The following is a 55736-nucleotide window of genomic DNA, read 5'->3' as shown; positions in this document are numbered from 1 at the left end:
CCCGTTTCATTTTATATGCTCGTGCAGATTATATTCTCTAATGCGGGAATGGATTTTAACAATCTAAGCTACTGTCTGGGAATAGCGATAATAGTTTTGATTCCATTACTTGTATATGGTGTGAAATACTTACTTCCTGAAAACTCCGAACGGCTCGAACTGATTTTCTACATTAATTGTATCATTGGGCTTCTTGGAATTATAGCTACCGTAAATGGTCGGACAGCAACAACTGGTGTCAACGAAGTCAATGTTAACTCCTTACTGGCAATTATTGGAATCGCTGTAATCGGCAGTATTCTTGGGTATCTTCTTTTTCGCAAAAATCAAAATAAACACAATAATCAATCATGAATGTAATTTCAAATATCCTTTACTGGATTTCGACAGGACTGCTTGTACCTGTCATCGTATTGCTGATCTATTTCTTTATACGGTCAATAATCCTCATCGGCGGATTCTTCGGACAGTATATGACGGAAAAGAAGACCGCAACAATATTGGACAAAAAGGTTAAGGATCTCAATCCTTCAAACATCAATGACTTTCTTGCGTCTTTTTCAGACAGGAAAGGGATCTTGGTCATCGACTATCTGAATGAAATCTATAAATCAGCTGATAGCCCTGCGAGATTGGATATGCTCGTATCAGAATACGAGCTTGCCGCAGAGAAAAACATCGCGACATCTAAGATTCTTACTAAAATGGGCCCGATACTTGGTCTTATGGGGACACTGATTCCGATGGGACCGGCTCTCGTAGGTCTCGCTACAGGAGATATAGCTTCTATGGCATACAATATGCAAGTAGCTTTTGCTACAACTGTGGTGGGGCTTGTGGTAAGTGCTATAGGATTTGTAACACAGCAGGCTAAGGAACGCTGGGCGTTGCATAATCTCATGATTCTTGACTTCATTGTTCAAACACTCAAAGAGAAAAAATAATGGCACGAAGACGTTCTATACTCCGGCGCGGAGAGGATTCTGATCCTATGAGCGTCGTGAGCAATCTTTTTGATGTGGCAATGGTGTTTGCCGTAGCTCTGATGGTTGCTCTTGTAAGTCGCTACAATATGACGGAGATGTTTTCACAAGAGGACTTCACAATGGTCAAGAATCCCGGCAAAGAAAATATGGAAATCATAACAAAAGAGGGCGAAAAAATCAATCGCTACACTCCATCGGAAGAGCAGAACTCTTCCGGCAACAAAGGTAAAAGAGTAGGAACCGCCTACGAACTTGAAAACGGAGACATCATTTATGTACCCGAATAAATAGTTATAGCTGAGCGTTCGTATTACGAAGACACTTCACAGCGATGTAAGGTATTTCGTCGTAGCACCGGAATGTCTCCTATGGAATATCGTTTGAAAAACCGATAAATATTGCTTTAAAACGAAAGACAGCCGACAGCATAACATAAATTATGACTGCCGGCTGATCTTTTAGAGTTTGGGCCCGGCTGCACGGTTATCGGCTTGCCGCTTTGTCCCGACAAAGAATCCTCCGGGTGGAGTGGCTCCGCACCCTCCGATTACTATGCGGGAACTTAACGGCTCACGCTGGTACGGATTGGTAGGCTCCGCCACCATTGACTTTTTGGAATCGGTGGACTGGGCCGGTGGCTCGACGGTGTTGACCTGCTTGTTAACCTCGCCGTCCTGTTCCTCTTTCTTGGGAGCGAGGGTGGCGGTGATTTTGCGGTCGAGGGCGGCGAGGTCGGATTTGAGTTGCTTCAACTCGTCCTCCTTACCCCACGGTTTGGAGACGATGGCTTCGAGCTGGGGAACGTCGGCTTTGAGTCTGGCGGTTCGTTCCTCAAACTGGGCGATGATGCCGGGTATCTTTTCCAGTGCGTTGACGAAGTTCATGCAGGCGGCATGGGTGTCGCTCATGGCGATGAAGCCGTTGTTGTACTTGTATTTCAAGTTGCCTTCAACTACAAAACGGTTCTGCACACTCTCGTGACCGTCAACCACCGTCGGCTCGGATATGATGGAAATCGGGAATCCGTAAATCTCACCGATACGCTGGTAACGACGGTTGGTGTTGGTGTTAATCGCCAGACCTTGCAGGTGGATACCCATATTCTTTTCATCGGTAAGCCGGCAGGAGTCGATGGTGAGGTTGTTTATCGGGTTGCCGTCCTTGTCACGCTGTACCACAGCCTCGTAACGGGCATAATCGGCTTTCATCTGCGCAACCGTCGCCTCGTTGTTGGCTATGTCGTGGGTAATCATCTGCAACTTTGACCCGGAATCAGCGCGTCCCTTGCCGAATGATTTGCGCTCACTCTCCAGCGAGGCTATCTGCAAGTGGTATTTTGCAGAGTATGTCGCGAAAGGGAAATTGCCTTGACAACGCAGTTATGGAGAATTTCTTCGGGCATCTATAATCGCCAAAACGAAACGTGCAACTTTCTAAAACGAAACGAGCAAAACTTCTCTTTTTTCGCTTCCTTTTTTCTCTGACTCATTCGACCGCTTAAACACCAATTAAACGCTGATTAAAAGCCTTTGAAATTGGCTTAAAATCAGCGTTATTTTCATGCCTTTTATTTGGTCAAGTCAGCAGATTTTTGTAACTTTGAAGTAGTTAAATTGATCTCGTTTGCACTTGCTTTCACACGTTCAGATCAAACCTTGCAGTTTCATTTCCGGCCAAGAGTTCGCGCGTTCTTTCTATGTTGTTGGCATAAATGTGAACATTTCCCAGATTCAGCGTTATAGACTTTAACGGCGCTTCGATTTGTCGCGCTATCAAATATAAATGGTAAATGTCAGCTGGCAAACCTAAGTTTGCGTCACTGCTTCTCTGATAGGCTGACAAAACGAGTTCTCCATCATCGAGCTGGAATTGAATGAGGCTTAAGCAAGGAGCTTGGTTGGTTTCCGCTCCTGTTGCTCCTAGGAACAGCACATAGTTTTTGCTGCTCCGTTTTTCCCGGTTGATTTGCTCAATCAAAGCCGGCAGTTTCTCAAAATAGGTCGGATAACTGTTAATGAGGATTTGCCCGCAATAATCCCACCAGTTTATCCCGGCTTCTCTGTACTTGGTCAGGTCTCTTTATCCAGCCATAAACAGGGTTAATTCATTGCGCAGCTTCTTGCGCGCGATGTTGTGTCCCTCGAAAATCTCCAGCAGGTCACAAGGCGTTAAATGCAGCTGCTCATTGAGCAAATACATTATGTCACCTTTTTTATTGCTCTGTCGTTTGCCGTGCTGCAATATCTTGCCGAGCATGGCGTAATACTTGTTTGGTGTCATTCAATGCGAATATAGTCCATTTCTGTGAGTTCTGTGGCATATCTTCGGCCGTTCGTAGTGAAACGCTTTTGCAGTCGCCCCCAGACGCTTCACTATGTCATAAATATTGCGCTCGCTGACGTTGTAACGCTCGGCCAAGATTGCGACAATATAACTGACCTTTTCGCCTCGTTTCCGCGCATTCTGGTAGTCCTCAAACAGTCTTACATATTTGTGATCGCTCGGCTTTGCTCCGGCGTCCTCCAGCTTTTCAATTACTCCACCGCATAATTTTAATGCTTCGTACACTGTCATTCAGCATTTTTTTCGTAATTTTGCAACTCCTACCACATATCAGCAGAAGCACCGAAGCACGAGTCAAAGGCTTTTAGCCCCCGGCTTATGTGCTTCGGTGCATTGTGTTTGTATGTGGTAGGATACTGCAAACTAAGCCGGGGGCTTTTTCTATGCCTCCGCTTTGTAGGCGAGTCAGAGTCGCGTTATCATCATATCGTTAAATTTAGCTTGATAGTTCAGCGTGTTTGTGCGCTGGCGTATTTCCGCGCCCCACATTGGTGCCGCTTCCCGGTACTCATCAGCGAGCCACTGGCAGAGCTCGACAATCTGCGACTTGTCGCTTGTGAAATAAACGTATTTCGTACCTTTAAGCAGCCGCAACACGTTCAGATAGTCGGTCAGCTTCCAATAATTCTCATACATTCCGCACTCTGTCGTAAGATACGGCGGGTCCATGAGGAACAACACACGTGGATTGTCACGGTGCAGGTCAAACAGATCCTGGTAATCAAGATGCACGACTTCCAGTCCGTCCAGATAGCCGTCGGTGCGGTAGTCACCGCTGTGGACGCGGTTATACATCGTGTGTCTGCGCAGTTCGTCCAGGCTCTTGGCCCACTTGCCGGAGAAAAGCACGGAGCGACCTATTGTAAGAATATCGGCATAGCCATTTTGTTTCTCATAGTCGTGCACTATATCCAGGACGTCGGCGCACTGCCGGTCTGAGAGGCGCTTGTTGGGTTCAACACCAGTTAAACACTCTTTAATTGCCCTTAAAATTCCATTGGTCTGCTCCACGGCCGCCAGTCTGTCGACATAGCGGTCGAAGTCGTTGTACACCACCCGGCACCCCGGGAGCACCCTTTTTGCCGTGTGCGACAGCAGCCCGGAACCGCCGAAAAGGTCCACCACCGTATCAATCTCACCTACTGCCTGCTCCAGCACCTCGATAAAGGTCCGGAGGAAATAGCGCTTCTGCCCCATGAAGGGAAGCGGCGCGCATTTGTAGATCCTATCCATTTACAAAATCTGTTTGACCATATTAAGTTTTCATACAGTGAAACATGGCCTATCAGGATAGCCGGTCTTGAAATCGTACGCCTCTATATCCTCCTTGGACCGGAGCCCCCTTATCGCTGCTGCATGCTCACGTGTGGCATTGTTGCAGTCTACAGTATAGATCTCAATCTGTCTCAGGATTCCTACAGCCTCTGTAATCGGCATGATAAAACGATGATCGCCGAGCCATATGCTCGTCTCTGTCCTGCCGCTTGCCTGCTCCACCGATATGGAGTTCATCAGCCCCACACGCGTAGCCTTGTCAAGCCATCCGGAGACACCTCCGATGCTGATCGTGTTTACAGCCGAAGAGCGGTCGTACTCCTCCAGCTCTTGGAGTTTGATAATCCTGAGTTCTTCGATAGACGGCTCATACATCCTGAGGACAGGGATCCCTGTCTCATCCTCCAAAATTAACAGCCCTCCATCCTGCCCTTCCAACAATTCTTTGTAATACTCCATGGAGATCTCTACACCTCCATCAACCGGTTTGCTATAGAAGCCATCCCTCCAATACATATTGTCGCCTTCCATTTTTTGTAATATGTCTGTTATTAACCTTTGCCGACAGCTATCCAAAAGAACCTTTCCTTGTTTTTTTGGTTGGCTGACACTTTAAAACTGCCTGCTGATTTGTTGCATATGGTTCTGCCGACATAATATGTCTGATATGAACTGTCAGCAGTGGTCAGTATTGAATAAGAGGTGTCGACAAATGAGTGTGGGAAATATATGGTCTGTACACCATAGGTATCCTGATTATCAGACGGGTGCCCCCACTGTATTAAAAATCCGTCATGAAATCTGTAATAGCCGTTTTCAACAAGCCGTTTTGATAGAGCCTCGTGTTTATGGCTGTTTATCACTCCCGTCAGGACCGCCTCAATTGCCGCCTTTGTCACTGTGGCGTCACTACCTTTGGGCGCCCTTATATTAACAGCCGCGGGGTTTGTGAGCCCGCCGTTGTTGCTCCATGTCAGATTGCCGGACGAGTCCACCACAGGTGTGAACACAGCCCCCTTGTCTCCTTTATCCCCCTTGTCTCCTTTGAGGTCCTGGAGCTGGGATGAGAGCAGATAGTCCCCCTTAGGCTGATAGACAGAATCATGGTTGTGGCTGCCTCCTGCCTTGCTGTTCCATGCAGACTTCTCGGCATCCGTCACAAACCTGTGTGACGCGTCCCCGGTCACCTGTGCCGCCGTATGCGTGTGCGTTGCCGGCGCGTAATTACCTTTAGGCTGATAGGTGGAGTCATGGTTGTGGCTGCCACCTGCCTTGCTGTTCCATGCAGACTTCTCGGCATCCGTCACAAACCTGTGTGACGCGTCCTCATTCACCTGTGCCGCCGTATGCGTGTGCGTTGCCGGCGCGTAATTACCTTTAGGCTGGTAGGTGGAGTCATGGTTATGTCCAGATGGCGATGCTCCTACCTGTGTGGCAGTCACCTGATGCGGATTGTCCCTGCTGCTGATATGTGAGATTAGCGATGACACCGCCTTCATGAGTTTACCGAAAGCAGATGACAGCTTCTCTCCGCTTGACAGGTCTGTCAGAGACGGTGCCATCGTGTAGGTGGGGGTCTGGTCATTTGTCGCAACATTCGGGACATTGCCGAGCCCGACTTGCGATTTGTTGACACGGTGTGGATTATCGGTGTCCGAGACATGCATACGTATACCCAGCTCCAAAGTGTCTGCCCTTCCATCGAGCGAGTCAATGCTCATCTGCTGGTCCCTGTCCGTATCATGCAGTGCTGAGATCTCTTTGTCCTGTGACGAGTCCTTCGTATGGATGACCTCAACTTCGGCATTCAGTGAATCAATCTCCGTTTGTTGCCTCTCATTCTCGGTCTCCAGATCCTCGATACACCCGGATATATTGTCAAAACGCTCATCCGATGTCTTCTTGTGCGTCTCATAATCTCCCTTTAGTTCAATGTGTTGCCGTTCCAGCTCATGCCCTTCCGAAGCGACATACTTGCTGTTGAGCTGCTCCGCTAGCCCCTCCACCTGTATTACGGGGATAATGCTTTCCTCCTTGTGCACGTAGCTATCGAGCCAGTCGGCGAACTGCTCCTCCGTCGGGTACTTCCCACGACGGAACCACGCTTTTAGCTGTGCTATTGTCCTTATTGCCATAATCTCGGGTATTTATTTATGTCTACTTAACGCGCATTATGTATGCCAGCACATAATATGGGGGGCGGTTCTCGTGAGCTTCACCCTTGCCATAGTCCAGTGTGTTTATCCCATGAGGTGAACACTCGAATATTGTTGTGGCATTAGGCCAGGAATTGCTGCCGTGCCCTTTCCAGTCTCCGCTTCCCCCTTTCCACAGCATCTCCTCATGGCTGTGACGGGGTATTGTCTCCTCCGTGAGCGTCACTTTCTTCAGTCCGCCGCCGGTCCCGGGGCTCTCATAGTCCCGGTCACTGTCATGGAGACCGACAACGAAACGTCCCCTCAGGTCAGGTACCCTGAAATAACCATCCTGGGTCGTGTACCTTACGCCGTTCGCGTTTACCGCAGTGTTGAATGTCGAGCCAATGGCATTGAACAGCTCCGGATGATCGGACTTCCTTAATGGCTGTCCGTCACATAGCACATAGCCTTGTGGCACCCGGGAACCGGCCCACATCTGGACTATCCCCAACGGTGCCGGCTGAACGGTCGCCAGCTCATTGCGGAGCGACCGGTTCTCGTCCATCAGTCCCTTTATGCTCTTAATGTCTGTGAAGCTCTCCCAGGTGTAGTTTTCCTCTCCTATGCCGGGCGCAAGACTCCGGCGCGTGTAGGCTTTCGGGTAGTCCGTATTATTGGCACTTACCGGGATTGCTTCTTGTTTCACATACATGCCGCTTGTGGTCGGTCCGCCATCCCAGGGCAGAACCTCACCCTCCGGCGCGTTCTTGGTCCTTACGAATACATAGCCAGCCCCCCTGCGGGTCCCCTCGCTGTTGGGCTCGCAACCCCAGAGAACCACACGGTCGCCTCCTATGTTGCCGGCAATGGCTGCAAGTGCCACCAGTTTTTGCAGATAGTCCAGCGTCTCGCAGTCCAGAGGAAAATCTTTGTTTGCCTGTGTCAGAAAATTACCTAATATTTTGTCCATTGTCATTTATGGTTTATAGCGTAGCGTTTGCCCGCCAGTTTATACATGTTCAATATTGCCCGTAGTCTCGTTTCCGTCTCGGCCGTCCACAGTTCCTCCGGCACCGTCACCCAGAAGTCATAACCGCTCGTGCCGTTGAATCCCTCCCGGTGTATGCTCACCGCGCCCGCGCCTCGCCGCGGCACCATCACCCACCGGTCCATATCGCGAAGCCATACCGCCGCAGCTTCCCGGTTTCCGACACTGTCGCTGTCCTCTATCTCTATGCGGCGCAGTCCCGGGTCAAACTCATCATTAAGTGCCCCGCACAGCTTGCACACCTGCCCGTTATGTCTCAGCCGGTAACTTGTTGCGCTCCTGTATGCGCGCAGCTCCTGGAGCAAACGCCCCAGCGGGCTGACCCCGGCATATATCAGAGCCCCGGAAAGCGGGCGCCGTAGCCACGTCGGCAATGTCAGCAGCGCCAGCCGCTTGATATTTACATTATAGGTTCTGTCAGCCTTGTTCGTCATACGCTTTCATGTTTACAGTTATCGCCCCTGGTCTGAAATAGCCCGCTGCGGGGGTCAGACGCGCGTTAATCTGTGTCGTTGTACTCTCGTTTACGGCCTGCGCGGTGCTACCCCGCAACTCCACTATTTTCACCCCCTCTACCTCTTGCAGGCGGTCAACGAGGGCCATATTCGTATATTCGCCGTTAAAAGGCAAATTCTCAATATAATCGCAGATCACATCACGGCATGCGGTTTGAACAACGGCAGGATCCAGCATAGCATTGTAGTAGATATCCACAGTACAGTCGAATGTGTCCGCCTCCATATTCACAAGTGCGGTGCGCACGCCGGCATCCTTAATCTCGTTTATATAGGCTTTCAGCTGCTTTTCCTGTTCCGCTGTTATCGGTTTGCGCACTCCGCCACTCTCTCCGGCTACTTTTATTGTCAGCAGACTGGCATCCTTGCTCTCCATAGCGACCGCATGTTTTACGACACACGCCGCCGCTATATCCCCCTCAGTCATTCCGGTAGTGTCGTATGTGTCGCTGTCCTGTTCAAGCTCGTGGCCTGCCATGAAGCGGAGCACCTTATCGCGGTACCATTTCGGGCGGTGGGCTATAAGTTCCTCCAGTTCCGCCGTTACCTCCGCTTTGTGCCTGCTTACAAGCCGCTCGACGCTCCAGGCACAGACCGCCCAGACATAAAGCAAAATATTTTCAACACTTGCCGCACCGAATATGTCGCCGAACTCTGAGCCCGGGGTAAACCCGTACAGTTCCGCCGCAGACTCATTGCGCATAAACTCGCGTGCGATCTCTGTTTTAATTTCGTTAATATTGCGTGCCATTTTACTACTCATTTAATAGCTGTTTAATCGATTTTTAATCGCTCTGCCTAAGCAGAGAAATGCTGTTTAACTCACGATAAAATCTATTTCAATGCCCATAAAGCCAATACCGCCGTAAGGGCAAGCCGCCATATCTTCCGGGCTTATTTCGGTTGCCGGCTCCACCTTGTGCGCCTTGTAAAGTTCAACGGTTCGGGTGTCTCCACCCTCCACCGGTACCGGAACTATCAGCACACTCCCATCCTCCAGCCGGTCGGTTATGCTCATACCGTTAGCCTCTGCCAGTGCGAGCACCGTTTCAATGTGTCCGCCCGTTTGCAGGGCAATATCAAGCAGTGTTTGCCTCTCTTTCGCTGTCGTTCTCATCGTTCTATGCTGATAGTTCCGTCAGTCTCCATTACTACACGCTCACAATCGACCCCGCAACCGCGTAACATCTGGCGAACCTCACCGGGCCACATTACATCGGGCTGACCGGCGCGAAGTCTGCCGGCTTCACCGCCTAAAAGGGGGTGCTCCTTAATGTCTCCGCGCATGGTGGTGACAACCGCCTCGGCGGTTTGCCCCTCGGTGTCTCCAATCGCTATGCGGCCGTGTTCGGTCAGCAGGTCGCCGGTGATACTGTCAATTAACATGCCTTTCATCGCTGTTGTTATTTTTTCGGTTGCTCATAATCGGTGCTGAATATCTCGTAATCTTCATCGCTGACCGCGCTGATTTCAACTACCTGATAATTGGCTTCTGTCATTTGGCTGAGGGAATAACTTCTAATCACAAGCCGCCCGATATTCAAAGCGTCTAAAAATTCGCTGTGAACTCTCAGAGCCTCATTTGCTTCCAACAGCTTGCGAACTTCCCGCACCTCATTGGTCGGCCATTTATCGGCTATCTCTCCACCCTCGACACATTGCAAGCCCAGCACGATATTAACCGCCCAATCGCCGGCGTTTATATACTCTTTCACCGTGCCGTCTCTACCGGTCAGAGCCGTGCTTATAATCCTATGTTCTCGGCTGGCTGCTGCCACTGCATCGGCAAATGTCAGCCCCACGCCGTTTTCTCGCTCCAGTCTGAGGGGGCAGAGTACCCAGCGCCCCTCCCAATATTCCGGGTCGGTGATAGGCTGCCCAATCTCGTGCACGGTTATGCCGTCACGCTCAGGACTTCCGCCCAGTTCCTTGAAGCGTATAAGTTTTTTAGCCATGTGCTGCCCCCAGCTCATAGCTGCAAGATCTATGCTGACAGGTAATTTTTTACCTCCTAAGCTCGGTTGTGGAATTAGGCTCATGACATTGCTAATTGTGTGTCGTTTAGCGCCCCCATAAGGGTCTCCAAAATAACAGCCTTGACCTTTTCGGTACTTTCGCCGACAGTCGCGGTGTGTATCTCGAAGCGCTCGACAAGTTTGTCAATATTTACAGTTATGTTTCTTATTTTTCCGCCTCCGTCACTGCCGGATCCTTTGCCGCCTGTTCCACTCGCACCGCTCAGAGTGTTGCCGGTGGGGTTGACTTCCGGAACAGTCACCCCCGGAACCGTCGCACCGCTTCCGTTGGTTGTTGGCTTGTTTCCTTTGGGACTCTTTTTGCCCTCTTTTTGGGCGGACTCTGCCATTTCGGCATTGTAAGCCTCATTAAACGCCTGACCCACCTGTTTGCCGTAGTCACTGAAACCGGCTTTTAACTTTTTCAGGGCTGCATCTATTCCGGAGGGGGATAAATTGAACGCTGCTTTTATCAGGTCGCCGATTGCTCCAAAAGTGTTTTTAGCAAGTTCGCCGATACCGGTAAAACAAGCCTTGAACGCCGCCCATGTGCCTTTGAGAACCGCGCGGAACTTTGCCGACGTGTTCCAGAAGTAAACGCCTATTGCGATGAGGGCGGCAATGGCTGCCGCTATCCAACCAACTATCGGAATACTGCTAATTGCGACCGAAACGGCGCGACAAGCTGCCGAGGCAGTAGTGGCAAAAGTTCCGAAAGCTGTTGAAGCAATGCCGGAGAATGTGGCGGACGCTGTGCCACTCGTCACAAGTGACAATATGAGTGCGCCCAGACCTTTCAGAGCGTTAAAAACTCCTACGGTGGCAAATCGAATTAACCCTATTGTTGCGCGTCCCATATTACCGATAAAGCCCAGTGATACCATGTTGGTAGTTGAGAGTGTGCCGTTCATCAGCGCGAAGTTAACGCCGGCTGCACGAACCCAACCCACAACACTGCTCCACATACTTGCCCATTTGAGATTTTTAATTAACAGCATTAGTCTCCAGCCTGCTGTAAGTAATGGGGCAAGTTGAGCAATCGGCACAAGTGCAGAAGTCAGGACACCGCACCATAACGAAAAATCGCCGGTGGCTTGGAATATGGTAATTTTGAAGTCCTCAAATTGTTGGTTTACTCGTGCCTGACGCTCGGCGTAACTATCCATAACAATAGCCGCCTGCTCTGTGGCGCTATTAGTCCCGGTCACTGCTTCCGTAAAACCTCGCAGGGCATCCGTGCCTTGAATAAGAGCTCGCGCGGCGTTGGCGTTCTCAACCCCGAAGAATTTAGATAACAAAGCGGAGTCGTTGAGCATTGGTTTAAGCATTTCCAAACGCTCTTTTAGGCTCTTGGAGTTGTCGCCTAATGCCACAACGTCAATACCTGCCTTTTCCAGTTCCTCGCGTGCCTGCTTTTCAACAAATCGCCCTTTGCTGAGCTGACCCAACACGTTACGGAGTGCAACACCACCTTCACTCGCTTTTTTACCGGCTTTGTCAAGCACCTGTATTGCGGCGTTTGTTTCCTCAAAGCTGACGTTAGCCGCTTTTGCTGCCATACCGCACTGCTGGAGGGCCGCACTTATTGCCGGAAGCTCTGCGGATCCTGCCTGACCTGCTGCCGCCATTACGTTCATCATACGCGCCATTTCCTCGCTGGCGGCCATTGGGTCCTCCATACTTACGCCGTACTGGTTCATCGCCGTAGTCAGTACCTGTGCAGCCGCCACACCGTCACCACTCATCAGCTTGCTGGTCGTCTGTATGCAGCCGCCCATTGCGCTGAGTGCTTCGGGATATTTACCCAGTTCCGGGCTAAGCTGTGAGAGCAGTAGTTTATAACCCTCGACGGCTACGCTGGCATCAGTACCGAAAGCCTTTGCACTCTGTCGTGCAAAGTTCTCAATCTGTTTCAGTCCGTCACCTGTAACACCTGCAACCGCGCTGAGGTCGTGCATTTGGCTGTCCAGTGTTACACCTGCACTACTGAGCTGATTAAATCCGTCTGCAATGCTCTGGGCTATATTTTTGGCATAATCAAAACTACCCAATACGGAAGCAAGCCCGGTCATTCTGTCCCGTGCTCCTTCAACTTGACCCGTAAAACGGCCGGTCGCATCCGTCATGCCGTTTATATTGTTGGTAAAGTTGCCGCCTATATTAAAAATATAGTCAAAAACGCTTGCCATATCGGTGATTTTTATTATATTTGTGGTGTATTACAATTAACACGGTTTATTATGTTCGACTTAATTTTTTCACTTATTGCAAAGTTGGGCGCATTGTTTGTTATGATTACCCTGATTTTTATGGTAGTCGGCTTTTTCCGTGTTATGTTTAAGGGGCGTGGTAATGGTTCGTCTAATAACCCCGGCGACTCCTCAATGTGGGGCTAACTCTTACCCTCGCCGAACAGTGACGCGATAAGCTCCGCCCGGTTTCGGTTTCTCCAACGCTCCAGCCATATAGCCTCGCAATAGAGCTGTGCCCATTCTTCCTCCGTCTCTATTTTAGCAATATCGACGTTTAGATTAGCGCGGATCAGGGCGCACCCCTTGGCGAAGCCGTCCTCCTCGTCAGACTCCGCCAGTGTGTGCGCCTCTACAAGTTTTTTATTAGACCCTGGAAGCCGTTGAGCACTTCACCCAACTTCTTTTGAACAGCCATGAAGAGCAGCGCATCGGTGCGCAGTTCCTTACTACCGCCCAGCCAGCAGTTGTCGAACATCACTTTACCGGCTTCCACTTCGTCGCTTTTTGCAACCTTGGTTACAGCCTTGAGAGTCTCCAGAGTGGGACGCTTGAAATAGCCGATATGCACCTCGTCGCCGTCCTGAATTTCAACTGCGAAACTTTTGCGGTGCTGAGCCTTGAAAGCGTCAACCTGTGCTTCGGTCAAATCGCCGTTAAATACTTTAGGGGTGTTGTTAACCTTTTCCATGCTTTTTAATCGGGGGTTAAATGTTTTTTTAATCGATTTTAATCGCTCTGCCTAAAACAGAGAATAACTGTTTAAGTTTGATTATTATTGACCGTTAAGGGGGTCAACCCTTAACGGCCTTAAAAGGGTGCGAAATGGGGATTATGCAGCTTTGCCTCATTCGATATGTGAGGGAACGAGCGGAAGTTCTACCTCCTGCCCGGTGTCTCCCTCTTTCCACTTGCGGGTATTGCTTGAAATATGGCAGTTGCGGATCTTGTCAGTTACCACGACCCCATTTTCAGGCAAATAACTCACCTGTATTTCAATGGGTGGGAGGTCTTGCAGTCGTCCGTTCACGCTCTGGGATTGAAGCGCCACAACTTCCTCGTGGTAGAGGGTAATTTTAGCGGAGGGGGTTATACGTCCTTTTGCACGTCCCACCGGGTGACGCCCTGCGCCCCACTTGTTAACGATTTCCTGCTCATCGCCATACTCCACACCTGTAATGCCGGTAACAGGCACACCGCCGACAAGTACGACAATATCAGCCCACGCAACTAACATGCCGTTAACCATAGGCACGCCGTTTTTAATGCTTACGTTCATTGCTTTTGCCTTTTGTGTTTAGGTTATACGGATTTAGCGAACCCGATTTTTATTCTTATATGTCGCATAACCGGGACTGCAACATTCTTGATTACGAACTCTACCAGGCTGGTGCTTGCGACATCCTGCTCCGGGTCTATCTCAACTTTGTAGCCGCTAAGTTCCCCGGCTCGTTCCATAGCCTCGAGGGCTTGGTTTGCCACAGTTTCCAAATGCGCCACAGTATAGCTTGCCAACTGTCCGGTGGAAGCGTCCACATATACGTTGCCGCCGAGTTCCGGCTTCACGTATGTACGTATGCCGCGCACAGCCTTATCCATAGTTCGCACGCTCTCAATGGCTGCGTAGTCGCTGATTGCGGAGTCCATTGTGTGGCTGTCATTCATATAGCTTCCGGCTTGCCCGGTATGAGTGATAAAGAACAGATAACGCGCCGTGTCAAGTGTCTCGAGCAATGCTTTATCCACATCGCGCAACAGTGTACCGTCACCGAAAGCCGGGAGACTTACACCGGTGGGGAACTCTTTGATCCATGCAATACACTGGTGAACTTTAGCGCTGCTCAGTAAGCCCATAACGACACCCAGACCGCTGACGCTCGCTTTCCCCGTGTTGGTCTTGTCGTCATACAGTTCAGCGCCTTTACCGCTTCCTGCCTGACCTATCACCACGCTGACGCGGCTTTTATTCTCACCCGCAAGGTTAACCGGCATTGTGTTGAGCGTGCCCACTTTCGGGGCGTACACGACAGACAGTTCCGCCTCCTCCCCGGCAAGTGCGTCCGCGACACCCTGCAGGGCCGTGAGGTCGTCACCGCTAAGGGTGCGGTCGCCACACCATACGCCGATCTGACGGATACGGCCGGCCGCAAAGTTCTGCACTGTCTTAAGCTCGGCGAATGTCTGGGACTCACCCTGCGGCTTCTCGAAGATCGCCACATACAGGCTTACAGCCGGGTTAATTCGGTAAAGTTCGCTGAGCTGATAGTGAAGCACACGCACGCCCCAGCTTGCTGCATCCTCCTTAATACCCGCAGCCTCCGCCGCGTCAATGGTGCTGAGTGGCTGCACGTGGTCGGTTTTGAACGCGGCCGGAATATCTGCCGCCGGAAGATAGACCACAAAACCGGTTATATGGTCCTCACCGGGCAGAGACTTGGGGACATTGCCGTTCTGTCTCTGTATATTCAGACTTGTTGCCATTACGCTTCCACTTTTAAGGGTACTGCCGAAAATCCCAGACTTTTGCCATGGTTTCGGGCGTCATTTTCCTGTTTGAAACACTGGCCGTCGGCTGTCACCCATACTGCCGGGAGACTGTGACGCCGGCACGCTGCTTTACCCACAGCAGTAAGGGCGTCAGTTTCCGCCTTTGCTTTGGCGCGGGCTGCTTTCAGTTTTGCGACCAGTTCCGGCTCGGGCTGGTTCTTGCCTTTGCCTGACTTTTTCGCCGAATCTGTCTCTAAGGTTGCCGCGACGTGTGCCATCTCCTCCGCAGTGACGGCGCCGGCTTCATTAATCGTTGCCAGATTTTCCGCTGCGATTTCGGCTGTTGTCTTTTCTTTTGTTTCGTTGCTCATATCTTTTTACGTTTTAGATTATATATTTTCCACCCTGCTACTGACAGGATCAGAACTGCAGCCAATATCAGGGTGGCGACTTTCAACCGTTCCCACAGGCTCGGGGCTTTGGTAGCTGTTACCGTCACTTCGTCAAGCGTGCCGCCGTCAATGGTCTGCACCGCTTCGGTTTCGGTCTCGGCTTTCTCCTCGGCGGTAATATCTGCCGCCTCATTACTCTGCTGCTCCTCGCCGTGGGTCTGCCGGATCTTGGCTTTTAACGGTCTTTGTCCGGTGTCCGGGTCGGGTTGCTTTTCAGTGTCGTAGACCTCAATCTCCGTAACCGTCAGCCCCCGGGTTTGGGTCTCCCTCGTCAGGGTCGCCTCTTGGTGTTGGGTGTGCACCTCGCAACCTTTGGCGCTCGTCGTCACATGCTCCGTTGTTTCCGTCCTGGTGTGCTCCGCGACCTTTCGGTGTGAGCAGCAGCTCGAATTTGACAGGGCAGCTATCAATATGACGACAGCCCCAAATGCGCTCCAGTGCGTTGTTGAGTCTTTGCACATCATTGCGTAAGTTAGTTATTTCGGCTTTGAGCGGCGGCACAATACTTTCCATCAGTATGTCCGCAGCCTTTCGCACGTTTTCAAGCTCATTGCTTTTGACCTCTGCGAGCTTATTATTCATTTCAGCCCTCAGCGTCTTAAGTTCAATGCGGTATTTAGTGCGCTCCAGTTTGCGGCCAACCCATGCCCCTACGGGACCAGATACCGCCGCAACAAGCGCCGATACTATGATTGTTATTATTTCGCCGCTCATTCATTGTTCCAATGCTTTGTCGGCTGCGCTCGGCATAGCCGGAGCAAGCTCCGCTCTGCTCTCACTGGCACGACAATTCATATTGTTACTGTTTAATACCCACTTTTGTGAGCCATTTTTTTACATCGAAGCCGGGGCACGGTTTATTAGCAAATTCGTTATGACCGTGAACAGTAGCGCCGGGGTATTTCTTGAGAAGTTCTTTAACCAACTTTACAAGCGTAGCCTCTTGTGCCGGGGTTCGTGTGTCCTTCCCGATATTTTGCCAATTCGGGGTCTTACGTGGCGGACATCCGCCAACGTAACACACACCGATTGACCGCGTATTATGTCCGGTGCAATGCGCTCCGGCCACTGCCTCGGACCGCCCGGGGCGGATTTCCCCGTTTAGTCCGATAACATAGTGGTAGCCTATATCAGAAAAGCCACGCGCCAAATGGCTTGCTTTTATCCGGGTATTTGAAAACTCCTCACCCTCCGGCGTTGCCGTATAGTGCAGAATGATTTCATCGACCTTGCGCTTTCCGGGTGTCGCGCCCATAGCTGCAAGTGTCTGCGCTCCGGCTATTCCGTCAGCCGTTAACCCCTTACGCTTCTGAAACTCTTTGACGGCTTCCTCGGTCAACGGTCCGAAAATACCGTCAGGTATGAGGTTTAACCGCTGTTGCAGGGCTTTTACCTCCGCGCCTCTGCTTCCTTGTTTCAGTGTAGCCATAGGTTTTTTACGCTTTTGCGCTGACTATTGCCATACGACAATTGGTCTCAGACAAAGGCAGACAAATGCCGTACTGGTCAAAGTTAACGAGGTTGCGGTGGTTCTGAGGGTCGTTCTCGGCTTTACTCCAGTAGAATGTTGTTGAGCCTGCGGCTTTCATCATTCTGCCGGCATAGAACGCAACGGAGCTCTGCGAGTCGGTCGCACCGGGAACAGCACCCCATGCAAGTTTTTTACCTGCCGAGTTGTAATAGGGTGTGCCGTCATATTCGTAAATGTCAAAACCATACAGGCGGCCGATTTTGCCCTCGGTCTGGTTAATGTTGTAATGGTCTTTGAAACGCTGCTCTGTCTGGAGCAGGTCGTTCACATGGTCGGAACAGAGCACCAGCACGCGATCCTGCTTGGGTATACCCATTTTGTCAAAGCTCCTTTTGACTGCCAAAAGGTCAGCCGAAGTCATGAGCTTGCGACCCTCTACAGCTTCGCCGGTAGTGAAAAGCACAGGCACGCCGGTTTTATTCTCATCCGGGGCAATGGCGTGTATTGCACGCTGACCGAACGCCTCGACCAATACATCGCGGTGGCGTTCCTGAACGCTTGCCATTTTGTCGTAACTGATAGCGTGCAGCTCATCATTGGTCACAGGGGTTGCCTCGGTTGTGAACTTGTCAAGACTCACAGGCTTGTCCGCATCCTCCAGAGCAGTAACAGGAATTGGGTAGGTGGTATTATTTACAAGCACCGTGGGGTCACCGCCGATTTCAACGAAGTGGATAACGTCGTTATTTACATACTGGTTATAACTGCGGATTCTTGCAAGCCAGCCCCACGACTCCAGGGCGGTGCGGAACTGTTTGATCTGCTCACCGGTCCATATCTCTTTGAGGACACCGGCACGGAATGAACCCGCGGGGGCTGCCTGACCTAATGCAAGTGCCAGAACATTGCCGGCGATTGCTCCGGTTTCAGGGGCGCAGCCGATTGCCACAGCACAGGTAGCGCCGGCGGCGGCATTGAACGCAACGGCCATAATCATGCAGCTGACTATGCCGAGCAGCTTCTTAAAAAAATTGCTTTTCGATTTCATTGCTGTTGTTGATTGTGTTTATAGGGTTTATTTATTCGCTTAGGGGCGGGCAGTCTACGCCGTACTCTTCTTTATACAGGCGCATATATTCCGCGGGCTGGTCTTTGCGGAGTGCAATGAGTTCGCTCTGCGGCACTTCGCTTAACTTGGTGTATTTCTTAGGCTGTTCACCTGCACCGGGGGCACTCTGTTTGTTCAGGTTCAGTGTGTCGGTGGGCTTCTGCTGTCCGGGCATAGCCTTGAATGTGTCTGCGAGCATTTCTGCGCCGGCGGCTTTACCGAGCTTAATGTAATGTTCACGCTGCGCCGCTAAAATCTTTCTGTCGGCAATAGCCTGATCCACGTACTGAGTTACGGACGCAAGCTGCAAAGTTTCGGCGCTGTCCGCCTTGGTTTTCATCAGCTGGAGCGCGGCTGTTACCTGCTCGTCGGACGCATCCTCGGGAAGTCCTAAGAGGATTAACTGGTCTTTGTTCATCGCTGTTTTTTGATTTTTAATTAGATTGTTATTGTTTATTTGTCTGCCGGACTCCGGCTCCTCCCCCTCACCGGGTTCATTCTCCGGCGAGGGTTTGGGTTCGTTCAGTTTCAAGAGCGGAAGTGCCGGGGCATCCTCTCCGGCTGCGAGCTTCAACTGCTTGCCGTCTGCGCCACAGAGTTGCAGGGCTTCATCATTGCCGCCAATATCCACAATGCTGACCTCGATAAGTTTGCACCGCGTCACCGTCGCACGTGTCTGCCCCTCCAATGCTAAAGCCGGGTCGGGGTTTACTTCCGTAGGCTCCAGGGCTGCCGAAGCCATGCGCAAAAATCCGCTTTCCCATTTGCTCTCTATCTTCCGGGCAAAATCATCGTTTTGGTCAAATACCGGGGTGCCTATCAGTTTGCCCTCCTCAACTCTGAGGTTGTCAATTTTGCCGATAGGCATTGACTGACCGTCGAAAGCACGGCGGTGCATCCATAGCAAAACCGGGTTGCGCTTGAACTGCTCCAGGTCTATGCCCGAAGTCAGCACACGCGTGCCGTAGCTGTTTACTGCCTCAGTTGAGATTATTACTTCTTTCATTGTAGTTGTCTCGTTTCACTTATCGTGCTTGCCACGCTTTGTATTTTAAAATATTAACTCTCGCAAAGAAAATGCCCGGGGCACTTAGGGGCTTGGTCCGGAGGTGGTGGGTGTGTCCCCTGTGCCCGGGGCGGTTGTCCTAATCTTTTTTACCTTGGTGGCGGAGGCAGGACTCGAACCTGCGATCTTTGTGGAATGAGCCCAACGAGCTACCGGCTGCTCTACTCCGCTAATCGGCTTGCCGCTTTGCTATGCAAAGAATGTTTTTAAGTCGTTCAGCGGTGCAAAGTTGATAGTATTATTTGGCTGTTACAAAAAGCATTATCAAGTTGATAACACTTTTTATTCGTTAAATTATTTTACCCCAACTTTGCAGTGTAAAAACACCTCCTCAGTGGTGGTGTTAACTTAAATTCTCTGTTGATTATGCAACCGTGCTAAGCACGCTTTGCTCCTCTAAAAATTGATTACTACAAAGAATGGCAACTAAAACCAAAAAGGAACGCGAACAGCAACGCGAACACGCGCGCCTCCTATATATGCAGGGGGAGCCCCAGAAGTCTATTGCTGAAAAAGTCGGCGTATCTGCTCAGACTGTCACAAAATGGGTTGCGGAGGGTGGCTGGGAACAGGCACGAGCCGCCGCCAACATTACGAGACAGGAACTGGTTAATAAAATTTTTAACTCCATAAATGTGTTACTGGAGGATTTGGCAAATGACCCCAGCCCGGAGAAAACAGCCGCCAGCGCTGACAAACTTGTGAAGTTTGCCGCCACTGTTGAACGCCTCGACAAAAAAACTTCCGTGGTTGACATTATAGAGGTATTTATGGCTTTCAGCAAATGGCTGCAATATCGTATGAGCTTCGACCCGAATGTCACCCCGGAACTGCTCAAAACCATTAACCATTATCACGACCTTTTCATCTCTGAAAAATTAAAAGAGTCTTTCTAAAGTATGACAAAAGCGGAATTAAAAAAAGCGATTGAGGAATGGAAACAGCACTGCGAAACGGTGCAGGCTGCCACTTCCATTAACATCATAGAATCGCCGGCACAGCGTCTCGCGCGCATTGCCCGGCTGCGCTCTGATTATACCGCTTTCGTTGATTACTATTTCCCACACTGGACTATTAACCCCGAAACCGGGAAAGCTACCCCTTGCGCTAAATTCCACATTGACGCGGCCAATAAGATAAAAGCCAACCGAAACCTCAAAGCCGGTTTTGTCTGGCATCGTGGTGCGGCTAAGTCTACCAATATGGACGTATTTGTCCCTATGTGGCTAATGTGTCAGGAACGCCGCGAAATTAACGTTATGGTCATCGTCGGCAAGTCTGAGGATAACGCTAAAACTCTGTTGGGTGACATTCAGGCGGAGTTACAGTACAACCAGCGTTATATTGCCGATTTCGGGGAACAGTACAACGCCGGATCCTGGGAGGAGGGAGAATTTGTAACGCAGACGGAAGTCGCATTTTTTGCCCGTGGTCGCGGTCAGTCTCCGCGTGGTCTGCGCTACCGCTCACACCGTCCGGATTACATCGTTATTGACGACCTCGACGACGACGAACTGGTGGAAAGTCCGGCGCGTGTCTCTAAGCTGTTCGACTGGGTGCGCTCGGCTCTGTTCGGTACTCTCGACGGTGGGCGCGGCCGCTTCTTTATGGTCGGTAATATGATTGCCAAAAATTCAGTGCTGGCGAAGTGGTGCGATATTAAGAGCGTACACGTTACCCGTGTAAACATCTACGACAAAAACGGCGATATTTCCTGGGCTGCCAAATGGACCCCGGAGGAAGTGCAGGCAATTGCCGACGTCGCCGGTTATCGTGCATTTCAAAAAGAATACATGAATAACCCGATAATTGAGGGTGCAGTGTTCCGCAACGAGTGGATCCGCTGGGGTAAGCGCCCTGCCTGGTCTAAGTTCTCGGAAATTGTGCTTTATATCGACCCCAGTTTCAAAGGCTCAAACAAAAATGACTTTAAGGCGGCGAAACTCTGGGGGAAAGCCGGGACTCAGCTCTGGCACCTCCGTGCTTTTGTCCGTCAGTGCTCCGTTGCCGAAATGGTACGCTGGTGTTACGACCTTTACGAATGGGCGCGCGCTCAGGGTATCGCCGTGCGCTGGTACATGGAGGCGAATTTTATGCAGGACACCATCCTCGATGAATTTATGCGAGAGGGTGAACTTCGCGGCTACCAGCTCCCAATGACCGGCGACAAGCGCAAAAAGCCTGACAAGTTCCAGCGCGTTGAAGCTGTTTCGCCACTGTGGGAGCGTGGGTTCGTCTATTACGACGAGAGCCAGCGAGACGACCCCGATATGCTCGCCGGCATCGACCAGACCCTCGCATTTGAAAAGGGTATGCGCGGACACGACGACGCACCGGACGCCGACGAGGGCGCTATATGGATTTTACAGAGAGATACCCGACAAAAGAAAATTGTTTCATCCACTTCAATAGGGTTGCGACCTAACGCAAAAAATGTATCATGGTAATATTTGAATACTTCCGCGCCCTCCTGTTCGACTGGCGCAAAAAACGCGCGATCCGTGAAGCTCAGCGCTCCGCTGACCTCCACCGTAAAAAGTTCCTGGTGCTTGTGCTTCATGGGCGCCCGGTCTGCGTATCTATGCAGGGCGTTAAAAAAATGATCCGGCAAAAGCGCCTCCCTGGCCTGACTACCGAAAAAGCCCGCGAAATTGCAATTTATGAAGCTATGCCCAAAACTTCCGGCCTATGTTCCTGACTCTTGACGACTACCGGGGCGTGTGCGACGAATACGAGCTCAAGCAGATAACACAGAACGAAGAAACACGCCTGACCGCCGAAGCTGCCGCAATGGAGCAAATCGGTTCTTATCTGCGTTATCGCTACGATATGGCCCGGGTATTTGCTTCTGAGGGTTCAGACCGCAACGCTATGCTCGTACAGTGCGCCGTAAATATTTCCCTTTGGCTAATGGTTCACCGTCTCCCTCAGAATATGGGACACGAACGCCGGGAATGTCTCTATAACGACGCTATCAAATGGCTTCGCGATATTCAAGCCGGCAAAGCCTCCCCCGACTTACCTCTCTATGAGAGTGAGGACGGAGACGACGCACGCAACCCGGTGCGCTACGGCTCTATGAAACCAAACAGATACGACTATTAAACACCCGTTAAATACCGTTTAACCCATGTTTAAGCTGTGTGCTAAAATTGAGATAACCGGCGAGCGCTGCTGGGACATCGGCTTTGTCTCGGCGGTGGAGATTGTACGCGACACTGAGAAGCTCACAGCCGAAGCCAAAATAACACTCCCTAAAAAAATGAAATGGAACGGCTCGGCTGAAATTCCTGTGCATCGTGGCGACTCCGTGTGTATTTATCTGGGATATAACGGTAATTTACAGCTTGCTTTTGTGGGTTATGTCCGTGACGTAGGCTTCAAAACTCCGGTTGTCATTACCTGCGAGGATGATATGTTCAAACTCAAACAAATGCCGGCACAGAAAAAAGCCTACCGCTCTGTTACTATTGAAACGCTTCTTAAGGATCAGGGCATAACTTACCGGCTCAATGTTATGGGCGAACAGTCGCTCGGTGCTTATCGTGTCACCGCTGACACTGTGGCCGCTTTGCTCGGAAGATTATCAGAACAGGGCATCCGCTCATTTTTCCGATATGAGAACGGCGAGCCGGTTCTTTACTGTGGCGTGCTCTTTGACCGCGACAGTACTCCCTCGCAAGTGTTCCGCTCCGGGCTTAACATCATTTCAGACAACAGCCTCCAGCAGCAAAAGGCGGAAAATATGCGCCTGCGCGTTAAGGCTGTCAGCCTTATGCCAAACAATAAAAAAATTAAGGTTGAAGTCGGCGACGCTGACGGTGAACACCGAACATTACACACCTACAACAAAACCGAACGTGAGTTAAAAGCGTGGGCGGAACAGGAAGTTAAACGGCTTAAACGTGACGGCCTGACCGGTTCGTTTACTACGTTCGGGGCTTCTCTGGTTGACCCGCTCGACGCTATCGGCATAATCATTGACGGCTCTAAAATGGGTGTATATCAGGTAAAAAAGGATGTAATAAAATATGGCGATTCCGGCTTCCGTCAGGAAATAACGCTCGGGCTTCGCGTGCAATAGTTTTGAGTTATGCAGAATTTACGAAACGTTATCAGACAGCTGGCACAGCCTGACGGTGAAACCGTCGCTCTTGTGTGCACCGTTGACGCTGTGGATAAATCATCGCGCACGGTTGACTGTTCGCCTATCAATGAGGGTGCGCCATTGCTCGGGGTCAATCTTCAAGCCAACCAGGAGGGTGAATGTGGGGTGTGCCTGTTCCCCGAAATTGGCTCTTACGTCGTTGTCGGCTTCGTTTCCGAAGGAGCCGCCGGGGTGGTGCTGCTTACTGAGAAAATAGAGTCCGCCGAAATTGTAATCGGTGATACCTCGGCTGTCATCAGCGCCGACGGTGTGCGTATCAACGTGGGCGACATCTCCGCAAATCTGAGTAAAAGCGCCGTAACTTTCAATGGTGGCGACCTCGGAGGATTGGTTAAGGTGCAAGCCCTGACCGACAAATTAAATGAGCTTATACAGACCGTTAACGCTCTTATTACTTCCTATAACACCCACACCCATATTACAACCGCAACAGTCGGGGCAAGTACCGCTCCGGGGGTATTATCTCCGACGGAACAGACAGCACAGCAGGCGCAGCCATTCAACCGCTCAGACTACGAAAATGAAAAAGTAAAACATTAACATAAACTGCAATGGCAAATATAATAACCAATATCCGCGACTATTTCAGCCGCCCCACACGCTCTCAGCTGGTAGAACTCGCACGCCGCGTCAGTTCAAAACAGGGCGTGAAGCTCACAGCACAGCTCCAGCAGCAGACCGACAGTCTGACAAAAAAGGACGTTGCAGACTGGCGCGCCGCTCATCAGGTTGCTATTGACTACGAAAGCCCGAACCGTTGCCGGCTTTATGACATTTACGCCGATTGTGTCCTCGATGCTCATCTTTCCGGCTGTATAGCCCAGCGCAAAGGTAAGGTATTGCAAAAGGATTTCCGCCTTGTTGACGCTTCCGGCAAAGAGAACACAGCAGCCACGGAACTGCTGCAAGCCGGCTGGTTCCTTGACTTCCTCGAGCTGTGTCTTGATTCAATCTACTGGGGACCCACTCTCATACAGTTGGGCGACATTATCAGAGACAACGGACCGATGCGTTTTGACGGCGTGGAACTCGTGCCGCGTAAACACGTCGTGCCTGAATATGGGGTATTAGTCCGCAATCCGGGCGACGACTGGCGACAGGGCACAACTTACCGCGAGGGTGATATTGCCAACTGGTGTGTGGAGGTCGGCAAACCGCGTGACCTCGGTCTGCTTCTTAAGTGTGCTCCCCCATGTATTAGCAAAAAGAATTTTTACTGTCCGCTAAACCATAAAAGGGTGAGTCCAACTTCTTGAACAGCAGAAGTTGGGCTTACTTTTTGTATTTGACAAGCCCCCTCAGCAGTTTTCGGGATCTTCAGGAGGGGATTCCGAGGCCTCTGCGAGCATGATTTTCAAGTCAGCGTCGGGCTGATTTAGGAACTTTTCGAGATTCAGATAATACATCAGTACAATTCTGACGATTGTAGCCAGTCCAGAAAAGCTCCAACGCCTTTGCAAGGTGCTTTGTAAGACCGAGAGCAACAGATTAGCTATGAGCGTTACCCAAATCTGTATTTTTATGGCATTGGCACTTTCGCCATAGAAGTATCGCAAAGGGAAGTTCTGCTTTATCTGCTTGAAAAGCGACTCAATCTGCCATCGGCGACGGTAGATGGCCACGATTGTCTCCAGAGGCATGTCGAAGTCATTGGTGAGAAGCGATATAAGTTTTGGCTTCTTGCCTTTCTTAATGTCAACGTATGTGATTATTCTTGCAATGTGGTTGATGCCGTCTTTACGGAACACTACGACCTGTTCACGGTACTCCATCAGTCCCTGCGGATTCTGGTGCATACAGTCCACAAGTATTTCATAACTGAGGTTTTTCTTCATTTTGGTTACATATACCACCCCTCGATCCGTCAGTTCCTCGAATTTGGCATAGTTGATATATGCACGGTCAAGTGCTACTATCTCGTTGTGGCTGTAATGGCTCGGTGCAAGCATGAAGGAGTCATTGGTCGCTGCCGAAGTGAACTGTACGTCGCAGTGAACGCCCTCGTTGGCATGTATGACCGAGTGTACCTTGATGCCGCCTTTCTTCTTTCCCGTCTTCGGATGACGGCCAACACCCTTGAAAATAGCATTGGAGAACAACGTGATTGTAGTGGAATCGATGATTCTAAGCCGTCTTATCCACTCTTCCGTGCCATTGCGTCGGCTGTCCGAGGAAAGAATGTCTTTATTGGCTGCATACAAGTCGCGGTATACATCTTCAAAGAACTTCTCTGAACGTCTGGCATTTGCATCCGACAAGGTGCTCCGCCTGGGCACAGTGTCAATGCCTACATGATGGAGTTTGCGTACCTCGGCTGTCATAGAAGTCTCTATCTCACGCAATGAATCGAAGCGCTGTATGACAGCATATAGCATCGTAAGCAAATGCGTATAGCCGTCAAAGCTCTTGACATACTTCTCTCCGCCGTGTTTTCGGCTGATTTCAACTATTTTTTCACGATCAAGTGATTTTATCAGCTGACCATATGTCGGCTGTCCGAAGAAATTACTACTTTTACTCATGGTTATTTAAGATAGTTTGGCGACATCAAAATAACCATTTAGGGCTGACTCCTGCAATAGGTGCCAGCCCTAATTTTCAACCGCTACTAAAAAAGTTTAGCGGACAGTAATAAAAAAGAATATGCTCGCTTATTGGGACGTATTCGGTGAAATTTTCGGTATGCCTATGCGCATAGCTCGCGTTAACGGGCTTGACGACGCGGAACGAGCCAAAACCGAAGCAGCCCTCCGCGATATGGGCGCGGCGCAATATATCGTAACATCTGACGGCACGGAAATTGAGATTAAGGAAAGCAGCCGCGGTGACGCTTACAACGTCTATGACAAGCGCGTGGATCGCTGCAACTCTGAGCTGTCAAAGGTGGTGTTAAATCAGACAATGACCATTGACTCCGGCTCCTCACTCTCACAGTCAGAAGTGCACCTCGAAATATTTGAGCGCACAACCGAAAGTGATGCTATTATGTGCGCCCATATTATCAACGGGCGACTGCTTCCCCTTATGGAGTTGCACGGCTTCCCGGTCAAAGGTTGCCGCTTCCAATGGAACAATGCCGCCAGCTACTCACCGGCGGAACAGCGCGAAATTGAACGCCTGGTCCTGGAGTATTACAACATTCCGCCTGAATACTTCACGGAAAAATACGGCGTGACTATTGACTCCCCACGCGAAACCAAAACACAGCCCGACCGTTTTTTCGACTGAGCCCCGCGCAAAGCTCGACAATAAGGTTGGCTGACGCTGCGGGGCTTCGGCGCTCATATCTCGCGTTTAACGCCGCTTTGGGTTCTTTGTATGACTTACCGTGCAAACCGAACGCAGACGGCAATTTATTGTTGTCTGCTGAGGTGCCGCCGGTAATGGCTGATAAGCAAAATGACTTGCTCGAACTTGCGGACGCGACAGATAAGCCCAAATTTGACGACACGGCATTTTTTGACGCTGCCGGCATGGTCTACAATGCCGGGGGCTTCGATGCGTCGCAACTCAACACCCCCGAAGCTCGCCGCTTGATAGCCGAAACGGTTAAGCAGCTCAACATCGCCATAAGTTCAAGCGTCCCCCATGAGGTGCCGGAGGTGGTGCGCTATGCCCTCGAAAATAATGCTTTTATTTTCTCCGGCTTTAAGGCGTTCCACACACTCCGGGAGGTCGGTCTGTCTCTGACTACCGACAAAGGGGATATTAAACCGTTTGACACGTTCCGCCGCGACGTGGAAAAGGTCAACAACCAATATAACCATAACTACCTATATGCGGAATATAACCACGCGGTCGGTGCTTCTCTAATGGCTGCACGCTGGCAACAGATTGAAGCCGACGGCGACCGTTACGACCTCCAGTACCGCACGGCTCAGGATGACCGCGTGCGCGAAGATCACGCAATTCTGCACGGCACAACGCTGCCACCCTCCGACCCGTTCTGGTCGCTTTATCTGCCGCCGAACGGCTGGAACTGCCGTTGCACAGCCGTACAGGTTCGACGTGGCAAATACCCCCAGAGCGACCCGGCGCTCTCTATGCTCCGCGGTCAGAACTGCACCGAAGCCACCAAACAGCAGATTTTCCGCTTTAACCCCGGTAAGGATCTGAAACTGTTTCCGCCCAAACATCCGTATTACAAAGCACCGGAAGCAGCCAAACAGGTAATTGAGCAATTGAGTGAGGAACAAAAGCGGGAGCAGCGCATTGCCGACATCATCGCGGAGCTGCCGGATTCTCTGACTTTCGACCAGAAAAAGGCTATTGCCGAGAACTGTTTGGAGATTGAGCAGAGCTTCGGCATTACAAAAGGCAAAGCCATGACATACGACCAGGCAAACAAAGGCAAGGAAAACCCGGAATTTGCAAAGGGTGGAGGCTACCTTGTGAACTGTCAGACCTGCACCGTTACCCATTGGCTTCGCCGCCTCGGCTTCAACGTCAAGGCAAAGCCCAATATTAAGGGCAGCGCGTATGCCGAAATGGACGCACAGAGCATTACGTGGTTACAGCGTTTTGTAAATCTCGACGGCTCGGACGTTGATTATGATTTTACCTACAAATGGCAAAAGCGCAAAGGGTACAAGGCTATGACCGCAAAACGATTGCAGGAATATTTCGCCGAAAAATTCAGCGATGACGGTGTGTATGAAATTTACTGCGCGTGGAAACGTCGCGACGCCCATGTATTCTGTGCCGAAGTCATCGGGGGGAAGGTTCGTTATTTCGACCCTCAAAGCGGCCAGAACGATGTAAGCTCTTACATCGGCGAAATGCGCCCCGGCATGGTGGGCGTTATCAGAATCGACGATAAGAAGGTTAACCCCAAATTAAAGAACTTATTCCTCGAGATCAAATGATATTGACAGGTTCAATGCTTCTTCCCCAGTTATCAGGGTGTGTTTATCCCCCTTGGCGATTACAAGCCGTGGCAATCCTACCGGCATAGGCATTCCCTCTGCATCTAAAAGACAGAGTCCGTAAACATCGCCGTCAGCGGTGGTCCCAATCTTTTCAGCATGGTTTGCCATTTCGCCCATGTTCCGGGCGTATTCTAATATTTTTGCCGATTTATCCATTGACCGCAAATTTACAACTTTTTTCTGATTTAATAACAATTAAAACCCAATTAAATGCTCGACGCCAACAAACTAAAAGCCGACATTCTCGACGACATGCGCGTGGACCTCTCCGAAGAGTTCGACCGCAACTTTGAACGTAAGGGCTTTTTCTCCGACAAGTGGAAGCCCCGCGCACATGACTACTCCCGCGGCTCTCTGCTCATGGTCTCCGGCGATATGCGAAAAGCCACACAGGGCGAAGTGTCCGGCAACGGTGTGCGCTTTTCCTCCGCAATGCCTTACACAAACCTCCACAATGAGGACGGAAAAATCACCGTGACGGCTAAAATGAAACGCTACTTTTGGGCGAAGTTCATGCAAACAAAAGACGAGTCCTGGCGGCGTATGGCTCTAATGAAAGTTGGCAAAGTCATAACTATGCCGGAGCGCCGCTTTATCGGCGACGGCCCCGACACGCAACGCATTATCCGGGAGGCAATCGACAGGAACCTACAACAGTTCAACACCCAATTAACTGACTTTTTAAGACAATAACAGCAATATGAGAAAACAGATTTTTACAGCTGTCGCCGAAAAGCTCCTGACCGTTCCGGGCATTGATTACGTGGACCTCTGGAACGACAACGGCGCACACTTTGCCGGTGGGGCGGTTTACCCCCTGCCGTCGGTGTTCGTTGAGTTTGAAACAATCGAATGGCACCAGCAGAACGCCGGGGCACGCCGTGCCGATATTACCGTCCGCCTCCACATTCTGAACCGTGCGACTGCCGGAATACACGGAAGCCAGGACCCGGCAATGGCGGAAGCTCTGGAGCGCTTTGACCTCCTCAATAGCATTAACGCCGCTATGCAGGGACTACGCGGTGACAACTTCGCCGGCTTTATGCACACTATCTCGGCAACCAATCACGCCCACGCTGAAATTATTGAGGACGTTGAATGTTTCCGAACCTCCGTGCAGGACTTAACGGCTATGCGACGCGACAAACCCTTTCCGGGGCTCTCTGCCGCCATTCCGTCACCTCAATAATACAACAGCAACCCCGATAGCTCCGGAAGCCATCGGGGTTGCTTATTTAATCAAAATCAAACAGGGAGGGGGAACTATTCTGGTGGTTATATTCCTCGGTATCCGTGTGGAATCCTAAATACCTTATGAAAGTGATATAACTAATCCCAAACTCGGGCTCTATCCACCGACGCCACACAGCTTTATAGCATTTAGCTTGGTTTCCCGCCTCGTAATGCAGTGCGGTTATTGCTTTTACTTTTTCAGACCGCGCCAACGTGGATTTGTGCCGTTTTTTCTTTGCCATTCAACAATTTTTAGTACCTTTGCACTGTCCTTTTACACAAGGCTCAGCGCTGGCGTCGGCTTCGGTCCACGTTGGCGCGGCTTTTTTTATTCCGCTGCCTCTGCTTCAAGTTCTGCCGGGAGGTCTTGCAGTGGTTCGCTACCGGGCAGAAGATCCACATCTGTAATGCTCAGTGGAATATTGCGCCATGCGTTCCCGGTGCTTTCATCGCGATACTGTGCGCGGATATAGCGGCGGGTCTCGGTAGGCTGGTAACTTTCCCGGATAATCTTAACTGCTTCCACAAATTGATCGTCGTGGCTTTCCTCCGCCATTTTTTGAAGCTGGAGCACCTTGCTTGCATTGAGGTTGCCCTGGCGGTCTTTGCTCAGAAGTCGCAGCACAGTGTTAACAAGTGCTTTGCTCTTGTCGTCGGTCGCTAAGCTCTCCAGATAGCGGCGCACCATTGCGATACCTGTTTCCACCATATCAGTCCAGCCGTCAACAGTGTTAACGCCTAATGTCAGGCGGAGGCTACTGTCACTGTTGGTGAAAGTGTGGCTATACTGCCCATCCTCTTTGAAGCCCACGACATCGGCTTTCATATCCAAAACAGCCTTAAAGTTGCTGAATAATGCGTCCTTTGTCGTTTTAATCTGCTCACTAAGGGCGCGCAGTTCCGGAATGGCTGCCGCCAGTTCCTCGTTGACTAGCTCTTGGTAAGTCTCACGCTGCTGCTTGCGAAGTTCCGCAGCTTCTTTTTTCGCTTTTTCTGCCTTAAACGCTTCCCATTCGGCGCGCTCATCGGCGGTCATTGTTACCTGTTCACTCATTTTTAAGGGTGTTTAAGTGGTTATTAATTTGTGTTTAACTGCTTGGGTGGTCTGTCCTTTTACACCGGCGCAGCGTTTTTTAATTGTCGTAGTCCTCGGCGTCCGGCGAGTCATAGTTCAAATGTCCGGCCGCATCGCTCGCCCACCATGCCAGTGCGTCCAACAGTTCGATTCTTGCATTTTCGGGCAGGTGTGCAATCTGCTCCCGGATTATGGCTGTAACCTTTTCAAGTTCCTTGCTCATATTCTTTGAGTAAATACCTTTTTAGCCTGCTTGGTATCTCCGAACATCGTGTAAGCTAATGCAAGCAGACACACGCCGCTATACCCGATTATTAGCCCGACAAGCACCCATAACCACGCAAATGGGTAGGCGCATTTTCTGAGTCGTTTTCTTGTTTTGTCTCTCATATCATTTGTTTAGTTCGTTATTCATTATTCAATGTAACTGTGTAGCCCTTTCCGCGAAGATATTCAGCCACTTGTTTTAGATCAGTGTATTTCAGCACGTCAAAAATGTATGCAGCCACATACTCCGCTACTGCGTCCTCGCTTGCATAGTCTATCTTTGAATTGACAAACTTTGTTTTTTCGGTTCGGCTTAACTGCCGAAAAACTGAGTTAATATCTGTTACCATTGGATTTTTAGTTTAGTGTTGGGTCTATCTCTTTGCCGGCGGTCAGCTTCTGCATCAGAAGCGCATCAGTGAGTGCATCAACCGCGCGGGCGTCCTTGACTTTGTTGTTAAATGTCGCTATGAGGTTGCGCAGCCGCTCCCTCGGTATCTTGTTGAAGTCATTGTAACCGCTGGCGCGCATCGCAATGCCTTTTATTATCGAAATATTGCTCTGCTGCTTGGTCTCCCTGAGCCAGCCGCCTATTGCCGCAATTACCTGCTTGCGCAGTTTGTCAAGCCGCGCCGTCCCCTGCTTTTCGTCCACCTGCTCGCTCAGCTTCGCACAGATGTCTATGAGCTGGTGCTGGGTCAGGTCGCGGCTGCTCTCGACACCCCAGCTTGCCAGGATCGCGTGCTTCGCTTCATCATCAAGCCCCAGCACTGTGCAAAGGGTGTGATATTTTTTCACGAGGCCGCGGTGGATTTCGTCCATTGTCTTATTTTCTTTTGCCATAGTCGTTTATTTTATTCGTTCAGCCCAGTAGTCTGCGGCTCCTCGCTCCCAGATTACGAAGTCGGCGCCGCCCTCTCCTTTGTCCTGGTCTTCGTAGCGTGTCGTTACAAAGGCTTTGTAACCCTCGACCCTGATTTTTATGTCTGCGTCAAATCTTATGCGCACCGCCAGTTTATCAGTAAGGTTGCCGGATTTGTCCACCTGGCTGATAAAAATAAATAGCTTGTCGGGGTAGTCCTTTTTTAATGCCTTGAAAAGCCGCCATGTGAATGGGTCCAGATATTGGAGGCTGTCTATCACTACAATTTCGGGACTTTTCCGCTTTGACAACCGGGCGCGTAGTTCCGGCAGTTCTTCTTTGTTCAGCAGTATTATGTTGCTTCCGGCTTCCGCCATGTCCACGCGCTCCCATGCTCTTTGAAGCGACAGGCTCAGACCCTGCTCCAGCGAGTTGTAAGCCACCCGACGGAAGCCGGCCAGATACTTGCAGAGCTGGAGCGTGAAAGTGGTTTTGCCGCTGCCGCTGTCGCCCCAGATAAGCCACACCCCCCGGAGCTCCGGGCGGCCGAAGCTCGCCAGGAACGGGCCGTCGAAGTCTGCGGTCTCGAATTGCGCAGCCAGCACGTTTTTATTACTTATCGCTTTGCTCATTGCTCGTTATATTTTCGTCAGTCGCGGCCGTTCTCGCAGTGCCTCCGGGTCATAGCCCTTGGCCTCAATCATCGCGTTTAATGCCTTGCGTTTCGCCGCCAGGTCCTCGCTGGTGCTCGCTTCTATCATCACGCGCACCGTTTTAGGTCCGTAGCAGCCTTTTACTCGCTTCACTGTTATGTCGCACGTCCAGCCCTGTTCGAGCCAATCCTGGAGCAGCTGAGGCAGCCAGGACGGCATGAGGTCAAACTCTGCGCGGAATTTGAATTTTACGGGATATGGTTTCATTTTTTCACTCTTTTTGGGTTAACATAAGCCCAGCCCATAAGCCGGGCAGCAGGCAAGCCAATGCCGGCGACGCCTTTTATACCCGAATTGGCAGCCCTTACGCAAAAGTCGCCATCCTCGTCTATCTCTCCGTCACTGTACCCGATATAAACCTGGAAATTGTTAAACACGAAGTAAGCCTCACGCCGTCCGTCTATCATCGGCAGCGTATCGGGCGATTTGAGCACCCGACGTTTGCCGCCCTTGAATGTTACTGTTATCTTGCCGCTCACCGCGCGCCTCCTTTCACCTTAGCCCACACACTGCGCTTTACGCGCCGCAGGTCGCCCTCCGCCTCGTCCACTATGCCGTTAATGGCTTTGGCCTCGCTCACTCCGTTGGCGACGCATACAGCCGCCACGTCCTCGCTGTTCAGCAGGGGCAGTTCTACAAACTTGCGCCCTATGCGGCTGAATATTTCGGCATAGCCTTTGCGGTTCAGCCGCAGCCCTTTTTCTATCCGGACGCGCAGATACTTGGTCGCGGTCATTATTATGCCGCAGTGGTCCTCGAGCTGATTGTAGAGCGATATGAAAAAATAAAGCACCTGATCGCTCAGCTTGTCTGCCTCGTCAAGCACAATAAGCGGCTGCTCTTTGCGCTTCAATGTGTCGACAATGGTTTCCATCATGTCGGCAACGGTGTTGCCGCTGTAGGTCACGCCCATGCTCTGCAATACTTTCGCCATGAACGTGCGCCGGTTCCAGTATTCGGAGCAGACAAGGTGATACACGTTGCGCCCTTCGGCGGTGTAGTTCTTTATTGCCTCGGTCTTGCCGCTCCCGGCTTCCCCAATTACGGCCATCACCAGGCTGTCGCGCTGCGCGTTTTCCAGCGCAAAAGTCATAGCCTCGTAGGCTCGGGTCTTCACCACCTGCCACCCCTTGGTCTCGGCGCTCCCGGTCTGGGACGCTATGCTTCGCCACATCTCGTCGGCGATTGTCTCCCATTTCCCGGTCAGCACTTTGCTAATTGTCGCGCTGCTCACGCCGTTAAGACTGTTGGCGGCCTTGTTGCCGCTCCCTTTTTGCTCCACATACGCGCGGAGCTGGTCGCAAATCTGCTGTTTCTGTTCCTGTGTCATGTCCTTTTACGTCTTAAAAAATTGAATAATCCGTTACTTTGTAGGCCTCCACATCATCGCCCTGGCGTGTTACGGGTATTTCAATGGTTTCCACCTCTAAGGCTTCAATGTCGGCGGCGGCTAGTCTGTTGCGGCTGCGGTTGTCTTTATGCTGGCCCCGGCTGTCGGTAAGTATAAGGCGGTCCTCCATACACGAGCCCAGTGCCGGGGTCTGATATATCGGAAGTTCTGCCGCTCTCTCTATCACTCGACGCGCACCCTGATAATGGTGATTAAGCCTGCGTCCGGTCTCTGCCTCCAGCGCCTTGTTGAAGTCGCGCACTCTCTGGAGCTGTTCGGCATCGCCCGGCTGGCGGTCGGCCAGTGCCATGGGCTGCACATACTTTTCCTCAAGCATGTAGCGGTGGGTGCCGTCCTCGCTCACCGCCAGAACGTCGTGCAGGTCGTCCGGGTCGTATTTCACCGTCCACCGCTCCGAAGCATGGTCGCGGAAGCTCAGCTCGAAGCAGTCATAATCTCGCTTCACGCCTAATATCGTGGGACGCAGGCCGCAGCCCTCCAAAACGTTCTTAAAGCCTGTTTCTGCGCCGAAGTTCAGCAGATACATCTCACGGCTCATTACCAGCCTGTGCTCGGGTTTGAGGTTGGCGAGTTTCTCCATGAGCTTGCCCACCTTTTGCGCCCGCTCCAGCCTGATCATTTCGTCTATCTGGGCGCGGACTCCCGCTTCATCGGGGAAGCTATGCCGCCGTCTGTTCAGCGCCTCGCTGTTCGGCTGCCGCTTCGGGTCGGTCGTCACGCCGTAGCCGCCCCAGTTCGGGCACAGTTGGCAGTATGTCGTGTTGAGGTGGTTGAAATAGGGCTCCACCGGCTTGGCCTTGGCGTTGTGCGCCTGTGCCGGGATCACCTTGTCGCCCAATACGGCGTAAAGCTCCGACATGGTTTTGATTGCGTAGCGGTCGCTCTGCACCTGGTTGTATCGCAGCATTTGGCCGGTAAGCTCTCGGCTATGGGTCGCGGCGTTCCTTAATGCCGCCTTGATAAGTTCCGGGCACTCATGGTCCCCCACCGCGTAGCCCATGGGATAGTCCACACACGGGTCAAGCACTACCACCATTGTAAGGCGGTTGGTGTAGGTCGTTACGTTGTGCCCCTTTTTGTCCGTCCGTGTTTTCTGATACAGCAGCTCCACGGTCCAGCCGTCAAGCGAGCACATCAGGAACGGAGCGGTCGGGCGGCTGCGCTTCACCTGCATCGTCTTGTGGTTGCGGAAATTCGTAACACCCAAACGGCCGGCCGCCGCCTCTAATTGCAGCTTCTCACGCCATACGCCCACCGCTGCCGCCGTTATCTCTTTCCAGCCCAATAACCGCGCTTTCGCGTTGTAGGCCGCTGCCACTTTGGTGTCCTGCACGTTGTTGGGGTTGTTTATCAAGGTGGCGAGATAACCCACCTGCTCCTCGGTCAGCACCTTGCCGGCGTTGCCGTTCTGGAACTTGCCGGAGATAAAACAGGCGTAACCCTCGCGCACATATTCCGCACATTTCATCGACAGCCGCCGGGGGCTCCCGGGCAGCGAGTGCGGCCAGCGGTCAGCCAGTCGGGGAAGCGAAGCAGCCGCACGCGCCCAAAATTCTTTTGCCGCCAGCGCCTTTTTACCGCTGCGCTGTCGCTTGCTCACATGAGCGTCCCAACACGCACGGAAAGCGTTCATAATAGCTGCGTTTGCTGAATACTCCAGCACTTTATCAGCCGGCAAGTTTCTGCCGTCGGCAAGTGCGTAGCCCTCAAAGAAGTTCAACGCTGCGCCGTCCGGCTGTATGGTGTCTAAAAATTCCTTGCTGTCCGCTTGCTCCTGCAAGTCCGGATAACGGCGGTAAACCTCCGTGCGCCACTTCATCGGCAAGCTCTCAACGGCAAACAGAGCCTCACGACCGTTGCCGCCTCTTTGTACTCGAACGACTTTTTTTCGACTGACTAAGTTATTTAAGTTCGCAGGAGTAATAATTCTTCCTGTAAGCTCTCCATAACTTATGCAAACTTTACCATCAATAGTCTCCATATTATAACTTTGAAGCGTTAGAGTTACCAAATTTCAAGCTGATCAGGCATACCGGACCCTGCATAATATAGTTATGAGCCTTTCTTCGTAGTACGGCTGCGCTTTTCGGAAGACAACTTTTATATTTGATTGGAAGCCTTTTTACTGCTTCTCCCAACTTCTCCCATGTGTATTTTTTTGTAGTGTGTAACTCAATACATCGTGATAATACAGCACAACCATAAGAATATTTTTCAATATATTCTTTAGGCAACTTGCTTCCATTGGGAAGAACCACGCATGAGTAATATGCTACGTCAGATGGTTTCGGGGTAATTTCTCCTAATGAAATAATATATGGGTTGCCATATTCACGGAATACATCTACCTGTATTCTCGTAGGAAGACTTTCAATATCATACAACGCAGTTCTTCCATTTCCACCGCGCCGAATCTGTTTTATTTTTCCACGTCTCACCAGAGCTTTAAGGTTAGCCGTGGTAATAATCCGCCCGGTGAGCTCCGCGTGGCTTATGCAAATTGTTCCGTTTACTGTTTCCATACTCAAAGACTTTTGGCGTGGTGTTGTATTTCATTCAGCTTTGAAATTTTCGCATGCTCCACCGAAAGGGAAACATTACCGTCGCGATCATAAACTTTTACGTCTCCGGTTGTTTTGTCAGCTTCAAGCATTACCCCATTTGGGTAATACTGGCGCATATAGCCATCTGCATCGTGCATTGTTTCCATTTCCGGGCTCACCACCATTATAATGCCGCCACGGTTAAGAGCCATTTTGCGGATTTTACGCTCTGTGTCCGTCCCTTTGTTTATATCCTCAAAGTAAAGAGCGCGCCAAAGGGTTTGTCGTGAGATACCGCGGAAAGCCTTTGTTATTAGTTCCCGGGTCTCCTTTGTTGCTGTTATAAATCTTTCCATATCCTTTTACAGAATTTATGAATTAACCATCACGGCAGACGCATCTTAAATAAACTTAACGGCTGTTTACCAATATAAATAGGCATACAGCCGTTAATCTTATATGACAAATCCTAACTCACCCATAGATTTCTTTTCATCCATCAGCGATCCTCGTGTGGAGCGCACACAGAAACACAGCCTTGACTCCATCCTGTTCATATCGCTTTGCGCAGTCATCTGCGGAGCGGAGGGCTGGAATGAAATCGAGGACTATGGTAATGCCAAGATTGATTGGCTTGAGAAGTTCCTGCACCTTCCCAACGGCATACCCTCGCACGATACGTTCAACCGAGTAATCAGTATGTTAGACCCAAAAGAATTGAACGGTTCCTTTGTGGCATGGACGAAAAGCATTGCCGAACTGACCGACGGGGAAGTTGTCGCCATTGACGGCAAATGTATGCGCGGGAGCAGCGATGACGGCTCCGGGACATACACCCATCTTGTCAGCGCATGGGCTTCGGCGAACAACCTGTTGCTCGCGCAGGAAAAGGTCGCCGGAAAGAGCAACGAGATTACTGCGATACCCCGGCTGCTGCGCATCCTGGAGTTGAAAAACTGCATAGTCACAATCGATGCCATGGGCTGTCAGAGAGAGATTGCCAAGACAATAATCGAGCGCGGAGCCGACTATATCCTTGCCCTGAAAGGGAATCAGCCCGAAATGCTTGACCGTGTCAGCCGTTCTTTCACATATATTAAGCCGTCATCTGAGCATACGATGGACGGGAAGGCTCATGGGCGGGAAGAAACAAGGGCCTGTTCGGTCATAACCAATCTCGACAACATCATCGACAGGGACAGATGGCCCGGTCTTAAAAGCATCGTGAGAATAGAATCCCGTACCCGGGATGTCAAGTCTGGACAAATCCACAAGGAGACCAGATATTACCTGTCGAGCCTTGAGGCTGACGCTCAATATATTAATCATTCTATCAGGACACACTGGAGCGTGGAGAATCAACTGCATTGGACATTGGACGTCGCTTTTGGAGATGATGCCTCGCGTAAGCAAAAGGATAATGCAGCTCAAAATTTCTCTCTGCTCAACCGTATCGGACTGAACATAATCAAGAACGCCAAGGTGTCATCAATGGGTGTCAAAGGACATAGGAAGAAAGCCGGTTGGGATAACGACTACTTACTTTATGCCTTAAAAAGTTTTGATGTTGTAAAAAATTAAGATGCGTCAGCCCTGAATTAACCATTTGTGAATCTTGCCAACGCCACAAATTTTCAGTAAATTTGGGGCGGTGTTACCGGTAATACTGTGCAAAGTTAATACGCATTTGCGAATATATCAAATAATTTTGCGATTTTTTCGCATTTGAGAATATTAGTTATGACAATAAACGAGAGATTTGAATGGATTATCAAAATCCTATTTCACGATAATAAAAGTGCTTTTGCTAAATCAGTGGGTATTAGTCCCACTGTTGTTGAGAATGTTGTTGGAACAAGAAAAGGCAAACCATCATATGACGTTCTCTATAAGGTTTGCGCAAATGCGAATATATCCGCGGAGTGGTTATTTTTTGGAGAAGAGTCTGACCCAGTGATGAGAATGTTTAACATTCGCAAGGAATTAGAACTTACTGCTCCATATATTGATGATAATGGGGACGAAAAAGAGATGAAAACAATCTTTGAGAAAGGTCGGAGAGATACAGAAGAACAAACGCCTAATACAAATAATACGGATCTGATACAACATCTTAAAGCTCAGTCAAAGGAAAAAGATATAGAGATAGGAGCTTTACGTGAGGATATAGGGGTGCTGAAAGAGCGGATAAGACAGCTGGAGCAGCGATTGGGAAAAGATGCAGAACGTGTGAGCACCGTAGTTACTGCAAATGTCGGATAATGGGCTTTTCTGCGTCGTTCCCCCTGTACCTCCTCCATATACCCCCTAAAGGATCAAAATAAGCAGTTTTCACCTTTTTTCTACCGCTTTTTGCGTAGTTTAATAGATTACATCCATTAAATCAACTATTTACGCAATACTAAAACCGATTATTTAACGGCTGATTTATGACATTAAAGGGGTGTTAATCGCTTCTAAAACGCCGTTTTTTAGTTTCTTTTTGTCCGTATGGGGCGTGTACCATATCGCCAATGAGTACCCAAATGAATGTCCAACTGAAAGACCAACTCTATTTTCAAAACCAAACGTGCACAAATTTAACCTCCCCGGAAGCCTCATTTTTGCCCCCTGAAACCCTACCGAAGCTGCTATCATTTAACAGCCGTGCCACTGCTCTTAAACGCTGCCATACTCCAGAGTACACCCACGCACTCTCATACGCATACCGTGATGCTCCACGCGGCCGGTGAGCACGTCAGCATAATCCTCTACAACCGCCGTAAACGCTTGAATTTCGCGCCCTCTGCCTCGCTGTGGCTCATTCTACCGCCCACACAACAGAAGCGGCCACACACCCGGCGAAAACCAGCCATGCAGCCGCACGATATTAAAGCCAATTAAAGGGGAATTAAAGCCGCATTAAACGCTCGTTAAACGGCGCGGCCCGATTATTCAACCCCGATTCAAGCAAATTCAAGTAATTGCACGTTTCGTTTTTTCGGGCCGACCACCTCCAACACCACCCATCCCGCTACTTATCAACGCATTGCGCGACCGACCGACATTCACACCGTTGCTCGCTTCGTTTTCATGCCCATACATCTTAAGTCAGAATTGCTATATTTGCATGAATTTTGTTCTTGGGAGGACTTCATTCGGGAATTGAAGAGATACATCCTGTATTATAACAATGACCGGATTAAGGTGAGATTCAACGGATTGTCTCCAATGGAATATAAAAATAAATACTATAATGAACTGATATAATTCATGTCCAACTTTTTGGGTTCAGTTCATTTGGCAGCGACTCCTATAGATGAAGAAAAACCGGATAAAGCGACTGGCATCGGTGAATGCCTTAAATTACTGAGTCGTCCGTTCATCTTCCTTTGTTTTCTCGGTATAATGTGCCATGTGGGTATTGATGTAGGAACAAATACAACAGCACCGAAAATCATTATGGAGCGTCTTGGACTTCCTTTGGAAGAAGCCGGATTCGCTACCGGTATATACTTTATATTCCGTACCGTCGGGTGTTTCTTGGGAGCTTTCCTCCTGAGGGCGATGTCTCCAAAGATGTTCTTTGCAATCAGCGTGCTCATGATGCTTGCCGGCATGGTTATACTTTTCGTCTGTGACACCCTGACTCTGTTGTATGTCGGTATCGGTATGATTGGATTCGGTAACTCCAACATCTTCTCAGTAGTATTCTCTCAGGCCCTCGTATATACGCCCAATGAACGTAACGAAGTTTCCGGTCTTATGATTATGGGCTTGTTCGGCGGTACAGTATTCCCACTCGCAATGGGATATGCGGCAGATGCTGTCGGACAGGTCGGAGCTGTCGCAGTAATGACTGTCGGTGTGATATATCTGATGTATTATACGCTGAAAATAAGAAAAATATTATTACTGTCCGCTAAACTTTTTTAGTAGCGGTTGAAAATTAGGGCTGGCACCTATTGCAGGAGTCAGCCCTAAATGGTTATTTTGATGTCGCCAAACTATCTTAAATAACCATGAGTAAAAGTAGTAATTTCTTCGGACAGCCGACATATGGTCAGCTGATAAAATCACTTGATCGTGAAAAAATAGTTGAAATCAGCCGAAAACACGGCGGAGAGAAGTATGTCAAGAGCTTTGACGGCTATACGCATTTGCTTACGATGCTATATGCTGTCATACAGCGCTTCGATTCATTGCGTGAGATAGAGACTTCTATGACAGCCGAGGTACGCAAACTCCATCATGTAGGCATTGACACTGTGCCCAGGCGGAGCACCTTGTCGGATGCAAATGCCAGACGTTCAGAGAAGTTCTTTGAAGATGTATACCGCGACTTGTATGCAGCCAATAAAGACATTCTTTCCTCGGACAGCCGACGCAATGGCACGGAAGAGTGGATAAGACGGCTTAGAATCATCGATTCCACTACAATCACGTTGTTCTCCAATGCTATTTTCAAGGGTGTTGGCCGTCATCCGAAGACGGGAAAGAAGAAAGGCGGCATCAAGGTACACTCGGTCATACATGCCAACGAGGGCGTTCACTGCGACGTACAGTTCACTTCGGCAGCGACCAATGACTCCTTCATGCTTGCACCGAGCCATTACAGCCACAACGAGATAGTAGCACTTGACCGTGCATATATCAACTATGCCAAATTCGAGGAACTGACGGATCGAGGGGTGGTATATGTAACCAAAATGAAGAAAAACCTCAGTTATGAAATACTTGTGGACTGTATGCACCAGAATCCGCAGGGACTGATGGAGTACCGTGAACAGGTCGTAGTGTTCCGTAAAGACGGCATCAACCACATTGCAAGAATAATCACATACGTTGACATTAAGAAAGGCAAGAAGCCAAAACTTATATCGCTTCTCACCAATGACTTCGACATGCCTCTGGAGACAATCGTGGCCATCTACCGTCGCCGATGGCAGATTGAGTCGCTTTTCAAGCAGATAAAGCAGAACTTCCCTTTGCGATACTTCTATGGCGAAAGTGCCAATGCCATAAAAATACAGATTTGGGTAACGCTCATAGCTAATCTGTTGCTCTCGGTCTTACAAAGCACCTTGCAAAGGCGTTGGAGCTTTTCTGGACTGGCTACAATCGTCAGAATTGTACTGATGTATTATCTGAATCTCGAAAAGTTCCTAAATCAGCCCGACGCTGACTTGAAAATCATGCTCGCAGAGGCCTCGGAATCCCCTCCTGAAGATCCCGAAAACTGCTGAGGGGGCTTGTCAAATACAAAAAGTAAGCCCAACTTCTGCTGTTCAAGAAGTTGGACTCACCCTTTTATGGTTTAGCGGACAGTAAAAGAAAAATATAATATAAATCAATAAACTTACCAAATCAACATGAATGACATAGTTGTAGGAATGGGCGAAGCCTTGTGGGATGTTCTCCCCGAAGGCAAAAAAATTGGCGGAGCCCCGGCTAACTTCGCCTATCACGTATCGCAGTTCGGACTGCCGAGCTGTGTAGTGAGCGCAGTCGGCGATGACGCTCTCGGTAAAGAAATAATAGAGAATTTCACCTCAAAAGGGCTTAACCAGTTCATAGCCGAAGTGCCATACCCTACAGGAACAGTACAGGTAGAAATCGATCAAGCCGGTGTCCCGCAGTATGAAATCAAAGAAAACGTAGCATGGGATAATATCCCTTATACCGCGCATCTCGAAGCGATTGCCGAGAAGACCAAAGCAGTATGCTTCGGATCTCTTGCACAGCGTAATGTGGTATCGCGCAACACTATCAACCGGTTCCTTGACGCTATGCCCCAGACCGAGGATTCCCTTGTTGTTTTCGATGTAAATCTCCGTCAGGGATTTTACAACAAGGAAATACCGGCTCAAATCGAAATGCCGGTGCATGAATTTTTGGAAAAGTGTTAAATTTGCGGTATGAAAACCGCAGATGCATTTTGGCAATTCCTGCCAGAAGGATTGGACGAACTGTTTGAGATGGTCAAGTTTGAAAAGACAGACCAGTCCTACGACATATGGCTTGACGAGAAGAAGAAACTGTCGGATGAGGATTTCCGCAATCCGAACATTGTGGCACGTGGATACACGGATTACGTTACAGTGCAGGACTATCCGATGCGCGGCAGACCGGTGTTCCTGCACATGCGCAAGAACAAATGGTGGGACAAAAAAGACCAACGAGATATTCTCATATAACCTGGAACTGCCCAACGAGGAGAGGACACGACTCAGCGCCGAGTTCGTGGCTTTTTTAAAAGACGAAGGTGGAGACGACGGCATTGTCGATTAAGCATATAGCGCAGATGTACTGCGTCAACGGCAAATATTTTGCCGAACAGTATCGCAACAGGATAAGCGGTTATACCGAATGGCGTGAGGCCGAACTCGGTTGCGGCTTCTACTTCAACGCTAACAATATCGGCCCGTACATGAGTCTTGACGAAACCTGCCTGAGCAACGGCGAGGTATGGACTTTCCTCACGAACAAGGACGGACACGGTGGCCGTGGGACGCTGGCGGCGGCCATCCCCGGCACAAAGAGCGATGAGATAACCACAATCCTCATCGGAGCCATGGGTAAATCGGTCAGACGCAGGGTAAAAGAAGTGACCTGCGATCTGTCGCCCTCGATGATGCTGATAGCCGCCGAGGTATTCTACAACGCCCACGTCGTTAACGACCGCTTCCATGTGCAGCAGGTCTATAACGGGGCTGTCGACGAAATTCGCATAGACATCCGCCGACAGCTCATTGCCGAAGACAACAGCCGTGACAAATCAGAGCCTCCAATTACATATTCCAACGGCGAGACCATGCGCCAGATCCTTGCCCGCAGCAAGCACACCCTGATGATGTCGCAGAACAAATGGACTGACATACAGCGTCATCGCGCAAACATTCTGTTCAGACACTATCCGATACTGAAAGATGCATACCATCTGGCTATGGAACTGCGCCAAATCTTCAACGCAAAGATATCACCCACCAAAGCAATGGGTCGGATGAACAAGTGGTATGAAAAAGTAATGGCATTGGGCAACAACAACTTCCGCTCTGTCATCAAGACGTTCAAGAACCACGCCCCGACTATCCTCAATTATTTCCGACGTCGCGCAACTAATGCCTCCGCCGAAGCATTCAACTCCAAAGTCAAAATCTTCCGTTCGCAGATGCGAGGGGTCCGTGACCGTGATTTCTTTATCTTCCGACTCGTCAAGCTATACGCCTGAATCTTTAACACTCTATTCTAATTGTTTTAACAAATGCACCGGAATTTCGGCTTGTGCCGCTTGACCCCACTAAAGAGGGTGCAGTTTGCAGTACAAATTCTACTGCACCCTTCTTGCACACCCGCAGTTTCAATATTTTGCGCCGGACGGGGACAGGGGTAAAAAGAAAAACCTCTGAAAATTGTTGATTTTCAGAGGAATTCATCGGTCTGATAGACCTCATTGTGACCTCGGAGAGGCTCGAACTCTCGACCCACTGATTAAGAGTCAGTTGCTCTACCAACTGAGCTACGAAGTCATCATTTTGCAATTTAAAGATCTGTAATTTGTGATTTCAAACCTTTGCTGAGGCCTTTCCCTCAATTGCGATGCAAAGGTAGAGAGTTTTCAGGAACTATGCAAATACTTTGGCAACTTTTTTTGAAAAATAATGCAAAATACGCAAAATAGATATAATACTAATCTATTTCACCTAAAACAATCTGCGATCGGATTAAATTCTAAAACAAACACATCACAGATATGACAGCTGACAATTAAGCACCAATAGCCACATAGAACAAGGGTCTGCCATAATAACAATCATCAAAGAATACAATTCCCCAAAAGTATCCCATATTTAAACGCACAACAGAAAAGCCTCCCGCAGCTATTCATAATGCTTACCGGGAGGCTTGGATACTGTAAAAATATGGCGGGAGACAATATGAATCTCCACTGCTCAATGGGAAGGGCTATTCTTCCTTTGTACGGTTCTTGGTTCTGGATTTGGATTTCGTGGCTGATGACGCTATATCCTTTTCCTCTTTCAGATCTATCTCATTGTGCTCCTTGTCAAGCACGCGATACTGTAAATAAGCGAGTGACTCATCCGGGCAGAGGCGGAAACAGAATCCGTATTCCCACTGCCATTTACGATATAGCGAAGGGAACCCTTTCTTGAGATAGGCTGCCACATACGGATGAACATACAGGACAAAATCCTTTACTTTAAGTATATTAACCAGATAGTCGAGCTTCTCATGGAGAGTATCGGTAAAGAGCAGAGACGGCTGGACCTCGCCCTTTCCATGACAGGATGGGCATTCCTCGCTCGTTATGATATCAAGAGCCGGGCGCACACGCTGACGAGTGATCTGCATAAGCCCGAATTTGCTCAGAGGCAAGATATTGTGGCGGGCGCGGTCATTAGCCATCACCTCACGCATATGCTCATAAAGCTTCTGACGGTTCTCCGCTTTATTCATATCAATGAAGTCGACCACTATGATGCCACCCATATCACGCAGGCGCAACTGCCTGGCTATCTCGTCGGCAGCACGAAGATTCACTTCGAGTGCATTGCTTTCCTGGTCGGGGGCAGCCTTGGATCGGTTGCCAGAATTGACGTCTATGACATGAAGGGCCTCGGTATGCTCGATTATCACATATGCACCAGACTTGAAGGAAACTGTCTTTCCAAACGATGACTTGATCTGCCTTGTGATGCTGAAATGATCGAAAATGGGGACATCACTCTCGTAGAGCTTCACTATATCCTTGCTTTCAGGAGATATAAGCTCAACATATTTCGCTATCTGGCTGTAAGTCTCCTTGTCGTTGACATGAATACTCTCGAATGTAGGGCTGAACACATCACGCAGCATACCTACTATACGGCTTTCCTCCTCGAATATCAGTGCCGGGGCTGTCGCTGTGCGTGCTTTAGCCACTGTCTCCTCCCAGCATCTCAGAAGAGTGCGGAGCTCATGATGAAGATCTCTCACACTTTTACCTTCGGCTGATGTGCGTATGATGATTCCGAAATTCTTCGGACGTATGCTATCTATAAGTTGTCGCAGACGTAGTTTTTCTTCAGTGGTCTTGATTTTGGCTGACACCGAAATCTTGTCGCCGAAAGGTATCAGCACCATATATCGACCTGTGAATGTGATTTCGGTAGTGAGTCGCGGACCCTTGGATGATATGGGCTCCTTGACTATCTGTACGAGGAGTTCCTGACCCGGCTGAAGTACATTGGTTATAGTTCCGTGCTTATCTATGTCGGGCAGTCGCTTCATCTTCGACACCGATGTGTCGGCAGCTTTCTTGTCGACAATGGCACTCTTGATGAACGATGAATAGGTTGAGAATTGCGAACCAAGATCCAAGTAGTGAAGAAAAGCGTCCTTCTCGTAGCCAACATTGACGAAGGCGGCATTGAGACCCGGCATAAGCTTCTTTACTTTAGCCAGGTATATGTCGCCGACGGCATAGGCAATGTTGCGCGCCTCTTTCTGAAGAGAGACGAGCCTCGAATCCTCCAGAAGTGCTATTGAGACTTCGGAGGGCTGTACATCGACGATCAGTTCACTTTTCATTAATTCCTTGAATGAGGGTGTTGTAATTTTTATAATGCGCCGTGCCTGTCACGGCTCGGCGGGGAACGGTTTACATATGTATGCAATAACGCAAAGAACAAACCGAGGCACGGATACCGCACTTGTGAGCGAGCCCGGCTGTTAGTTTGTTCTTCGTGTTCATTGCGCAATGCTGGCGCGTCGGGCCGTCAATTACTTTTTCTTATGACGGTTCTTGCGAAGACGCTTTTTACGCTTGTGGGTAGCCATCTTGTGGCCTTTACGCTTTTTTCCGCTTGGCATGATTGCTATGATTAATGATTAGACGAATAAGATTAGTCAAGATTGTTCTTAACCTCCTCCATGAACACCTTTGCAGGCTTGAAAGCAGGGATGCGGTGCTCAGGGATGATGATGGTTGTGTTCTTGGAGATGTTACGTGCGGTCTTTTCTGAACGCACCTTGGTGATGAAGCTGCCAAATCCGCGGAGATAAACACTCTCGCCATGAGAGAGTGAATCCTTTACGGTCTCCATAAACTTCTCGATAGTCTCAAGTACATTGGCCTTGTCGATGCCTGTTGACTTGGAAATCTCGTTGACAATGTCGGCTTTAGTCATTTCTAAAGGTGGATTTATAATTTATTAAATATACTTCGCAGAGCTATACCCGAAGGGGGGTTCGAGTTTTGCAGGTGCAAATATCGTAACTTTTTTTGAATTGACAAAACCTTAAGCGATATTATTTCACATAAATTTCACTTTTTCACCGCATTACGCGTTATCGCTCCTCGATAACAGCGGTATCATCTCTCTCAAAGATGTGGTGATGATGCCATCCTGCGAGATTGAAAGCCTCCCGGCAGAGCAATCGAAGAGGACTGACCGCCATCCTGCGCCACGCGCCCCATCGATATCGGTTGACGGATTGTCACCTATCATCAGGTGACTGTCAGGACACATATCCCCCACTCTTTCCATGGCATGTATGAAGATGCGGGGATCAGGCTTGTTCACACCTATGTCATCACTCAGCACTACGGTATCCACGAGCGCATCAAGACCCACAGTGTGAAGCTTACGATATTGCACATCTCTGAAGCCGTTGGAGAGTATACCTATATTATAAGCGTGTGCACGCAGATGCTCTACAAGCTCCATTGCCCCTGGCACCATACACTTCTGCCTGGCAAGAATCGACAGATACAGTATATCCATATGCCTGGCTTCGGCAGCAAACTCCTCTTCACTGATAAGAGTGCGCTCCCTTATAGGATCAAGAAACCTGTGAAGGCGCAGATGCCCCTGAGTGATCTCAGCACGGTTATAACGGTCCCAAAGAGCATGATTGTGACGCATGTAGCATTCGATCCACTCGTCACATGAACGGAAATAACGCTCCAATGAGCACTGCTCGTAAGTGATACGCAATGCCGCGAGCGAATTGGCGCGAAAATCTATGAGTGTGTCATCGAGATCTATCCACACCCAACGTACTCCGCGCAGATATCTGCGCCCTTCATTCAATACAATGTCCGAAAGTGTCACAGCTCACTTATTTTCCACCATTTGTAGGATTTCGGGGCAACGGTGTCAATCGCACCCTCATACCTGCGCAGCAGATTGACAACACGCATGGTGACAGGAAGTATCATCACCTCATAAAGAGTCTTAAGCACAGTCTGTGTGACAATAAGCATCCCTATCTCGCCCCATGCCAAAACTCCTCCGAATGCTATCGGGAAGAATATCACCGAGTCGACCCCTTCGCCCCATAGCGAAGACACTATCGCACGAAGAGAAAATCCCTTGCCTCCTGATGAAGCCAGTTTCATTCTCGACATCACATAGGCATTAACCATCGAACCGCACAGAAACGCCACAAAGCTGGCAGCAAAAATCCTTGGCACAGCTCCGAATATCATCTCCATGGCATCCTGCCCTGCCCAGGAATCAGCCCCTGGAAGAATTATTCCAAGCTGTAGCAGCAGCGACACAAGCAGGTTCATACCGAAACCTATCCATATCACAAGACGAGCCTTGGCAAATCCATACACCTCCACTATACAGTCGTTCAGTATATAGGATATCGGAAACACTATGACTCCGGCAGTAATAGTGAGCGGACCGAGATCAACAGTCTTGATCTCCATAAGATTGCTGACAATAAGGCACACGCAAAATGTGACCGTAAGCAGCAGAAAAGTCACTGACAACTTAGCTTCTTTCATTCTTCGAGCAGTTGATTAATAAACTCGCGCACACACCCTTCGCCGCCGCGGAGTGTCATCACGCGCATACCAGGAATCCCTTTGACCTCAGGCACCGCATCGGCGGGACACGCACGAACACCTGCCGCCGCAAGCAATGCCGCACAATTGACATCATCGCCAATATATGCCACCTCATCAATACCAATCCCCAACTCTCCGCATATGTCGAGGGCAGCAGTCAGCTTGCCTCCGTCACGGCTCCCCTGCACCAGATAGTCGAGCCCGAGTTTGGCGGCACGAGTACTCACTATGGGAGTGTTCTCGCTTGTGACAATCCCTACTCTCACCCCCGCACGCTGAAGGAGCTGAAGCCCCATTCCGTCACGTGCGTTAAACTTCTTCATGACGTCACCCGAAGCAGTATAATACATACCGCCGTCCGTAAGAGTGCCGTCAACATCTGTAAGAAAGAGCTTGATATTTGACATCTGACTATGATTTATGGAGAGCAAAGAGGATTCCGAGGTGCAAAATTAGCAAAAAATCTGATGTCGGAGCGTGATATTTAACATAACAATTGCTAACTTTGCACAACAATCAAGATCAACAACTTCTTATGCAGGAAAAAATCATTATTCTCGACTTCGGGTCGCAGACAACGCAGCTCATCGGGCGGCGAGTACGCGAGCTCGGCGAGTATTGCGAGATCGTTCCCTACAACAAGTTCCCTTACGATGACCCATCGGTGATAGGAGTCATCCTCTCGGGCTCACCTTTCTCGGTGTATGACGAGAAAGCTTTCCGTACCGACCTGTCGCGTCTGCGCTCTCATCTGCCGGTGCTCGGCATATGCTACGGCGCACAGTTCATAGCTTACACTTCAGGAGGCTCGGTGGAGCCGGCACCGTCACGTGAATACGGACGCGCCCATCTGTCAAGCATCGACAATGAAAACCCATTGATGCAAAATATTCCGGTAGGCTCCCAAGTATGGATGAGCCATGGCGATACCATCACGTCAATCCCCGACGGATTCAGGACCATAGCGTCGACCGACAAGGTAAGGATCGCAGCCTATCAGGTAGAGGGGGAAAATACATGGGGCGTACAGTTCCATCCCGAAGTGTTCCATTCGGAACACGGAACACAACTCCTGCGCAATTTCGTAGTGGACATATGCGGCGGCAAGCTTGACTGGACCGCAGAATCATTTATAGAATCAACCGTCAGATCACTTCGCGAACAGCTTGGCGACGACAAGGTGGTGCTCGGACTGAGCGGCGGAGTGGACTCGTCGGTAGCGGCAGTACTCCTGAACCGCGCGATCGGCAAGAATCTCACCTGCATATTCGTGGACCACGGAATGCTCCGCAAGAATGAATTCCGCAATGTGCTTAACGACTACGAATGTCTCGGGCTCAATGTCATAGGTGTAGACGCATCAGCCAAATTCTTCAGCGAACTGGAAGGCGTCACCGAACCTGAACGCAAGCGTAAGATAATCGGTAAAGGATTCATTGACGTATTCGATGAAGAGGCTCACAAGATAGAAGATGTAAAGTGGCTTGCACAAGGCACCATCTACCCCGACTGTATAGAATCCCTGTCAATAACCGGCACCACCATCAAGAGCCATCACAATGTAGGAGGTCTGCCCGAAAAGATGAACCTTAAGCTATGCGAGCCACTGCGCCTTCTTTTCAAGGACGAAGTACGCTCCGTAGGGCGTCAGCTCGGTATGCCTGAACACCTCATCAAGCGTCATCCATTCCCCGGACCCGGACTGGCGGTACGCATCCTTGGCGACATAACTCCTGAGAAAGTAAGAATACTCCAGGATGCCGACGATATCTTCATCCAAGGACTCCGCGACTGGGACCTCTACGATAAGGTGTGGCAGGCAGGAGCAATCCTTCTGCCCGTACAGAGCGTGGGCGTGATGGGCGACGAGCGTACCTATGAACGCGCCATTGCGCTTCGCGCCGTGACTTCAACCGACGCCATGACTGCCGACTGGGCACATCTGCCTTACGACTTTATGGCAAAGGTGAGCAACGACATCATCAATAAGGTAAGAGGTGTCAACCGAGTATGCTACGACATCTCCTCCAAGCCGCCGGCAACCATAGAGTGGGAATAACCTGACAACATCCATAATATTCAACAAGAGAGGGTCGCTGAATTCAGCGACCCTCTCTTGTTGAATATCGCATCGTAAAATATACTATTACTGTCCGCTAAACTTTTTTAGTAGCGGTTGAAAATTAGGGCTGGCACCTATTGCAGGAGTCAGCCCTAAATGGTTATTTTGATGTCGCCAAACTATCTTAAATAACCATGAGTAAAAGTAGTAATTTCTTCGGACAGCCGACATATGGTCAGCTGATAAAATCACTTGATCGTGAAAAAATAGTTGAAATCAGCCGAAAACACGGCGGAGAGAAGTATGTCAAGAGCTTTGACGGCTATACGCATTTGCTTACGATGCTATATGCTGTCATACAGCGCTTCGATTCATTGCGTGAGATAGAGACTTCTATGACAGCCGAGGTACGCAAACTCCATCATGTAGGCATTGACACTGTGCCCAGGCGGAGCACCTTGTCGGATGCAAATGCCAGACGTTCAGAGAAGTTCTTTGAAGATGTATACCGCGACTTGTATGCAGCCAATAAAGACATTCTTTCCTCGGACAGCCGACGCAATGGCACGGAAGAGTGGATAAGACGGCTTAGAATCATCGATTCCACTACAATCACGTTGTTCTCCAATGCTATTTTCAAGGGTGTTGGCCGTCATCCGAAGACGGGAAAGAAGAAAGGCGGCATCAAGGTACACTCGGTCATACATGCCAACGAGGGCGTTCACTGCGACGTACAGTTCACTTCGGCAGCGACCAATGACTCCTTCATGCTTGCACCGAGCCATTACAGCCACAACGAGATAGTAGCACTTGACCGTGCATATATCAACTATGCCAAATTCGAGGAACTGACGGATCGAGGGGTGGTATATGTAACCAAAATGAAGAAAAACCTCAGTTATGAAATACTTGTGGACTGTATGCACCAGAATCCGCAGGGACTGATGGAGTACCGTGAACAGGTCGTAGTGTTCCGTAAAGACGGCATCAACCACATTGCAAGAATAATCACATACGTTGACATTAAGAAAGGCAAGAAGCCAAAACTTATATCGCTTCTCACCAATGACTTCGACATGCCTCTGGAGACAATCGTGGCCATCTACCGTCGCCGATGGCAGATTGAGTCGCTTTTCAAGCAGATAAAGCAGAACTTCCCTTTGCGATACTTCTATGGCGAAAGTGCCAATGCCATAAAAATACAGATTTGGGTAACGCTCATAGCTAATCTGTTGCTCTCGGTCTTACAAAGCACCTTGCAAAGGCGTTGGAGCTTTTCTGGACTGGCTACAATCGTCAGAATTGTACTGATGTATTATCTGAATCTCGAAAAGTTCCTAAATCAGCCCGACGCTGACTTGAAAATCATGCTCGCAGAGGCCTCGGAATCCCCTCCTGAAGATCCCGAAAACTGCTGAGGGGGCTTGTCAAATACAAAAAGTAAGCCCAACTTCTGCTGTTCAAGAAGTTGGACTCACCCTTTTATGGTTTAGCGGACAGTAAAAAAAATATACGTGACAATCAAACGATGCAGAAAAACCTATCTTTATCTCAACGTACGTTGAGAACAGATGAGAGTTCGTGCCGGAAACTGCTCCACAAGCGACATGTTATGCGTAGCCATAATCACAGTCGTGCCCTCCCGGGCTACAGTGTGAAGATAGCTCACTATGGACTCGCCGGTGGAAGGGTCAAGATTACCGGTAGGCTCGTCAGCAAGAATCAAAGGAGGCTTATTGAGAAGAGCCCGCGCTATCACTATGCGCTGCTGCTCGCCTCCCGACAACTCATGCGGCTTCTTGTACTTCTTGTTCTCCATGCCTACACTCTTAAGCACATCTGATATGCGCTCATCAATCTCCGCACGATCAGTCCATCCTGTAGCCCGAAGGACAAAACGCAGATTATCCTCCGCGCTGCGATCGGTGAGCAACCTGAAGTCCTGGAATACAATACCTATCTGACGACGCAGATAAGGGATATCGCGCGACCTTATGGATGAAAGGTCATAATCGAGCACCCGCGCGCTCCCTGATGCCACAGGAACGTCGGCATAGAATGATTTCAACAAACTCGATTTGCCGCTTCCCACTTTACCAATTATATACACAAACTCACCCTGACCCACTTTCAGATCTATATGTTTGAGAGTGATCAGTGAATTGCGATGTATAGTGACATCCCTGTAGTCTATGACGTTAGGCATTATCTTTACTGATTAGCGGAAAGCGTGAATGATGTTAATTGAAATGGATCAGTTTCCCATCTCGGAAACGAACTTGATATGGGCAAGGCGTATCTCATCCTCCGTGAAGTCGTTGCCGAACTCACAGAACGCGTTATTGAGATCGTCGGTCTCATTGTCCCTGAAGAAATCGAAAAGCTCCTCCTGGGAGTCTTCATCGATTATATCATCGATATAATAATTTATATTAATCTTTGTACCGGAATATACTATTGCCTCAATCTCGTCGATAAGCTCGCTGAATTCCAGCCCCTTGGAATGAGCTATCTCCTCAAGAGGTATTTTTCGGTCAATGAGAGTGATTATGTACAGCTTGGTGGAATTCTTGTCAGGGATGCTGCGAACGCGAAGATCCTCCGGCCGCTCTATCTCGTTGTCCTCAACATGACGTTTGATAAGCCTTATGAAGTCGGCTCCGTAACGCTTCGCCTTGCCGATACCCACACCCGGGATGTTCTGCAACTCCTCGATTGATATCGGATAGGTGGTCGCCATAGCCTCCAGCGATGGATCCTGAAATATGACATACGGAGGCAATCCCTGCTGCTTGGCAACCTTCTTACGAAGGTCCTTGAGGATACTGAAAAGTTCGGTGTCGGCAGCACATGAAGCACCGCTCTTCATCATCTCTGGTTCCGGTTCGTCCGAAAAATCGGAGTCCTCTACCACCTTGAAAGACTCAGGCTTGTTGAGGAACTTCTTACCTTTAGATGTGATCGAAAGTGTGCCATAGTTCTCTATGTCACGCTCCAGATAACCCATCTGGGTAGCCTGACGTATAACGGCACTAATGAGACGATCATCGGCACCCTTTTCACAGCCGAACACTTCCAGTTCGTCGTGACCATATGATTTGACCATAGGAGTGGTACGTCCGAGCACTACATCACTCACATAATCAGCCTTGAATTTTTCCTTAAGAGCGATGACTGTCTCAAGCACCGCGCACAAATCTTCTTTAGCTTCCACTTTTTTCTTGGGATTTAAACAGTTGTCGCAATTGTGGCAATTGTCTTCTTGGAATTGTTCACCAAAATAGAAGAGGAGAGAACGCCTCCGGCAAGAACTTGCTTCGGCGTAGCTTTGAGTCTCAAGCAATAGCTGCTTGCCAATCTCTTGTTCGGCCACAGGCTTACCCTGCATGAACTTCTCCATCTTCTGGAGGTCCTTTGCCGAGTAGAATGTTATACATTGTCCCTCACCGCCGTCACGTCCTGCCCTGCCGGTCTCCTGATAGTATCCTTCAAGTGACTTGGGCATATCGTAGTGTATCACAAATCTCACATCGGGCTTGTCGATACCCATTCCGAATGCTATGGTGGCGACTATCACATCCACTTCCTCCAGCAAGAAAGCATCCTGGTTGGCACTGCGCGTTGCAGCATCCATGCCGGCATGATAAGGGAGTGCCTTTATGTCATTGACGCGGAGCATTTCAGCAAGTTCCTCCACCCTTTTGCGGCTCAGGCAGTATATTATACCGCTCTTGCCTGGATGGGACTTTATGAACTTTATGATCTCCTTGTCAATCATCGAAGTCTTGGGACGGATCTCGTAATAAAGATTCGCACGGTTGAAAGACGACTTGTAGACCACGGCATCAGCCATCCCAAGGTTCTTCTGTATGTCATGCTGCACTTTAGGGGTGGCTGTAGCTGTGAGAGCAATCACAGGACGAGCGTCTATCTCATTGATGATCGGGCGTATCCTGCGGTATTCCGGACGGAAATCATGCCCCCACTCAGAGATGCAATGAGCTTCGTCGACAGCATAGAATGAAATCTTGACCGTCTTAAGAAACTCTATGTTCTCCTCCTTGGTCAATGATTCAGGAGCCACATACAGAAGTTTGGTCTGACCTGAACGTATATCGGACTTCACCGTGTCGATAGCGGCACGGTTGAGGGATGAGTTGAGAAAATGAGCCACTTTATCCTCTTCGCTGAAATGACGCATAGCATCAACCTGGTTCTTCATAAGGGCAATCAGAGGGGATATCACTATTGCAGTGCCATCCATCATAAGAGCCGGAAGCTGATAGCATAGCGATTTCCCTCCACCTGTCGGCATCAGGACAAAGACATCATGACCGTCAAGCAGGCTTGTCATAATGGCTTCCTGGTTCCCTTTGAAGGAATCAAATCCGAAATGCTCCTTTAATGCAGCGTGAAGAGTCTTGTTCATGGCTTGAGAGGGGTGTTTTTAGGTGAAAGGTGAAAGACAGGTGATGGGTATCACCCGATATATGCCTTCTTTATTTTCTCTTCTGCAAATTCACGTGTTATCACGAGCTCGTTGATCTTCAGTGAAGGTGTGTCGTACATGGGGTCCATCATCACAGTCTCCACAATCGTGCGCAGACCTCGGGCTCCGAGCTTATATTCAATAGCCTTGTCGACAATGAATTCAAGTGTCTCCGGAGCAAATGTCAGCTTGACACCGTCCATCGCGAAAAGCTTCTCATACTGGCGTATGATAGCATTCTTTGGCTCGGTAAGTACCTTCAGGAGAGCATCCCTGTCGAGCGGGTCGAGATGTACGAGCACCGGGAGACGACCTATGATTTCAGGAATCAGCCCAAATGATTTTAGATCCTGCGGGGCGATATACTTCAGATAGTTGTCAGAATCGATCTTAGAACGTTCGGCACGTCCGGTGAACCCCACCACATGAGTGTTGAGACGATGGGCTATCTTGCGTTCTATTCCGTCGAATGCGCCTCCGCAGATGAAGAGAATATTCTTGGTGTCCACCGGTATCATTTTCTGCTCGGGATGCTTGCGTCCACCCTGAGGCGGCACATTCACCACTGATCCCTCAAGGAGTTTCAGCAGACCTTGCTGAACCCCCTCGCCCGACACGTCGCGGGTGATGGACGGATTATCGCCCTTGCGGGCTATCTTGTCGATCTCATCGATGAATACAATGCCTTTTTCTGCTCTTGCCACATCATAATCGGCAGCCTGGAGCAGACGCACAAGAAGGCTCTCGATATCCTCACCGACATATCCAGCCTCGGTTAGCACCGTAGCATCCACTATGGCAAAGGGGACATCGAGCTGACGGGCTATGGTCTTGGCAAGTAGAGTCTTGCCAGTTCCGGTAGGACCTACCATTATGATGTTGCTCTTCTCGATATCCACATCGTCGCTTGTCTGGGCAAGACGTTTGTAATGATTATACACCGCCACAGACAGATACTTTTTGGCATCGTCCTGACCTATCACATACTGG

General features: G+C 49.8%; 64 protein-coding genes, 2 tRNA genes and 3 pseudogenes (2 of these 69 only partly in view). 24 read left to right on the top strand and 45 right to left on the bottom strand.

The window, feature by feature from the left end; all coding sequences use genetic code 11:
• The 3 genes in view from EZ315_RS07695 to EZ315_RS07685 are tightly spaced (each overlapping or abutting the next) and all read left to right on the top strand, a layout consistent with a single transcriptional unit that may run on beyond the window.
• On the top strand, positions 1–354 hold the 3' portion of the coding sequence (locus tag EZ315_RS07695) for a hypothetical protein (protein ID WP_135471556.1). 330 nt of this gene lie to the left of the window's left edge; only the last 354 of its 684 coding nucleotides appear in the window; its start codon lies off the left edge, out of view; the stop codon is at positions 352–354.
• Positions 351–944, top strand: coding sequence for a MotA/TolQ/ExbB proton channel family protein (locus EZ315_RS07690; protein ID WP_135471555.1), 594 nt, complete (start codon positions 351–353; stop codon positions 942–944). The genes EZ315_RS07695 and EZ315_RS07690 overlap by 4 nt, the downstream gene beginning before the upstream one ends.
• Positions 944–1273 carry a DUF2149 domain-containing protein gene (locus EZ315_RS07685; RefSeq protein ID WP_107032983.1) on the top strand — a complete coding sequence of 110 codons (330 nt, stop codon included), beginning with the start codon at positions 944–946 and terminating at the stop codon, positions 1271–1273. The genes EZ315_RS07690 and EZ315_RS07685 overlap by 1 nt, the downstream gene beginning before the upstream one ends.
• Before the next feature lie 171 nt (positions 1274–1444).
• Here the strand turns inward: EZ315_RS07685 and EZ315_RS07680 are convergent, their stop codons facing one another.
• The 23 genes and pseudogenes from EZ315_RS07680 to EZ315_RS07565 all read right to left on the bottom strand — a co-directional run bounded on the left by EZ315_RS07680 (position 1445) and on the right by EZ315_RS07565 (position 19324).
• Positions 1445–2314 (bottom strand): hypothetical protein, encoded by an 870-nt coding sequence (locus EZ315_RS07680; RefSeq protein ID WP_170957410.1) that lies wholly within the window; start codon positions 2312–2314, stop codon positions 1445–1447.
• Positions 2315–2621: 307 nt separating this feature from the next.
• Positions 2622–3266 (bottom strand): annotated as a pseudogene (locus EZ315_RS07675) (thymidylate synthase).
• Positions 3267–3560 (bottom strand): hypothetical protein, encoded by a 294-nt coding sequence (locus tag EZ315_RS07670; RefSeq protein WP_175577978.1) that lies wholly within the window; start codon positions 3558–3560, stop codon positions 3267–3269.
• Between the two features lie 174 nt (positions 3561–3734).
• Positions 3735–4562 (bottom strand): DNA adenine methylase, encoded by an 828-nt coding sequence (locus EZ315_RS07665; protein WP_135471553.1) that lies wholly within the window; start codon positions 4560–4562, stop codon positions 3735–3737.
• Positions 4563–4592: 30 nt separating this feature from the next.
• Entirely contained in the window at positions 4593–5135 is a 543-nt protein-coding gene (locus EZ315_RS07660) for a DUF4376 domain-containing protein (protein ID WP_242452537.1), read from the bottom strand.
• Between the two features lie 20 nt (positions 5136–5155).
• Positions 5156–6739 (bottom strand): gp53-like domain-containing protein, encoded by a 1584-nt coding sequence (locus tag EZ315_RS07655; protein ID WP_135471552.1) that lies wholly within the window; start codon positions 6737–6739, stop codon positions 5156–5158.
• Positions 6740–6761: 22 nt separating this feature from the next.
• The gene (locus tag EZ315_RS07650; protein ID WP_135469412.1) at positions 6762–7712 is read right to left on the bottom strand and encodes a tail fiber protein; all 951 of its coding nucleotides are present in this window, start codon (positions 7710–7712) and stop codon (positions 6762–6764) included.
• A 2-nt stretch (positions 7713–7714) separates the two neighbouring features.
• On the bottom strand, positions 7715–8224 hold the full coding sequence (locus EZ315_RS07645; protein ID WP_135469414.1) for a hypothetical protein: 510 nt from the start codon (positions 8222–8224) through the stop codon (positions 7715–7717).
• A complete protein-coding gene (locus EZ315_RS07640; protein ID WP_135471551.1) occupies positions 8208–9056 on the bottom strand; it encodes a hypothetical protein in 849 nt (282 codons plus the stop codon). Before EZ315_RS07640 ends, EZ315_RS07645 begins: the two co-directional genes overlap by 17 nt.
• Before the next feature lie 66 nt (positions 9057–9122).
• Positions 9123–9422, bottom strand: a complete 300-nt coding sequence (locus EZ315_RS07635; protein WP_135469417.1) for a LysM peptidoglycan-binding domain-containing protein — start codon at positions 9420–9422, stop codon at positions 9123–9125.
• Positions 9419–9700, bottom strand: coding sequence for a hypothetical protein (locus tag EZ315_RS07630; protein ID WP_135469420.1), 282 nt, complete (start codon positions 9698–9700; stop codon positions 9419–9421). The genes EZ315_RS07635 and EZ315_RS07630 overlap by 4 nt, the downstream gene beginning before the upstream one ends.
• An 8-nt stretch (positions 9701–9708) precedes the next feature.
• Entirely contained in the window at positions 9709–10344 is a 636-nt protein-coding gene (locus tag EZ315_RS07625) for a DUF6046 domain-containing protein (RefSeq protein ID WP_135469422.1), read from the bottom strand.
• Positions 10341–12509, bottom strand: coding sequence for a phage tail tape measure protein (locus tag EZ315_RS07620; protein ID WP_135471550.1), 2169 nt, complete (start codon positions 12507–12509; stop codon positions 10341–10343). The genes EZ315_RS07625 and EZ315_RS07620 overlap by 4 nt, the downstream gene beginning before the upstream one ends.
• Before the next feature lie 412 nt (positions 12510–12921).
• The gene (locus tag EZ315_RS07615; RefSeq protein ID WP_135469428.1) at positions 12922–13260 is read right to left on the bottom strand and encodes a hypothetical protein; all 339 of its coding nucleotides are present in this window, start codon (positions 13258–13260) and stop codon (positions 12922–12924) included.
• Positions 13261–13416: 156 nt separating this feature from the next.
• Positions 13417–13848 carry a hypothetical protein gene (locus tag EZ315_RS07610; protein ID WP_135471549.1) on the bottom strand — a complete coding sequence of 144 codons (432 nt, stop codon included), beginning with the start codon at positions 13846–13848 and terminating at the stop codon, positions 13417–13419.
• Between the two features lie 23 nt (positions 13849–13871).
• Positions 13872–15050, bottom strand: coding sequence for a DUF2586 family protein (locus tag EZ315_RS07605; RefSeq protein ID WP_135471548.1), 1179 nt, complete (start codon positions 15048–15050; stop codon positions 13872–13874).
• Complete coding sequence (locus tag EZ315_RS07600; protein WP_135471547.1) at positions 15050–15427, bottom strand: hypothetical protein; 378 nt, start codon at positions 15425–15427, stop codon at positions 15050–15052. The genes EZ315_RS07605 and EZ315_RS07600 overlap by 1 nt, the downstream gene beginning before the upstream one ends.
• Positions 15424–15810, bottom strand: coding sequence for a hypothetical protein (locus EZ315_RS07595; protein ID WP_135469439.1), 387 nt, complete (start codon positions 15808–15810; stop codon positions 15424–15426). Before EZ315_RS07595 ends, EZ315_RS07600 begins: the two co-directional genes overlap by 4 nt.
• A complete protein-coding gene (locus EZ315_RS07590; RefSeq protein ID WP_175577977.1) occupies positions 15737–16222 on the bottom strand; it encodes a hypothetical protein in 486 nt (161 codons plus the stop codon). Before EZ315_RS07590 ends, EZ315_RS07595 begins: the two co-directional genes overlap by 74 nt.
• A gap of 85 nt (positions 16223–16307) precedes the next feature.
• Positions 16308–16937, bottom strand: a complete 630-nt coding sequence (locus tag EZ315_RS07585; RefSeq protein ID WP_135471546.1) for a peptidoglycan recognition protein family protein — start codon at positions 16935–16937, stop codon at positions 16308–16310.
• 7 nt (positions 16938–16944) lie between these two features.
• Positions 16945–18027 carry a hypothetical protein gene (locus tag EZ315_RS07580; protein WP_135469442.1) on the bottom strand — a complete coding sequence of 361 codons (1083 nt, stop codon included), beginning with the start codon at positions 18025–18027 and terminating at the stop codon, positions 16945–16947.
• A gap of 31 nt (positions 18028–18058) precedes the next feature.
• Positions 18059–19093 carry a hypothetical protein gene (locus tag EZ315_RS07575; RefSeq protein WP_135471545.1) on the bottom strand — a complete coding sequence of 345 codons (1035 nt, stop codon included), beginning with the start codon at positions 19091–19093 and terminating at the stop codon, positions 18059–18061.
• Between the two features lie 155 nt (positions 19094–19248).
• Positions 19249–19324: transfer RNA gene (locus EZ315_RS07565), tRNA-Met, on the bottom strand.
• Positions 19325–19572: 248 nt separating this feature from the next.
• Here EZ315_RS07565 and EZ315_RS07560 point away from each other — a divergent pair.
• The 7 genes from EZ315_RS07560 to EZ315_RS07530 are packed head-to-tail and all read left to right on the top strand — an operon-like array spanning position 19573 to position 24577.
• Complete coding sequence (locus EZ315_RS07560) at positions 19573–20049, top strand: terminase gpP N-terminus-related DNA-binding protein (RefSeq protein WP_135469447.1); 477 nt, start codon at positions 19573–19575, stop codon at positions 20047–20049.
• A 3-nt stretch (positions 20050–20052) separates the two neighbouring features.
• Positions 20053–21600, top strand: a complete 1548-nt coding sequence (locus EZ315_RS07555) for a hypothetical protein (RefSeq protein WP_135469450.1) — start codon at positions 20053–20055, stop codon at positions 21598–21600.
• Positions 21594–21851 (top strand): hypothetical protein, encoded by a 258-nt coding sequence (locus EZ315_RS07550; RefSeq protein WP_135471544.1) that lies wholly within the window; start codon positions 21594–21596, stop codon positions 21849–21851. The genes EZ315_RS07555 and EZ315_RS07550 overlap by 7 nt, the downstream gene beginning before the upstream one ends.
• A complete protein-coding gene (locus EZ315_RS07545) occupies positions 21842–22258 on the top strand; it encodes a phage protein Gp36 family protein (protein WP_135471543.1) in 417 nt (138 codons plus the stop codon). Before EZ315_RS07550 ends, EZ315_RS07545 begins: the two co-directional genes overlap by 10 nt.
• Before the next feature lie 25 nt (positions 22259–22283).
• The gene (locus tag EZ315_RS07540; protein ID WP_135471542.1) at positions 22284–23237 is read left to right on the top strand and encodes a hypothetical protein; all 954 of its coding nucleotides are present in this window, start codon (positions 22284–22286) and stop codon (positions 23235–23237) included.
• 9 nt (positions 23238–23246) lie between these two features.
• Entirely contained in the window at positions 23247–23861 is a 615-nt protein-coding gene (locus EZ315_RS07535; protein WP_135471541.1) for a hypothetical protein, read from the top strand.
• An 11-nt stretch (positions 23862–23872) separates the two neighbouring features.
• Positions 23873–24577 carry a phage portal protein family protein gene (locus EZ315_RS07530; RefSeq protein WP_135471540.1) on the top strand — a complete coding sequence of 235 codons (705 nt, stop codon included), beginning with the start codon at positions 23873–23875 and terminating at the stop codon, positions 24575–24577.
• Positions 24578–24619: 42 nt separating this feature from the next.
• On the opposite strand, the gene EZ315_RS07525 is transcribed toward EZ315_RS07530, so the two are convergent.
• Entirely contained in the window at positions 24620–25843 is a 1224-nt protein-coding gene (locus EZ315_RS07525; protein WP_124076696.1) for an IS4 family transposase, read from the bottom strand.
• A 121-nt stretch (positions 25844–25964) separates the two neighbouring features.
• On the opposite strand from EZ315_RS07525, the gene EZ315_RS07520 reads away from it, so the two are divergent.
• Positions 25965–26549 (top strand): phage portal protein family protein, encoded by a 585-nt coding sequence (locus tag EZ315_RS07520; protein ID WP_135471539.1) that lies wholly within the window; start codon positions 25965–25967, stop codon positions 26547–26549.
• A 155-nt stretch (positions 26550–26704) separates the two neighbouring features.
• A complete protein-coding gene (locus EZ315_RS07515) occupies positions 26705–28186 on the top strand; it encodes a phage minor head protein (protein WP_135471538.1) in 1482 nt (493 codons plus the stop codon).
• On the opposite strand, the gene EZ315_RS07510 is transcribed toward EZ315_RS07515, so the two are convergent.
• Positions 28166–28405 (bottom strand): hypothetical protein, encoded by a 240-nt coding sequence (locus tag EZ315_RS07510; RefSeq protein WP_135471537.1) that lies wholly within the window; start codon positions 28403–28405, stop codon positions 28166–28168. The two genes, EZ315_RS07515 and EZ315_RS07510, sit on opposite strands and share 21 nt — an antisense overlap.
• Positions 28406–28459: 54 nt before the next feature.
• Between EZ315_RS07510 and EZ315_RS07505 the strand changes: the two genes are divergently transcribed.
• The gene (locus EZ315_RS07505) at positions 28460–28942 is read left to right on the top strand and encodes a phage virion morphogenesis protein (RefSeq protein ID WP_135471536.1); all 483 of its coding nucleotides are present in this window, start codon (positions 28460–28462) and stop codon (positions 28940–28942) included.
• A gap of 7 nt (positions 28943–28949) precedes the next feature.
• The gene (locus EZ315_RS07500) at positions 28950–29438 is read left to right on the top strand and encodes a hypothetical protein (RefSeq protein ID WP_135471535.1); all 489 of its coding nucleotides are present in this window, start codon (positions 28950–28952) and stop codon (positions 29436–29438) included.
• Positions 29439–29810: 372 nt separating this feature from the next.
• Here EZ315_RS07500 and EZ315_RS07495 read toward each other — a convergent pair whose 3' ends face one another.
• The 11 genes from EZ315_RS07495 to EZ315_RS07450 all read right to left on the bottom strand — a co-directional run bounded on the left by EZ315_RS07495 (position 29811) and on the right by EZ315_RS07450 (position 36709).
• Positions 29811–30536 carry a DUF3164 family protein gene (locus EZ315_RS07495; RefSeq protein WP_135471534.1) on the bottom strand — a complete coding sequence of 242 codons (726 nt, stop codon included), beginning with the start codon at positions 30534–30536 and terminating at the stop codon, positions 29811–29813.
• A gap of 79 nt (positions 30537–30615) precedes the next feature.
• Positions 30616–30780, bottom strand: a complete 165-nt coding sequence (locus EZ315_RS16345; protein ID WP_170957489.1) for a hypothetical protein — start codon at positions 30778–30780, stop codon at positions 30616–30618.
• Positions 30781–30964: 184 nt separating this feature from the next.
• Positions 30965–31174, bottom strand: a complete 210-nt coding sequence (locus EZ315_RS07490) for a hypothetical protein (protein WP_135471533.1) — start codon at positions 31172–31174, stop codon at positions 30965–30967.
• Between the two features lie 7 nt (positions 31175–31181).
• Positions 31182–31667 (bottom strand): hypothetical protein, encoded by a 486-nt coding sequence (locus EZ315_RS07485; RefSeq protein WP_242452536.1) that lies wholly within the window; start codon positions 31665–31667, stop codon positions 31182–31184.
• 6 nt (positions 31668–31673) lie between these two features.
• On the bottom strand, positions 31674–32318 hold the full coding sequence (locus EZ315_RS07480; protein ID WP_135471532.1) for an ATP-binding protein: 645 nt from the start codon (positions 32316–32318) through the stop codon (positions 31674–31676).
• Positions 32319–32324: 6 nt separating this feature from the next.
• On the bottom strand, positions 32325–32606 hold the full coding sequence (locus EZ315_RS07475; protein ID WP_135471531.1) for a hypothetical protein: 282 nt from the start codon (positions 32604–32606) through the stop codon (positions 32325–32327).
• Complete coding sequence (locus EZ315_RS07470) at positions 32603–32878, bottom strand: hypothetical protein (RefSeq protein ID WP_135471530.1); 276 nt, start codon at positions 32876–32878, stop codon at positions 32603–32605. Before EZ315_RS07470 ends, EZ315_RS07475 begins: the two co-directional genes overlap by 4 nt.
• Positions 32875–33729, bottom strand: a complete 855-nt coding sequence (locus EZ315_RS07465) for an AAA family ATPase (protein ID WP_135471529.1) — start codon at positions 33727–33729, stop codon at positions 32875–32877. Before EZ315_RS07465 ends, EZ315_RS07470 begins: the two co-directional genes overlap by 4 nt.
• Positions 33730–33742: 13 nt before the next feature.
• Entirely contained in the window at positions 33743–35791 is a 2049-nt protein-coding gene (locus EZ315_RS07460) for a hypothetical protein (RefSeq protein ID WP_135471528.1), read from the bottom strand.
• 1 nt (position 35792) lies between these two features.
• A complete protein-coding gene (locus tag EZ315_RS07455) occupies positions 35793–36332 on the bottom strand; it encodes a hypothetical protein (RefSeq protein ID WP_135471527.1) in 540 nt (179 codons plus the stop codon).
• A gap of 2 nt (positions 36333–36334) precedes the next feature.
• Positions 36335–36709, bottom strand: a complete 375-nt coding sequence (locus tag EZ315_RS07450; protein ID WP_135471526.1) for a hypothetical protein — start codon at positions 36707–36709, stop codon at positions 36335–36337.
• Between the two features lie 103 nt (positions 36710–36812).
• Between EZ315_RS07450 and EZ315_RS07445 the strand changes: the two genes are divergently transcribed.
• From EZ315_RS07445 to EZ315_RS07410, 8 genes and pseudogenes are all read left to right on the top strand, one after another.
• Positions 36813–37934 (top strand): ISAs1 family transposase, encoded by a 1122-nt coding sequence (locus tag EZ315_RS07445; protein ID WP_135469899.1) that lies wholly within the window; start codon positions 36813–36815, stop codon positions 37932–37934.
• 159 nt (positions 37935–38093) lie between these two features.
• Entirely contained in the window at positions 38094–38615 is a 522-nt protein-coding gene (locus EZ315_RS16510) for a hypothetical protein (RefSeq protein ID WP_175577976.1), read from the top strand.
• 810 nt (positions 38616–39425) lie between these two features.
• Positions 39426–39602: an IS3 family transposase gene (locus EZ315_RS07435; RefSeq protein ID WP_135471525.1), complete on the top strand. Its 177-nt coding sequence runs from the start codon at positions 39426–39428 to the stop codon at positions 39600–39602.
• Between the two features lie 24 nt (positions 39603–39626).
• Positions 39627–40268: pseudogene (locus EZ315_RS07430) on the top strand (MFS transporter); the annotation flags it as partial.
• 86 nt (positions 40269–40354) lie between these two features.
• On the top strand, positions 40355–41578 hold the full coding sequence (locus EZ315_RS07425) for an IS4 family transposase (RefSeq protein ID WP_124076696.1): 1224 nt from the start codon (positions 40355–40357) through the stop codon (positions 41576–41578).
• Positions 41579–41704: 126 nt separating this feature from the next.
• A pseudogene (locus tag EZ315_RS07420) lies at positions 41705–42193 on the top strand (PfkB family carbohydrate kinase); the annotation flags it as partial.
• 57 nt (positions 42194–42250) lie between these two features.
• Positions 42251–42529: an ISAon1 family transposase N-terminal region protein gene (locus tag EZ315_RS07415; RefSeq protein WP_242452535.1), complete on the top strand. Its 279-nt coding sequence runs from the start codon at positions 42251–42253 to the stop codon at positions 42527–42529.
• Between the two features lie 68 nt (positions 42530–42597).
• Positions 42598–43563 carry an ISAon1 family transposase gene (locus EZ315_RS07410; RefSeq protein WP_242452534.1) on the top strand — a complete coding sequence of 322 codons (966 nt, stop codon included), beginning with the start codon at positions 42598–42600 and terminating at the stop codon, positions 43561–43563.
• A 225-nt stretch (positions 43564–43788) separates the two neighbouring features.
• Here the strand turns inward: EZ315_RS07410 and EZ315_RS07405 are convergent.
• The 6 genes from EZ315_RS07405 to EZ315_RS07380 all read right to left on the bottom strand — a co-directional run bounded on the left by EZ315_RS07405 (position 43789) and on the right by EZ315_RS07380 (position 48602).
• A tRNA-Lys gene (locus EZ315_RS07405) sits at positions 43789–43861 on the bottom strand.
• Between the two features lie 436 nt (positions 43862–44297).
• A complete protein-coding gene (locus EZ315_RS07400; RefSeq protein ID WP_135471522.1) occupies positions 44298–45923 on the bottom strand; it encodes an Rne/Rng family ribonuclease in 1626 nt (541 codons plus the stop codon).
• 314 nt (positions 45924–46237) lie between these two features.
• Positions 46238–46522: an HU family DNA-binding protein gene (locus tag EZ315_RS07395; protein WP_135471521.1), complete on the bottom strand. Its 285-nt coding sequence runs from the start codon at positions 46520–46522 to the stop codon at positions 46238–46240.
• Positions 46523–46675: 153 nt separating this feature from the next.
• The gene (locus EZ315_RS07390) at positions 46676–47449 is read right to left on the bottom strand and encodes a YjjG family noncanonical pyrimidine nucleotidase (RefSeq protein ID WP_135471520.1); all 774 of its coding nucleotides are present in this window, start codon (positions 47447–47449) and stop codon (positions 46676–46678) included.
• On the bottom strand, positions 47446–48132 hold the full coding sequence (locus EZ315_RS07385; protein WP_135471519.1) for a queuosine precursor transporter: 687 nt from the start codon (positions 48130–48132) through the stop codon (positions 47446–47448). The genes EZ315_RS07390 and EZ315_RS07385 overlap by 4 nt, the downstream gene beginning before the upstream one ends.
• Complete coding sequence (locus EZ315_RS07380) at positions 48129–48602, bottom strand: KdsC family phosphatase (RefSeq protein WP_135471518.1); 474 nt, start codon at positions 48600–48602, stop codon at positions 48129–48131. The genes EZ315_RS07385 and EZ315_RS07380 overlap by 4 nt, the downstream gene beginning before the upstream one ends.
• A gap of 128 nt (positions 48603–48730) precedes the next feature.
• Here EZ315_RS07380 and guaA point away from each other — a divergent pair, with 128 nt between their 5' ends.
• Both guaA and EZ315_RS07370 read left to right on the top strand, forming a co-directional pair.
• Positions 48731–50254: a glutamine-hydrolyzing GMP synthase gene (gene guaA / locus EZ315_RS07375; RefSeq protein ID WP_135471517.1), complete on the top strand. Its 1524-nt coding sequence runs from the start codon at positions 48731–48733 to the stop codon at positions 50252–50254.
• A gap of 197 nt (positions 50255–50451) precedes the next feature.
• The gene (locus EZ315_RS07370) at positions 50452–51675 is read left to right on the top strand and encodes an IS4 family transposase (protein WP_124076696.1); all 1224 of its coding nucleotides are present in this window, start codon (positions 50452–50454) and stop codon (positions 51673–51675) included.
• Positions 51676–51803: 128 nt separating this feature from the next.
• Here the strand turns inward: EZ315_RS07370 and EZ315_RS07365 are convergent, their stop codons facing one another.
• The 3 genes in view from EZ315_RS07365 to clpX are tightly spaced (at most 50 nt apart) and all read right to left on the bottom strand, a layout consistent with a single transcriptional unit that may run on beyond the window.
• On the bottom strand, positions 51804–52463 hold the full coding sequence (locus EZ315_RS07365; RefSeq protein ID WP_135471516.1) for a cell division ATP-binding protein FtsE: 660 nt from the start codon (positions 52461–52463) through the stop codon (positions 51804–51806).
• Positions 52464–52511: 48 nt separating this feature from the next.
• Entirely contained in the window at positions 52512–54686 is a 2175-nt protein-coding gene (gene recQ / locus EZ315_RS07360; protein WP_135471515.1) for a DNA helicase RecQ, read from the bottom strand.
• 50 nt (positions 54687–54736) lie between these two features.
• Positions 54737–55736, bottom strand: the 3' portion of a protein-coding gene (gene clpX, locus EZ315_RS07355) for an ATP-dependent Clp protease ATP-binding subunit ClpX (protein WP_135471514.1). It continues 290 nt past the right edge of the window; the window shows 1000 of its 1290 coding nt (coding positions 291–1290); its start codon lies beyond the right edge, outside the window — the gene reads right to left on this strand; the stop codon is at positions 54737–54739.

It is taken from the genome of Duncaniella freteri (genome assembly GCF_004766125.1).
In the GTDB taxonomy this organism is placed as follows: domain Bacteria; phylum Bacteroidota; class Bacteroidia; order Bacteroidales; family Muribaculaceae; genus Duncaniella; species Duncaniella freteri.
The sequence above is the reverse complement of the archived record's forward strand: the minus strand, read 5'-3'. Positions and strand labels throughout refer to the sequence as shown.

Coding starts and splice junctions, on each gene's coding strand:
- EZ315_RS07465 (WP_135471529.1), bottom strand. CDS start 33,729: ATGACACAGGAACAGAAACAGCAGATTTGCGACCAGCTCCGCGCGTAT.
- EZ315_RS07525 (WP_124076696.1), bottom strand. CDS start 25,843: ATGAGTAAAAGTAGTAATTTCTTCGGACAGCCGACATATGGTCAGCTG.
- EZ315_RS07450 (WP_135471526.1), bottom strand. CDS start 36,709: ATGGAAAGATTTATAACAGCAACAAAGGAGACCCGGGAACTAATAACA.
- EZ315_RS07660 (WP_242452537.1), bottom strand. CDS start 5,135: ATGGAAGGCGACAATATGTATTGGAGGGATGGCTTCTATAGCAAACCG.
- EZ315_RS07520 (WP_135471539.1), top strand. CDS start 25,965: ATGCTCGCTTATTGGGACGTATTCGGTGAAATTTTCGGTATGCCTATG.
- EZ315_RS07575 (WP_135471545.1), bottom strand. CDS start 19,093: ATGAAAGAAGTAATAATCTCAACTGAGGCAGTAAACAGCTACGGCACG.
- EZ315_RS07605 (WP_135471548.1), bottom strand. CDS start 15,050: ATGGCAACAAGTCTGAATATACAGAGACAGAACGGCAATGTCCCCAAG.
- EZ315_RS07555 (WP_135469450.1), top strand. CDS start 20,053: ATGACAAAAGCGGAATTAAAAAAAGCGATTGAGGAATGGAAACAGCAC.
- EZ315_RS07640 (WP_135471551.1), bottom strand. CDS start 9,056: ATGGCACGCAATATTAACGAAATTAAAACAGAGATCGCACGCGAGTTT.
- EZ315_RS07535 (WP_135471541.1), top strand. CDS start 23,247: ATGCAGAATTTACGAAACGTTATCAGACAGCTGGCACAGCCTGACGGT.
- EZ315_RS07650 (WP_135469412.1), bottom strand. CDS start 7,712: ATGGACAAAATATTAGGTAATTTTCTGACACAGGCAAACAAAGATTTT.
- guaA (WP_135471517.1), top strand. CDS start 48,731: ATGCAGGAAAAAATCATTATTCTCGACTTCGGGTCGCAGACAACGCAG.
- EZ315_RS07590 (WP_175577977.1), bottom strand. CDS start 16,222: ATGAGCGGCGAAATAATAACAATCATAGTATCGGCGCTTGTTGCGGCG.
- EZ315_RS07690 (WP_135471555.1), top strand. CDS start 351: ATGAATGTAATTTCAAATATCCTTTACTGGATTTCGACAGGACTGCTT.
- EZ315_RS07635 (WP_135469417.1), bottom strand. CDS start 9,422: ATGAGAACGACAGCGAAAGAGAGGCAAACACTGCTTGATATTGCCCTG.
- EZ315_RS07365 (WP_135471516.1), bottom strand. CDS start 52,463: ATGCCTAACGTCATAGACTACAGGGATGTCACTATACATCGCAATTCA.
- EZ315_RS07485 (WP_242452536.1), bottom strand. CDS start 31,667: ATGGCAAAAGAAAATAAGACAATGGACGAAATCCACCGCGGCCTCGTG.
- EZ315_RS07670 (WP_175577978.1), bottom strand. CDS start 3,560: ATGACAGTGTACGAAGCATTAAAATTATGCGGTGGAGTAATTGAAAAG.
- EZ315_RS07505 (WP_135471536.1), top strand. CDS start 28,460: ATGCTCGACGCCAACAAACTAAAAGCCGACATTCTCGACGACATGCGC.
- EZ315_RS07620 (WP_135471550.1), bottom strand. CDS start 12,509: ATGGCAAGCGTTTTTGACTATATTTTTAATATAGGCGGCAACTTTACC.
- EZ315_RS07400 (WP_135471522.1), bottom strand. CDS start 45,923: ATGAAAAGTGAACTGATCGTCGATGTACAGCCCTCCGAAGTCTCAATA.
- EZ315_RS07610 (WP_135471549.1), bottom strand. CDS start 13,848: ATGAACGTAAGCATTAAAAACGGCGTGCCTATGGTTAACGGCATGTTA.
- EZ315_RS07655 (WP_135471552.1), bottom strand. CDS start 6,739: ATGGCAATAAGGACAATAGCACAGCTAAAAGCGTGGTTCCGTCGTGGG.
- EZ315_RS07665 (WP_135471553.1), bottom strand. CDS start 4,562: ATGGATAGGATCTACAAATGCGCGCCGCTTCCCTTCATGGGGCAGAAG.
- EZ315_RS07395 (WP_135471521.1), bottom strand. CDS start 46,522: ATGACTAAAGCCGACATTGTCAACGAGATTTCCAAGTCAACAGGCATC.
- EZ315_RS07540 (WP_135471542.1), top strand. CDS start 22,284: ATGTTTAAGCTGTGTGCTAAAATTGAGATAACCGGCGAGCGCTGCTGG.
- EZ315_RS07515 (WP_135471538.1), top strand. CDS start 26,705: ATGGCTGATAAGCAAAATGACTTGCTCGAACTTGCGGACGCGACAGAT.
- EZ315_RS16345 (WP_170957489.1), bottom strand. CDS start 30,780: ATGAGCAAGGAACTTGAAAAGGTTACAGCCATAATCCGGGAGCAGATT.
- EZ315_RS07480 (WP_135471532.1), bottom strand. CDS start 32,318: ATGAGCAAAGCGATAAGTAATAAAAACGTGCTGGCTGCGCAATTCGAG.
- EZ315_RS07500 (WP_135471535.1), top strand. CDS start 28,950: ATGAGAAAACAGATTTTTACAGCTGTCGCCGAAAAGCTCCTGACCGTT.
- EZ315_RS16510 (WP_175577976.1), top strand. CDS start 38,094: ATGACAATAAACGAGAGATTTGAATGGATTATCAAAATCCTATTTCAC.
- EZ315_RS07415 (WP_242452535.1), top strand. CDS start 42,251: ATGAAAACCGCAGATGCATTTTGGCAATTCCTGCCAGAAGGATTGGAC.
- EZ315_RS07475 (WP_135471531.1), bottom strand. CDS start 32,606: ATGAAACCATATCCCGTAAAATTCAAATTCCGCGCAGAGTTTGACCTC.
- EZ315_RS07685 (WP_107032983.1), top strand. CDS start 944: ATGGCACGAAGACGTTCTATACTCCGGCGCGGAGAGGATTCTGATCCT.
- EZ315_RS07545 (WP_135471543.1), top strand. CDS start 21,842: ATGTTCCTGACTCTTGACGACTACCGGGGCGTGTGCGACGAATACGAG.
- EZ315_RS07385 (WP_135471519.1), bottom strand. CDS start 48,132: ATGAAAGAAGCTAAGTTGTCAGTGACTTTTCTGCTGCTTACGGTCACA.
- EZ315_RS07460 (WP_135471528.1), bottom strand. CDS start 35,791: ATGGAGACTATTGATGGTAAAGTTTGCATAAGTTATGGAGAGCTTACA.
- EZ315_RS07630 (WP_135469420.1), bottom strand. CDS start 9,700: ATGAAAGGCATGTTAATTGACAGTATCACCGGCGACCTGCTGACCGAA.
- EZ315_RS07645 (WP_135469414.1), bottom strand. CDS start 8,224: ATGACGAACAAGGCTGACAGAACCTATAATGTAAATATCAAGCGGCTG.
- EZ315_RS07625 (WP_135469422.1), bottom strand. CDS start 10,344: ATGAGCCTAATTCCACAACCGAGCTTAGGAGGTAAAAAATTACCTGTC.
- EZ315_RS07615 (WP_135469428.1), bottom strand. CDS start 13,260: ATGGAAAAGGTTAACAACACCCCTAAAGTATTTAACGGCGATTTGACC.
- EZ315_RS07380 (WP_135471518.1), bottom strand. CDS start 48,602: ATGTCAAATATCAAGCTCTTTCTTACAGATGTTGACGGCACTCTTACG.
- EZ315_RS07495 (WP_135471534.1), bottom strand. CDS start 30,536: ATGAGTGAACAGGTAACAATGACCGCCGATGAGCGCGCCGAATGGGAA.
- EZ315_RS07560 (WP_135469447.1), top strand. CDS start 19,573: ATGGCAACTAAAACCAAAAAGGAACGCGAACAGCAACGCGAACACGCG.
- EZ315_RS07550 (WP_135471544.1), top strand. CDS start 21,594: ATGGTAATATTTGAATACTTCCGCGCCCTCCTGTTCGACTGGCGCAAA.
- EZ315_RS07370 (WP_124076696.1), top strand. CDS start 50,452: ATGAGTAAAAGTAGTAATTTCTTCGGACAGCCGACATATGGTCAGCTG.
- EZ315_RS07435 (WP_135471525.1), top strand. CDS start 39,426: ATGCCCATACATCTTAAGTCAGAATTGCTATATTTGCATGAATTTTGT.
- EZ315_RS07510 (WP_135471537.1), bottom strand. CDS start 28,405: ATGGATAAATCGGCAAAAATATTAGAATACGCCCGGAACATGGGCGAA.
- EZ315_RS07580 (WP_135469442.1), bottom strand. CDS start 18,027: ATGAAATCGAAAAGCAATTTTTTTAAGAAGCTGCTCGGCATAGTCAGC.
- EZ315_RS07455 (WP_135471527.1), bottom strand. CDS start 36,332: ATGGAAACAGTAAACGGAACAATTTGCATAAGCCACGCGGAGCTCACC.
- EZ315_RS07600 (WP_135471547.1), bottom strand. CDS start 15,427: ATGAGCAACGAAACAAAAGAAAAGACAACAGCCGAAATCGCAGCGGAA.
- EZ315_RS07425 (WP_124076696.1), top strand. CDS start 40,355: ATGAGTAAAAGTAGTAATTTCTTCGGACAGCCGACATATGGTCAGCTG.
- EZ315_RS07585 (WP_135471546.1), bottom strand. CDS start 16,937: ATGGCTACACTGAAACAAGGAAGCAGAGGCGCGGAGGTAAAAGCCCTG.
- EZ315_RS07445 (WP_135469899.1), top strand. CDS start 36,813: ATGACAAATCCTAACTCACCCATAGATTTCTTTTCATCCATCAGCGAT.
- EZ315_RS07530 (WP_135471540.1), top strand. CDS start 23,873: ATGGCAAATATAATAACCAATATCCGCGACTATTTCAGCCGCCCCACA.
- recQ (WP_135471515.1), bottom strand. CDS start 54,686: ATGAACAAGACTCTTCACGCTGCATTAAAGGAGCATTTCGGATTTGAT.
- EZ315_RS07490 (WP_135471533.1), bottom strand. CDS start 31,174: ATGGTAACAGATATTAACTCAGTTTTTCGGCAGTTAAGCCGAACCGAA.